Source organism: Massilia sp. BGA-UO-ETr-WB1, from assembly GCF_059567845.1.
This window is the reverse complement of sequence record NZ_JCAQOT010000023.1, coordinates 1-57,671: the sequence shown is the minus strand read 5'-3', so window position 1 is coordinate 57,671 and position 57,671 is coordinate 1. Positions and strand designations below refer to the sequence as shown.

Annotated in this window: 47 protein-coding genes and 1 rRNA gene (1 of these 48 running past the window's edge); 33 read left to right on the top strand and 15 right to left on the bottom strand. The window is 66.4% G+C overall.

The window, feature by feature from the left end:
- The 9 genes from AC56DV_RS08705 to AC56DV_RS08665 form a co-directional block, all read left to right on the top strand.
- Positions 1-175, top strand: partial view of a cupin-like domain-containing protein gene (locus tag AC56DV_RS08705; RefSeq protein WP_496313909.1) — the end only. The gene continues 866 nt to the left of window position 1, outside the view; only the last 175 of its 1,041 coding nucleotides appear in the window; the start codon falls outside the window, past its left edge; the stop codon is at positions 173-175.
- A 12-nt stretch (positions 176-187) separates the two neighbouring features.
- Positions 188-2,512 (top strand): chitinase C-terminal domain-containing protein, encoded by a 2,325-nt coding sequence (locus AC56DV_RS08700; RefSeq protein ID WP_496313908.1) that lies wholly within the window; start codon positions 188-190, stop codon positions 2,510-2,512.
- Between the two features lie 51 nt (positions 2,513-2,563).
- Positions 2,564-3,985, top strand: coding sequence for a glycoside hydrolase family 19 protein (locus AC56DV_RS08695; RefSeq protein ID WP_496313907.1), 1,422 nt, complete (start codon positions 2,564-2,566; stop codon positions 3,983-3,985).
- An 80-nt stretch (positions 3,986-4,065) separates the two neighbouring features.
- A complete protein-coding gene (locus tag AC56DV_RS08690) occupies positions 4,066-5,532 on the top strand; it encodes a DUF4214 domain-containing protein (protein WP_496313906.1) in 1,467 nt (488 codons plus the stop codon).
- Positions 5,533-5,668: 136 nt separating this feature from the next.
- The gene (locus AC56DV_RS08685) at positions 5,669-6,478 is read left to right on the top strand and encodes a hypothetical protein (RefSeq protein ID WP_496313905.1); all 810 of its coding nucleotides are present in this window, start codon (positions 5,669-5,671) and stop codon (positions 6,476-6,478) included.
- Positions 6,479-6,549: 71 nt separating this feature from the next.
- Positions 6,550-7,998, top strand: coding sequence for an L-cystine transporter (locus AC56DV_RS08680; RefSeq protein ID WP_496313904.1), 1,449 nt, complete (start codon positions 6,550-6,552; stop codon positions 7,996-7,998).
- A 71-nt stretch (positions 7,999-8,069) separates the two neighbouring features.
- Positions 8,070-8,831 carry a histidine phosphatase family protein gene (locus tag AC56DV_RS08675; protein ID WP_496313903.1) on the top strand — a complete coding sequence of 254 codons (762 nt, stop codon included), beginning with the start codon at positions 8,070-8,072 and terminating at the stop codon, positions 8,829-8,831.
- A 5-nt stretch (positions 8,832-8,836) separates the two neighbouring features.
- Positions 8,837-9,769 (top strand): NAD(P)H-hydrate dehydratase, encoded by a 933-nt coding sequence (locus tag AC56DV_RS08670; RefSeq protein ID WP_496313902.1) that lies wholly within the window; start codon positions 8,837-8,839, stop codon positions 9,767-9,769.
- Positions 9,770-9,892: 123 nt separating this feature from the next.
- Positions 9,893-10,210 (top strand): hypothetical protein, encoded by a 318-nt coding sequence (locus AC56DV_RS08665; RefSeq protein ID WP_496313901.1) that lies wholly within the window; start codon positions 9,893-9,895, stop codon positions 10,208-10,210.
- Positions 10,211-10,278: 68 nt separating this feature from the next.
- Here AC56DV_RS08665 and AC56DV_RS08660 read toward each other — a convergent pair whose 3' ends face one another.
- The 4 genes from AC56DV_RS08660 to AC56DV_RS08645 form a co-directional block, all read right to left on the bottom strand.
- On the bottom strand, positions 10,279-11,691 hold the full coding sequence (locus AC56DV_RS08660) for an OmpP1/FadL family transporter (protein ID WP_496313900.1): 1,413 nt from the start codon (positions 11,689-11,691) through the stop codon (positions 10,279-10,281).
- 169 nt (positions 11,692-11,860) lie between these two features.
- On the bottom strand, positions 11,861-15,073 hold the full coding sequence (locus AC56DV_RS08655) for an efflux RND transporter permease subunit (RefSeq protein ID WP_496313899.1): 3,213 nt from the start codon (positions 15,071-15,073) through the stop codon (positions 11,861-11,863).
- Positions 15,074-15,076: 3 nt separating this feature from the next.
- Positions 15,077-16,249, bottom strand: a complete 1,173-nt coding sequence (locus AC56DV_RS08650) for an efflux RND transporter periplasmic adaptor subunit (RefSeq protein WP_496313898.1) — start codon at positions 16,247-16,249, stop codon at positions 15,077-15,079.
- Positions 16,250-16,417: 168 nt separating this feature from the next.
- A complete protein-coding gene (locus AC56DV_RS08645) occupies positions 16,418-16,864 on the bottom strand; it encodes a divergent PAP2 family protein (RefSeq protein ID WP_496313897.1) in 447 nt (148 codons plus the stop codon).
- Between the two features lie 123 nt (positions 16,865-16,987).
- Between AC56DV_RS08645 and AC56DV_RS08640 the strand changes: the two genes are divergently transcribed.
- Both AC56DV_RS08640 and AC56DV_RS08635 read left to right on the top strand, forming a co-directional pair.
- A complete protein-coding gene (locus AC56DV_RS08640) occupies positions 16,988-18,019 on the top strand; it encodes a DUF475 domain-containing protein (protein WP_496313896.1) in 1,032 nt (343 codons plus the stop codon).
- A 37-nt stretch (positions 18,020-18,056) separates the two neighbouring features.
- A complete protein-coding gene (locus tag AC56DV_RS08635; protein ID WP_496313895.1) occupies positions 18,057-18,434 on the top strand; it encodes a DUF8785 domain-containing protein in 378 nt (125 codons plus the stop codon).
- 91 nt (positions 18,435-18,525) lie between these two features.
- Here the strand turns inward: AC56DV_RS08635 and AC56DV_RS08630 are convergent, their stop codons facing one another.
- Complete coding sequence (locus tag AC56DV_RS08630; RefSeq protein WP_496313894.1) at positions 18,526-20,868, bottom strand: coiled-coil domain-containing protein; 2,343 nt, start codon at positions 20,866-20,868, stop codon at positions 18,526-18,528.
- Positions 20,869-20,982: 114 nt separating this feature from the next.
- Entirely contained in the window at positions 20,983-21,981 is a 999-nt protein-coding gene (locus AC56DV_RS08625) for a serine/threonine protein kinase (protein WP_496313893.1), read from the bottom strand.
- Positions 21,982-22,068: 87 nt separating this feature from the next.
- Between AC56DV_RS08625 and AC56DV_RS08620 the strand changes: the two genes are divergently transcribed.
- From AC56DV_RS08620 to AC56DV_RS08605, 4 genes are all read left to right on the top strand, one after another.
- Positions 22,069-22,767: a UPF0149 family protein gene (locus AC56DV_RS08620; RefSeq protein ID WP_057155241.1), complete on the top strand. Its 699-nt coding sequence runs from the start codon at positions 22,069-22,071 to the stop codon at positions 22,765-22,767.
- A 179-nt stretch (positions 22,768-22,946) separates the two neighbouring features.
- Positions 22,947-24,443 (top strand): DUF1800 domain-containing protein, encoded by a 1,497-nt coding sequence (locus tag AC56DV_RS08615; RefSeq protein WP_496313892.1) that lies wholly within the window; start codon positions 22,947-22,949, stop codon positions 24,441-24,443.
- A 23-nt stretch (positions 24,444-24,466) separates the two neighbouring features.
- A complete protein-coding gene (locus AC56DV_RS08610; RefSeq protein WP_496313891.1) occupies positions 24,467-25,843 on the top strand; it encodes a DUF1501 domain-containing protein in 1,377 nt (458 codons plus the stop codon).
- Positions 25,844-25,926: 83 nt separating this feature from the next.
- A complete protein-coding gene (locus AC56DV_RS08605) occupies positions 25,927-26,331 on the top strand; it encodes a hypothetical protein (RefSeq protein ID WP_496313890.1) in 405 nt (134 codons plus the stop codon).
- A 35-nt stretch (positions 26,332-26,366) separates the two neighbouring features.
- Here AC56DV_RS08605 and AC56DV_RS08600 read toward each other — a convergent pair whose 3' ends face one another.
- Together AC56DV_RS08600 and orn are read right to left on the bottom strand one after the other, a co-directional pair.
- The gene (locus AC56DV_RS08600) at positions 26,367-26,825 is read right to left on the bottom strand and encodes a heme-degrading domain-containing protein (RefSeq protein WP_496313889.1); all 459 of its coding nucleotides are present in this window, start codon (positions 26,823-26,825) and stop codon (positions 26,367-26,369) included.
- A gap of 7 nt (positions 26,826-26,832) precedes the next feature.
- On the bottom strand, positions 26,833-27,417 hold the full coding sequence (gene orn / locus AC56DV_RS08595; RefSeq protein ID WP_496313888.1) for an oligoribonuclease: 585 nt from the start codon (positions 27,415-27,417) through the stop codon (positions 26,833-26,835).
- A gap of 47 nt (positions 27,418-27,464) precedes the next feature.
- On the opposite strand from orn, the gene AC56DV_RS08590 reads away from it, so the two are divergent.
- The 15 genes from AC56DV_RS08590 to AC56DV_RS08520 all read left to right on the top strand — a co-directional run bounded on the left by AC56DV_RS08590 (position 27,465) and on the right by AC56DV_RS08520 (position 46,395).
- Complete coding sequence (locus AC56DV_RS08590) at positions 27,465-28,733, top strand: M48 family metallopeptidase (RefSeq protein WP_496313887.1); 1,269 nt, start codon at positions 27,465-27,467, stop codon at positions 28,731-28,733.
- An 11-nt stretch (positions 28,734-28,744) separates the two neighbouring features.
- Positions 28,745-29,095, top strand: coding sequence for a 4a-hydroxytetrahydrobiopterin dehydratase (locus AC56DV_RS08585; protein ID WP_496313886.1), 351 nt, complete (start codon positions 28,745-28,747; stop codon positions 29,093-29,095).
- On the top strand, positions 29,092-30,012 hold the full coding sequence (rsgA, locus tag AC56DV_RS08580) for a ribosome small subunit-dependent GTPase A (protein WP_496313885.1): 921 nt from the start codon (positions 29,092-29,094) through the stop codon (positions 30,010-30,012). Before AC56DV_RS08585 ends, rsgA begins: the two co-directional genes overlap by 4 nt.
- A 107-nt stretch (positions 30,013-30,119) precedes the next feature.
- The gene (locus tag AC56DV_RS08575) at positions 30,120-32,972 is read left to right on the top strand and encodes an ATP-binding protein (RefSeq protein ID WP_496313884.1); all 2,853 of its coding nucleotides are present in this window, start codon (positions 30,120-30,122) and stop codon (positions 32,970-32,972) included.
- Positions 32,973-33,059: 87 nt separating this feature from the next.
- Positions 33,060-33,305, top strand: a complete 246-nt coding sequence (locus AC56DV_RS08570; RefSeq protein WP_496313883.1) for a hypothetical protein — start codon at positions 33,060-33,062, stop codon at positions 33,303-33,305.
- 135 nt (positions 33,306-33,440) lie between these two features.
- Positions 33,441-34,367, top strand: coding sequence for an ornithine carbamoyltransferase (gene argF / locus AC56DV_RS08565; RefSeq protein ID WP_496313882.1), 927 nt, complete (start codon positions 33,441-33,443; stop codon positions 34,365-34,367).
- Positions 34,368-34,461: 94 nt separating this feature from the next.
- Positions 34,462-35,694: an argininosuccinate synthase gene (locus AC56DV_RS08560; RefSeq protein WP_496313881.1), complete on the top strand. Its 1,233-nt coding sequence runs from the start codon at positions 34,462-34,464 to the stop codon at positions 35,692-35,694.
- 118 nt (positions 35,695-35,812) lie between these two features.
- The gene (locus AC56DV_RS08555; protein WP_496313880.1) at positions 35,813-37,624 is read left to right on the top strand and encodes a methyl-accepting chemotaxis protein; all 1,812 of its coding nucleotides are present in this window, start codon (positions 35,813-35,815) and stop codon (positions 37,622-37,624) included.
- Between the two features lie 73 nt (positions 37,625-37,697).
- Positions 37,698-39,518 carry a methyl-accepting chemotaxis protein gene (locus AC56DV_RS08550; RefSeq protein WP_496313879.1) on the top strand — a complete coding sequence of 607 codons (1,821 nt, stop codon included), beginning with the start codon at positions 37,698-37,700 and terminating at the stop codon, positions 39,516-39,518.
- 10 nt (positions 39,519-39,528) lie between these two features.
- Positions 39,529-40,011 carry a chemotaxis protein CheW gene (locus AC56DV_RS08545; protein WP_496313878.1) on the top strand — a complete coding sequence of 161 codons (483 nt, stop codon included), beginning with the start codon at positions 39,529-39,531 and terminating at the stop codon, positions 40,009-40,011.
- Positions 40,008-41,312 (top strand): CheR family methyltransferase, encoded by a 1,305-nt coding sequence (locus AC56DV_RS08540; protein ID WP_496313877.1) that lies wholly within the window; start codon positions 40,008-40,010, stop codon positions 41,310-41,312. Before AC56DV_RS08545 ends, AC56DV_RS08540 begins: the two co-directional genes overlap by 4 nt.
- A 10-nt stretch (positions 41,313-41,322) precedes the next feature.
- Complete coding sequence (locus tag AC56DV_RS08535) at positions 41,323-42,006, top strand: chemotaxis protein CheW (RefSeq protein WP_496313876.1); 684 nt, start codon at positions 41,323-41,325, stop codon at positions 42,004-42,006.
- Positions 42,003-44,339 carry a hybrid sensor histidine kinase/response regulator gene (locus AC56DV_RS08530; protein WP_496313875.1) on the top strand — a complete coding sequence of 779 codons (2,337 nt, stop codon included), beginning with the start codon at positions 42,003-42,005 and terminating at the stop codon, positions 44,337-44,339. Before AC56DV_RS08535 ends, AC56DV_RS08530 begins: the two co-directional genes overlap by 4 nt.
- Positions 44,336-45,358, top strand: a complete 1,023-nt coding sequence (gene cheB, locus AC56DV_RS08525) for a chemotaxis-specific protein-glutamate methyltransferase CheB (RefSeq protein ID WP_496313874.1) — start codon at positions 44,336-44,338, stop codon at positions 45,356-45,358. Before AC56DV_RS08530 ends, cheB begins: the two co-directional genes overlap by 4 nt.
- A 17-nt stretch (positions 45,359-45,375) precedes the next feature.
- Positions 45,376-46,395 carry a diguanylate cyclase gene (locus AC56DV_RS08520; protein WP_496313873.1) on the top strand — a complete coding sequence of 340 codons (1,020 nt, stop codon included), beginning with the start codon at positions 45,376-45,378 and terminating at the stop codon, positions 46,393-46,395.
- On the opposite strand, the gene murB is transcribed toward AC56DV_RS08520, so the two are convergent.
- A complete protein-coding gene (gene murB / locus AC56DV_RS08515; RefSeq protein WP_496313872.1) occupies positions 46,392-47,420 on the bottom strand; it encodes a UDP-N-acetylmuramate dehydrogenase in 1,029 nt (342 codons plus the stop codon). The genes AC56DV_RS08520 and murB overlap by 4 nt on opposite strands.
- Before the next feature lie 152 nt (positions 47,421-47,572).
- Here murB and AC56DV_RS08510 point away from each other — a divergent pair, with 152 nt between their 5' ends.
- Both AC56DV_RS08510 and AC56DV_RS08505 read left to right on the top strand, forming a co-directional pair.
- Positions 47,573-48,058 (top strand): YajQ family cyclic di-GMP-binding protein, encoded by a 486-nt coding sequence (locus AC56DV_RS08510; protein ID WP_025595779.1) that lies wholly within the window; start codon positions 47,573-47,575, stop codon positions 48,056-48,058.
- Between the two features lie 90 nt (positions 48,059-48,148).
- Complete coding sequence (locus AC56DV_RS08505) at positions 48,149-49,408, top strand: nitronate monooxygenase (protein ID WP_496313871.1); 1,260 nt, start codon at positions 48,149-48,151, stop codon at positions 49,406-49,408.
- Between the two features lie 61 nt (positions 49,409-49,469).
- On the opposite strand, the gene AC56DV_RS08500 is transcribed toward AC56DV_RS08505, so the two are convergent.
- The 5 genes from AC56DV_RS08500 to AC56DV_RS08480 all read right to left on the bottom strand — a co-directional run bounded on the left by AC56DV_RS08500 (position 49,470) and on the right by AC56DV_RS08480 (position 54,918).
- Positions 49,470-50,408 (bottom strand): exopolyphosphatase, encoded by a 939-nt coding sequence (locus AC56DV_RS08500; protein ID WP_496313870.1) that lies wholly within the window; start codon positions 50,406-50,408, stop codon positions 49,470-49,472.
- A 76-nt stretch (positions 50,409-50,484) separates the two neighbouring features.
- A complete protein-coding gene (locus tag AC56DV_RS08495) occupies positions 50,485-51,243 on the bottom strand; it encodes a phosphatase PAP2 family protein (protein ID WP_496313869.1) in 759 nt (252 codons plus the stop codon).
- Positions 51,236-52,873, bottom strand: coding sequence for a phosphoethanolamine transferase (locus AC56DV_RS08490; RefSeq protein ID WP_496313868.1), 1,638 nt, complete (start codon positions 52,871-52,873; stop codon positions 51,236-51,238). Before AC56DV_RS08490 ends, AC56DV_RS08495 begins: the two co-directional genes overlap by 8 nt.
- 96 nt (positions 52,874-52,969) lie before the next feature.
- Positions 52,970-54,229, bottom strand: coding sequence for a sensor histidine kinase (locus AC56DV_RS08485; protein ID WP_496313867.1), 1,260 nt, complete (start codon positions 54,227-54,229; stop codon positions 52,970-52,972).
- A complete protein-coding gene (locus AC56DV_RS08480) occupies positions 54,226-54,918 on the bottom strand; it encodes a response regulator transcription factor (protein ID WP_496313866.1) in 693 nt (230 codons plus the stop codon). Before AC56DV_RS08480 ends, AC56DV_RS08485 begins: the two co-directional genes overlap by 4 nt.
- Before the next feature lie 138 nt (positions 54,919-55,056).
- Here AC56DV_RS08480 and AC56DV_RS08475 point away from each other — a divergent pair, with 138 nt between their 5' ends.
- Positions 55,057-57,396: a glycogen debranching protein gene (locus AC56DV_RS08475; protein WP_496313865.1), complete on the top strand. Its 2,340-nt coding sequence runs from the start codon at positions 55,057-55,059 to the stop codon at positions 57,394-57,396.
- Between the two features lie 173 nt (positions 57,397-57,569).
- On the opposite strand, the gene rrf is transcribed toward AC56DV_RS08475, so the two are convergent.
- Positions 57,570-57,671, bottom strand: a 5S ribosomal RNA gene (gene rrf, locus AC56DV_RS08470); the annotation flags it as partial.

Below are 57,671 nucleotides of genomic sequence, written 5' to 3'. Positions count from 1 at the left end.
CATGGCCGGCGTGCCGGTGCTGGACTGCGTGCTGGCGCCGGGCGAGATCCTGTTCCTGCCGGTGGGCTGGTGGCACTTCGTGGAGGCGCTGGACGTCTCCATCACGGTGTCCGCCACCAACTTCCGCTGGGATAACGACTTCTACAGCAACTACCCACAACATCACGATTTCTAAATCGGAGACACGATGAAAACCAATATGCTGATGCTCATGCTGCTGAGCGGCGCCCTTGCGGCCTGCGGCGGCGCGGGCGACACCGCCACCACCGCGCCCAAGGCGAAACTGCTGGCCGGCGGCGCCGTCGCCGCCGCGACGTGCGACGAATGGTCCGCCAGCGCCGTCTACACGGCCGGGGGCTGCGTCACCTACCAGGGCAAGACCTACACCGCCAAGTGGTGGACCCAGAACAACGTACCCGGCACCGAGCAGTGGGGACCGTGGGAGCTGCAGGCGACAACGCCCACGCCGACTCCGACGCCCACTCCGACTCCGACTCCGACTCCGACGCCGACACCCACGCCGACTCCGACGCCCGCGCCGGTCGCCTGCCGCCCCGACGGCCTGGCCTCGCCCGTCACCAACGTGCCCTATTGCAGCGTCTACGACGCCAACGGCCGCGAGAAGCTGGCAAATGGCCTGAACCGCCGCATCGTCGGCTACTTCACCAGCTGGCGCACGGGCGCGGGCGGCACGCCGTCCTACCTGGTCAACAACATCCCGTGGGACAAAATCACCCACGTCAACTACGCCTTCGCGGCGGTGGACAGCGCCAACAAGGTGCAGATCGGCAGCGGCCCCACCAACCCGGACACCGGCCTGACCTGGCCCGGCAACCCGGCAGCGGCCATGGACCCGTCCCTGCCCTACAAAGGCCACTTCAACCTGCTCGCGCAGTACAAGAAAAAGCACCCCGGCGTGAAGATCATGCTGTCCGTGGGCGGCTGGGCCGGCAGCGGCGGCTTCTACAGCGCCACCACCAACGCCGACGGCTCACTGAACAGCGCAGGCATCAACACCCTGGCCGACTCCATGGTCGCCTTCCTGCGCCAGTACACCTTCTTCGACGGCATCGACATCGACTACGAGCACCCCACCACCAACAACGAAGCCGGCAACCCGCTCGACTTCGGCGTGTCGAAACCGCGCCTGGCGGGCCTGATGAAGAGCTACAACGTGCTGCTCAAAACCGCGCGCGAAAAGCTCGACGCCGCCGCCGTGGCGGACCAGAAGTACTACATGCTCACCATCGCCGGTTCCGCCTCCGCCTGGATACTGCGCGGCGAGGAAAACCTGTCCGGCCTGAAGTACCTGGACTACGCCAGCCTCATGTCGTATGACCTGCACGGCGGCTGGAACCAGTACGTCGGCCCCAACGCCGCGCTGTTCGACGACGGCAACGACGCCGAACTCAAAGCCGGCAACGCCTACCAGTACGGCGGCATCGGCTACCTGAACGTCGACTGGGCCTACCGCTACTACCGCGGCGCGCTGCAGGCCGGCCGCATCAACATCGGCGTGCCCTACTACACGCGCGGCTGGAAGGACGTCGCCGGCGGCACCAACGGCCTGTGGGGCACCAGCCCGCTGGTCAGCAATACTGTCACCTGCGCGGGCGTGAAAACCTGCGGCACCGGCGCGGTCGGCATCGACAATGTGTGGCATGACCTGGACGCCAACGGCCAGCCCGTGCCCGGCGGCGGCAACCCGCTGTGGCACGCGCTCAACCTGCAGAACGCCATCGTGCCAGACTACCTGGACGCCTACGGCATCACCGAGAAAACGCTGACCGGCACCTACGTGCCGAACTACAGCGCCACCATGGCTGCGCCGTGGCTGTGGAACGCCACCCGCAAGGTCTTCCTCTCCACCGAGACCGCGCAATCGATGGCCGCCAAGACCCAGTACGTCATCGACAACAACATCGGCGGCATCATGATCTGGGAGCTGGCCGGCGACTACGCTTGGGACGCCGCCAAGCGCGGCGGCCAGGGCGAGTACTTCATGGGCTACACGCTCACCACCAATATCTACAACGCCTTCAAGGCCGCCGGGCCATACGGCGCGGTGCGCGCGGAATCGGCGATCCCCGCCGGCAGCGCCAAGGTTAGCATCGAACTGGGCGGCTGGAAGCTGGGCGACAGCAACTACCCGATCAACCCGGTGATGACGGTGACCAACAACACCGCCGCCACCATCCCGGGCGGCTCGGTGGTGGAGTTCGACTATCCGGTGTCGGCGCCGGCCAGCATGAGCGACCAGTCGGGCTATGGGCTGAGCGTGATCAAGGCGGGCTACACGGGGCCGAACAACATCGGCGGCTTCAAGGCCAACTTCAACCGCGCCAAGTTCACCATCCCGGCGTGGCAGTCGCTGGCGCCGGGCGCGTCCGTGTCGCTCACCTTGAACTACACACTGCCGATTTCCGGACCGTCCGCCTACACCATCACCGTCAACGGCGTGCGCTATGCGCTGGCTGACGAATACCCGGACCTGCCGGTCGTGCTCAAGTAAAGTCCCCGGGCGGTCCCCTCCAGGGCCGCCCTGCAAAAACCAGGAGACACCATGTCCCAGCTTCGCCTGCTTGCGCCCCTGCTCGCCGCCTTGCTCACAGCCTGCGGCGGCAGCGGCACCCCGTCACAAGCCAGCGCCGCCCCGCGCCTGCTGGCCGGCCCCGCCGCCACCTCCGCCACGGCAGCATCCTGCCCCGCCTGGTCCACCACCCAGGTCTACACCGCCGGCATGTGCGCCATCCACCTCGGCAAACAATACGAAGCCAAGTGGTGGACCCAAGGGAATACCCCCAGCGCCAGCGACGCCTACGGCCCCTGGAAGTACATCGCCGACGCCACCGACCCGCCGGCCAACCCGGACCCCGGCACGCCGCCCGGCGGCATCCCCACCAGGGCCCAGGCCGAAGCGCGCGAAGCCGAACTGACCAACAACGACTTCTTCCGCAAGGTGAATGCCAGCATCCGCACGCTGGACAACCCCGCCGTGGAAGCCGTAGCGCCCGGCGCCGCCGCCAATCCCGTGAACGTCAAGCGCGTCGAACGCCTGCTGTCGTCCGCCAAATGGGACTTCTACTTCGGCATGCGCGAGCCAAGCTACACCTACCGCCGCTTCCTGCAGGCCGTCGCCAAGTTCCCCGCCGTCTGCGACGACTACACAGACGGCCGCAACGCCGACAACCTCTGCCGCCGCACGCTGGCCACCATGTTCGCCCACTTCGCCCAGGAAACCGGCGACCACAACGCCAGCATCCCGCTGCCGCAATGGCGCCAGGGCCTGAAGTACCTGCGCGAGATGGGCTGCGAGGAAACCGGCGCCGGCTGCGGCTACAACACCGAATGCGCAGACCCGGTGTTCAACTCGGTCTGGACCTGCGGCAAAAACGCCGACGGCAGCTACAAGAAATACTTCGGACGCGGCGCCAAGCAGCTCTCCTACAACTACAACTACGGCCCCTTCTCGCAAGTGATGCACAACGGCGACCAGTCGGTGCTGCTGAAGGACCCGGACCTGGTGGCCTCCACCTGGCTCAACCTGGCCTCCGCCACCTTCTTCTTCGTCTACCCGCAGCCGCCCAAGCCGTCCATGCTGCACGTGATCGACGGCACCTGGGTGCCGAATGCGGCCGACGCGGCGGCCGGCGCCGGCAACAACTTCGCCACCACCATCATGATCATCAACGCCGAATGCGGCACCGGCACCGAAAAGCCGGCGGCGCAGAACCGCATCGACTACTACAAGCAGTTCGCGGCGGACCTGGGCTGGAACGTGGCGGGCGAACAGCTCTCCTGCGCCGCCATGCAGCGCTTCGGCCCATCCAGTTCGGCGGCCTACAACATCTACTGGGAGAAGAACTGGAACAGCGGCGGCGACTACCAGTGCCAGCTGGTCAGCTACCAGACCCCGTACAGCGCCCTCATCCCCGGCAACTACGCCAAGTGCGTGGAAAAGAACTGGAGCGTGGTGCTGAAATAGCAGGATAGTGACACTTGGTGAGCATCCAGCTTGGGGGAAGACGCTACTATCAGTCTTCCTCCACCTGGGATAGGCACATCATGGCCGACGACTGCGACAGCCCCCCTTCAACTGCTGGCAGCCTCGCCCCCGGCAGCGAAGCCAGCGGCGTATTCGGCAGCTACGACAGTGACGGGTTCGGGATATGGGCCAGCAGCTATACCATCCTGCTGGCTGAGACGCAGGACGACGCTGGCTCGTCGATGGCGACCGCCGCGAGCTTGGAAGTCGGAGAGATCCGTGGCGGCACGCTGGAAGTCGGGCGCGACCGGGACTGGTATGGCGTGCAGTTGCAAGCCGGCGTTACCTACTTCATCAAGGCACAGGGTAGCGAAGGCGAGCAAGGCGAAACCGCCTACAGCTCATACCATGGGCGGCTGCGCCTGTTCGATAGCGCTGGTGGGCAGTTGGAGTCGGCCATTGCCAATATCATGCCGAACAATAGTTATACGATGCCATTCACGCCCGCCACATCCGGCACCTATTACATTGAAATGGCGGACGAGGAAGGCAAGCAAGCCGGCCACTACAGTATCAGTGCCAGTGTCGGCGTTAAAGATGATCGCATCATCGCCCGCTACCTGCCTATAGGCACGGTGCAGGGCCAGCTCGAACACCCGGACGACAGCGACGGCTTCTTGTTGCGCCTGCAGAAAGGCGACACCTACTCGCTCGTGTTGGCGCCCGGCCCAAACGAGGACAACTCGTTGCTGAAGATGCTCTACACCGGCAACTCCTTTGCTGACGGCCATAGCATGTACAGCCGGCCTGACGGCACCATCCGCGTTATTGCGTCATCCCAAACAACGAAAGACCTGAGCATCAGTGTCTACACCAGCCCCCCGGAGGGTACGCCGGATTACACCATCAAGGTCGCCTACACACAGGCGGCAACGCAGATTTCCGGAACCAGTGGCAACGACATACTTGGCGCATCCGCCAACAACGCCCGCATCGAAGGCGGCGCGGGGCTCGACACGGCAAGCTATGCTGGCAGCCGCGCCTCATACTTCGTCACGTTCCAAAGCCTGAAAGGCATTGTCGAAAAAACAGGCAGCACCGATATGCCGGACATCCTGAGCAATGTGGAACGGCTGCTGTTCCAGGATGGCGCCGTGGCGCTCGATATCGACGGCCATGCCGGGCAAGCCTACCGGCTCTATCAGGCCGCGCTGAACCGCGCTCCCGACCTGGTGGGCCTGGGGTTCTGGATTTCGCACCTGGACAACGGCAGCGCCCTGGTCAGCATTGCGCAGGGCTTCCTCGACAGCCCCGAGGCGCAGCAGCTGTATGGCGCCGCGCAGAGCGATGCGGATTTCGTCACCAGCCTGTACAACAATGTGCTGCAGCGCGCACCGGAAGCCGCCGGCATGACGTTCTGGCTCAACCACCTTCAAAACGGCATGTCGCACGCCCAGATGCTCACCAGCTTCAGCGAAAGCGCTGAGAACCAGGCCAATGCACTGAAGCTGATCGGCAGCGGCATTGAATACACGCCGTACGGCTAGACGCGCCCATCGCGGCCCGCATCGCCATGGGCGCCCCCTCGTGCGAAACTTTTTTTGCGAAAGTGACAATGCGTGAATTTTGCGCGTCTATATTTATCCTATCCTAATAGCAATTCTGTTAAATCGTTTATCTTGCATGCCAAACTCCGTCGACCAGGCCGCAGCTGGCCTGCCTTCACGCTACCGCGTCATTGCGCGCGGCCCCAAGCCGGGACAAGACGCCACGCAAGTGGCCGCGCGGCTGGCCGCGCTGTTCCAGCGCAGCGTGCAGCAGATGCACTCCTTGCTGGCGGCGCCGTCCGCCGTCGTTAAAAAAGGCATCGACCTGGCCAGCGCCCAGCAATTCACCGAGGCGCTGGAGCAATGCGGCTGCGCCTGCCATATTGAAGCGGAGGCGCCGGACTTCAGCGCACTGCCGCTGAAGCGCTTCGCCAGCCCCGGCATCGGCATCGTGCTGAACGCGCCGCAGGCCTGGCGCGACAATGTGGACGGCCATGTCCACCAGCTGTTCGACCTGGCCAGCGGTAGCCAGCTGGCGGCCATCGGCGTGGCCAACACCAGCTTGACGGTGCATGACTGGAACGAGCTGCGCCTGCGCAAGGTGGCCGAGGAAATGCCTTGGCTGAAACAGGTGAAGCGGCCATACCGGCTGGAGGGCGAAAACTGGGGCATGCGGGTGCAAGGCGTGGCCACCGAATACCAGGGCGCCTTCCCGGGCCTGGACAAGGCCTGCAACGCCATCAGCCACTACATGGTGATCAGCCTGTGGACGCGGCACGCGCTGGTCTGCCTGACCATACACTCGCCGGCCGCCGCCTTCAAGGAAAACGAGACGCTGTACCGCTGGCTGCTGCAAACCCAGCTCAGCGTGCAGGAGCATCCGCCCGGCCCGGTACGCGATGAAGCCATGGCGCGCTGGCTCAAGTACAACAAGGTGGCGCTCTGACACCGGGGTGGGATTTGCCTTAAAATGGCCCGGCAACTGTTTATCCACCACAACAAGTTCAGGGCCGGCGAATGGCAAGCAACGCAACTATCAATCTCGCGATCAATCTGGCGATAGCACTGGCGCTGCTCGCCTTCATGTACCGCCAGCAAAGCAAGCATGCCAGTTTCACCGTGCGCGTGTTCACCGGCCTCGGCCTGGGCGTGCTGCTGGGCGCCGGCCTGCAAGCCGTCTACGGCGCCGCCAACCCCGAGCTGAAGACCACCACCGAGTACCTGGACATCGTCGGCACCGGCTACGTGAAGCTGCTGCAGATGATCATCATGCCGCTGATTATGGTCTCCATCGTCGCGGCCATCCTCAAGCTCAGGAACGCCTCCTCGCTGGGCAAGATCAGCGCGCTCACCATCGGCACCCTGATCGCCACCACCATCGTGGCGGCCGGCATCGGCATCCTGATGGCCAAGCTGTTCAACCTGAGCGCCGTGGGCCTGACCGCCAACGCGGCCGAAGCGGCGCGCGGCGCCTATCTGCAAGGCAAGCTGGGCGACGCCCAGGCGATTTCGCTGCCCAGCATGCTCATCAGTTTCATCCCCGCCAATCCCTTCCTCGACCTGACGGGCGCGCGCAAGACCTCCACCATCGCGGTGGTGATCTTCTCCATCTTCGTCGGCATCTCGGCCATCGGCATCCACGACAAGAAACCCGAGCTGTTCGCCTCCTTCGACCGCTTCATCCAGGTGGCGCACGCCATCGTGATGCGCATGGTCACGCTGGTGCTGCGCCTCACCCCGTACGGCGTGTTCGCGCTGATGGCCGGCCTGGTGGCCAGCTCCAGCTATGCCGACATCCTCAAGCTGATCGGCTTCGTGCTGGCCTCGTACAGCGCGCTGATACTGATGTTCTGCGTGCACCTGGCCATGGTGTCGGCGGCCGGCCTGAACCCGCTGCGCTACGTGCAGAAGATTTTCCCGGTGCTGGCCTTCGCCTTCACCTCGCGCACCAGCGCCGGTTCCATCCCGATGAGCGTGCAGACCCAGACGCGCCGCCTCGGCACGCCGGAAGGCGTTGCCAACTTCGCCGCCTCGTTCGGCGCCACCATCGGCCAGAACGGCTGCGCCGGCATCTACCCGGCCATGCTGGCAGTGATGATCGCGCCCACCGTGGGCATCGACCCGTTCACGGCGGGCTTCATCGTGCCGCTGCTGGCCATCATCGCGGTCGGCTCGGTGGGCGTGGCCGGCGTGGGCGGCGGCGCCACTTTCGCCGCGCTGATCGTGCTGTCGTCGATGAACCTGCCGGTGGCGCTGGCCGGCCTGCTGATCTCGATCGAGCCGCTGATCGACATGGGCCGCACCGCGCTCAACGTGAGCGGTTCCATCGCGGCCGGCACCGTCACCAGCCGGGTGCTGGGCGAGACCGATATGGCTGTGTTCAACGGCGACGCGGAACTGGGCGACGAACCGGGCGATGAAAGCGGAGCCGGACGCGAGGGCAAAGCGGAGAGCAAAGCGGCCTAAACACCCTCGCGCCACACTTTTGTAAATTCGACTAGCATGGGCCGGACTTCTTCTCGAACGGAGCAGCCGGCATGGAACAAAAGTGGCCCCAGCAACTGTGGCTCGTGCGGCATGGCCAGAGCGCGGGCAACGTGGCGCGCGACGCGGCCGAAGCCGCGTCGCAGTTTTTGATCGACATCGCCCACCGCGACGTCGACGTGCCCCTGTCTGAACTGGGTGAGCGCCAGGCGCGCGCGTTGGCGGCCTGGTTCGGCGCCCTGCCCGCCGCGCAGCAGCCCGACGTGGTGCTGCACTCCCCCTACGTGCGCGCGGCCGGCACCGCCGCCGCCGTCATCGAACAGCTGGGCCGCGAACGGCTGACGGTGATCGCCGACGAGCGCCTGCGCGAGAAGGAGTTCGGCATCCTGGACCGGCTCACGCCGCTGGGCATTGCCGATAAATTCCCCGAACTGGCCGAGCAGCGCAAGCATGTGGGCAAGTTTTATTTCCGCCCGCCAGGCGGCGAAAGCTGGTGCGACGTCATCCTGCGCCTGCGCAGCGTGCTCGACACCATCACCCGCGAATACCGGGGCGACCGCGTGCTCATCGTCGGCCACCAGGTGACGGTCAACTGCTTCCGCTACCTGCTCGAGCGCATGGACGAGTCCGAGATCCTGGCGGTCGACCGCAAGGCGGACGTGCCCAACTGCGGCGTCACCTCCTACCAGTTCGATCCGGCGGCGGGCAAGCGCGGCAAGCTGGTGCTGCAAGGCGCCAACTTCGTGGCGCCGCTGGAAGACACCGGCACGCCGGTCACCGTCAAGCCGGACGTGCCGGCCGCACCCAAATCCTGACCGCCATGCCCAGCAACAAAACCTACGCCATCGACATCAGCCTGCGCACCTTGCGCGAATGGCCGCTGCCGCTGCCCAATTTCGACAGCGACAAGGAATTGCGCGGCCACGTGCTGGTGGTGGCCGGCTCGCGCGAAATGCCGGGCGCGGCCCTGCTGGCGGCCACGGCGGCGCTGCGCGCGGGCGCCGGCAAGCTGACCCTGGCCACCGCCGCCAGCACCGCGCCGCACGTGGCGGCCGCGCTGCCGGAGGCGCGCGTGATCGGGCTGGCGGAAACGGCCGGCGGCGGCTTTTCCATCGAGGCCGCGCGCAAGCTGGGCGAACTGGCGTCCAAGGTGGACGCGCTGCTGGTCGGTCCCGGCATGCAGGACGAGGCCGCCAGCGCGGAGCTGGTGCGCGCCCTGCTGCCGCGTTTCGCGGGCTGCAAAATCATCCTGGACGCGGCCGCCATGGAACTGCTGCGCCCGCCCGCCGAGCCGCACCTGCTGGCCGAGCCGGTGGATAGCGAACACTTCCGCTTCGAGGAAGCGGTGCTGCTGACGCCGCACGCGGGCGAACTGGCCCACTTGTGCGGGCAATCCCGGCAGGCGGTGCAGGCCGAGCCGCACGGCATGGCGCTGCGCTACGCGGCGCGCTGGAACGCGGTGGTGGCGCTGAAAGGGCCGCTGACCGTGATCGCCGCGCCCGGCGGCGAGCTGTGGGAACACGAGGGCGGCAATATCGGCCTGGCCATTTCCGGCTCGGGCGACGCGCTGGCCGGCATCATCGCCGGGCTGGCGGCGCGCGGCTGCGTGCTGGAGCAGGCGGCCGCCTGGGGCGTGGCGCTGCACGCGGCGGCCGGCGACCAGCTGGCGCTGCGCTACGGCACGCTGGGCTACCTGGCGCGAGAAATCGCGGCCGAAGTGCTGGCGCTGCTGCGCACCCTGGCGCCGGCGTGAAAGGACAAGCTGGCGGTGGAACCTTCGGACCGCAACGCACTCTAATAATACAGAACTTATCGGGACTTATTCTGGCGAGCAATTCCTTAAGAAGTAGCTTTACTCACCATGAAAGGAAATATCATGAAAGCACTAAGCACCACGCTGCTGTTGAGCGCCATCCTGGCCACCGCCACCCTGGCGGGCTGCAAAGACCGCCCGGCCGACACCGGCACCAGCACCGGCGCCACCGACAGCACGGCGCCAGCGCCCCCGGCCACCACCACGCCGCCGGCCGTCACGCCGGCTCCGGCGCCTATGCCTGAAACCACGCCGGCCCCTGCCACGCCAACCGATCCGGCTGCGCCGCCTTCGGCCACGCCGCCTTCCAGCGGCACGTCCGGCACCACGGGCACCACCGGCAGCGGCACCAACAAGGACAATCCGCCGCCGAAATACTAAGCGAATAATAAAAAGAGGCAGGCTGCCCTTGCGGGACAGCCTGCCTCATCGCGCCGGGAGCGGTTGAATCAGAACTGGTGGTTGTACGCCACGCCCAGCAGTTGCAGATGGGTTTGGTATGTGCCGCGCGTGGTTTCACCGTTGCCGGTGCAGCCGGCCGTCAGCGGCGAGCAGTTGTTGCGGTAGTTCGCGCTGGCATCCTTGAAGTCCAGGTAGCTGTACGCCACGTCGATCGACGCGCGCGGCGACAGCTGGTAGTTGGCGCCGAAGGAGAACTGGTTGCGGCTGCTGTCCGGCAGCGCGGGATGGCGCAGCTGGTCGCCGTTCACCGGCGTCTGCTCGTGCGCGATACCGCCGCGCAGGGTCAGCTTGTCGTCGGCCTTGTAGTTCGCGCCCAGCGACACGCGCACGCTGTTCTTCCATTGCTGGCGGATCACTTCGTCGCCCTCGTCCGTGCCGGGGAACTCGATGTGCAGGTCGCCCAGGCGCGAATGGCGGGTCCACGTCACGTCGCCCATGGCGGCCCAGCGCGCGTTAATCTGGTGGAAGCCGTTCAGCGACAGCGTTTCCGGGGTGCGCAGCGCCACCAGCGCGGCCGAGTTCACCTTGCGCGAGCTGGCCGCCAGCACCTTGTTTACCACCGGGTCCGCCGTCACATTGGAGAAGTCCCACACGGTGGAACCCTTCAGCTTGTGCGAGATGGACGAACGGTAGGAAATGCTGAAGCGGGTGTCCTGGTTCAGCTGGAACATATAGCCCAGGTTGAAGCCGAAGCCCCAGTCCTTGCCGTCGTTCTCGCCGCGGCCGTCCTTCACGCCGGCCAGCGCGGCCGGGTTGCCGCCCAGCGCCACGATCTGGCGGATCAGGGCGGCGCTGTTCGGGGTGCCCGCCAGCGCGGCCACGGTACCCGGCACGTCCACCGCCTGGCCCAGCTCGGCCTTCATGAACTCGGCGGTCAAGCCGAAGCCGAAGGAATGCTGCTCATTCAGCTTGAACGCGGCGGACGGGTTCAGCGCGATCGATTCCAGCTTGATGTTGGTCAGCGCGTAGCGCCCGTTCCAGTTGTCGCCGTAGTTCAGCTTGGTGCCGTATGGCACGAACAAGCCCACGCCGGCGGTCCACTGGCTGTCGATCTGCCTGGTGTAGTACAGCGACGGGGCCACCACGAAGTCCGGCGCGTAGTCTTCGGTGGCGGTGCCGCCGGCCGGGGTGCCGGTGAAGCGTTTGGAGCCGGTGTCGGTGTAGGTCGAGTGCGGCACCACGGCGGTGGCGCCGGCGCTGAAGCGCTGCCCCTGCAGGCGGCTCATGCCGGCCGGGTTGTAGAACAGCACGCTGGCGTCGCCGGCTTCGGCCGCGTTGGCGTCGGCCGTGCCTTGCGCTGCCACGCTCTGGGAGCCGAAACGGTAGCCGGAAGCGGCGGCGGAAGTGGACATGGCGGCCAGCGCGGCGGCCACGATCAGGGGCAGGTGTTTAGATTTCAATGTCGGTCTCAAGGGAATGTTTGCTATTTGCTTATCCCGGCAGCGGGTAGCCGGCGCCAGGCGGGGGCGTAGCATACTACATTTATGAAGTAGTTGCCCATTGCCTTGAGTCACTATCCTGGCAAAAAAAAAGGACCCCGAGGGGTCCTTTCAGCCAGGCGCGGCGCGCTTAGGCGGCAGGCTTCAGGCTCGTGTTGCCGCGGCCGGTCACCTTCAGCACCACCCACTTGAGCAGGCGGTACACCAGGCGCACGAACACCAGGGTCAGCAGCGCCTCGACGAAAGTCAGCAGGAAGGCCAGCGCCGCACCCCAGCGCGCGTCGCGGCGGTGGAACTTGGCCACCATGCGGTCGCGGGCGATCTCGATGCTGTCGTAGAAGGTCGGCACCACCAGCAGGGTCAGGAAGGTGGAGGTGATGGTGCCGCCGATGATGGCGATCGCCATTGGACGGTAGAACTCGCCGCCCTCGCCCATGCCGATGGCCACCGGCATCATGCCCGCGATCAGCGCAAAGGTCGTCATCAGGATCGGACGCAAACGCATGCGGCCGGCATGCATCAGCGCATCCTCGCGGCCGTAGCCTTCCTCTTCGCGCTTGCGCGCCGCGTCCAGCAGCAGGATGGCGTTCTTGGCCACCAGGCCCATCAGCATGATGACGCCGATAAAGCTCATCAGGTTCAAGGTGCCGCCGGTCAGCAGCAGGCCCACCACCACGCCGATCAGCGACAGCGGCAAGGACAGCATCACCGCGCCGGGCGCCGTGAAGGACCCGAACTGCATCACCAGCACCAAATACATCAGGCCGATGCCCGCCACCAGCGAAATGCCCATCTGGGTGAACACTTCCTGCTGGTCCTTGCCGGAACCGCCCACGGCCAGGCCGAAGCCGGGCGGGTAGTCCAGCGACTTGGCCAGCTTCATCGCATCCGAAATCACTTCGCCGTGCGCGCGGCCTTCCACGTTGGCCGACACCGAAATGGTGCGCTTGCCGTTCTTGTGGCGGATGGTGGACGGGCCCTTGCCCATGGTGACGCGGGCGATCTGGTCCAGCGGCACCATCATATTGGTGTTGGACACGCCGATCGGCAGGCGCTCGATGTTGTCCAGGCTGACACGGTCCTCGGGGTGCAGGCGCACCGCCACGTCGCGCGTTTCGCCGGTCGGGTCGACCCAGTCGCCCACTTCGATGCCGGCGAAGGCCACTCGCAGCGCCTGCGCCGCGTCGCCGGCCGAGATGCCCATCGAGTTGGCCAGCGAACGGTTCAGTTCGATCTGCAGCTCGTCCTTCGGATCCTGCTCGGACAGGCCCACGTCCACCGCGCCCGGCACCTGGCGCAGCTTGTCCATGAAGGTGTTGGTGATTTCCATCAGCTTGCGCGAATCCGGGCCGACGAAGTCGATCTGCACCGGCTTGCGGGCGTTGTTGGACAGGTCGTCCAGCACCACGAACTCGCCGCCCACCAGGCCGGCCAGCTTCTGGCGCAGCTCCACGCCGATCTCGGTGGCGTCGCGGTCACGCTTGGAGCGCTTGCCGATGTCGACCCAGATGCGGCCGCCCGACAGGTTCACATAGGTGCTGGTCGCTTCCACTTCCGGGATGGTGTGGGCGATTTGCGCCGCCTTGGACATCTTCATCTTGGTGTATTCCAGGCTCGACGAGGACGGCGTGCGCACCTCGATGGCCAGCGAACCGAAGTCCGACTTCGGCAGGAAGCTGGTGCCGCCCCATTTCACCTGCAGGGCGATCGCGCCGGCGAAGCTGGCGAAGGCGATCACGGCCATCCAGCGGCGGTGGTGCAGCGCCCAGGCGATCACTTTGCCGTAGCGGTCGGCCTGGTGGTCGAACCAGTGGTTGAACTTGTCGAGCACCTTGCCGATGCCTTTTTTCTGCGCCGTGTGGTGGTCGGCCGGGTCGCCCCAGTAGGCCGACAGCATCGGGTCCAGCGTGAAGGAGATGAACAGCGACACCGCCACCGAGCAGGTCACGGTCAGCGCGAACGGACGGAACCACTCGCCCGGCATGCCCGGCATGAAGGCCACCGGAATGAACACCGCCATGATGGAGAAGGTGGTGGCCGCCACGGCCAGGCCGATTTCGGCGGTGCCGTCCAGCGCGGCCTTGCGGCGGTCCGAGCCCATCTGCATGTGGCGCACGATGTTTTCCCGCACCACGATGGCGTCGTCGATCAGCACGCCGATCGCCAGCGACAGGCCGAGCAGGGTCATGAAGTTCAGGGTAAAGCCGCACAGCCAGACCGCGATGAAGGCCGCCACCACCGAGGTCGGCAGCGACAGCGCGGTGATCAGGGTCGAGCGCCACGAGTTCAGGAAGGCGTACACCACGAAAATGGTCAGCACGGCGCCGAACACCAGCGCCTCGATCACGTTGTTCAGGGAATCCTGCGCGTCTTCGCCGCCGTCCTGGGTGATTTCCAGCGACGCCGTCTCGCCCAGTTCCTTGTTGATTTCGGCCACCAGCGCGCGGGTTTCCTTGGCAACGCTGACGGTGGACGCTTCACGCGAACGGATGATGGACAGGCCGACGTTGGACTTGCCGGAGCGCAGGCTGATGTTGTTGATTTCGGCAAAGCCGTCCTCGATGGTGGCCAGCTGGCCCAGGCGGATCAGTTCGTCGCCGCGGCGCTTGACCACCACGTCCTGGAACTCTTCCGGGCGCTCGATGCGGCCGACCAGGCGGATCGCCTTCTCGTCCAGGGCGCCGCGCACCTTGCCCACCGGGGCGTTGGTGTTCTGCATGCGCAGCGCGCTGGCCACCTCGGCCACCGACACGTTGTATTCACGCAGCTTCTCGGCGCGCAGCAGCACCGACAGCTCGCGCCGCAGCGCGCCGTTGACGTTGACCACGGCCACGCCGTCCAGCGCGCGGAAGCGGTCGGCCAGCTTGTCTTCCGCCAGGCGCGAAATGGCCGCGTGCGACATGTTCTTGGACGACAGCGAGATCTGCATGACCGGCTGGGCCGAGTCGTCGACCCGCTGTATCATCGGCTCGCGCATCTCGGTCGGCAGCTTGTAGCGCACCGAGGCGATCGAGTTGCGCACCTCGTCCGAGGCTTCGATCAGGTTCTTGTCGAAGGCGAAGCGCAGTTCGATGGTGGCGCTGCCTTCGCGCGAGGTGCTGTACGAGTCGGTCACGCCGGAAATGCTTTGCAGCGATTTTTCCAGGCGGTTGACGATCTCGCGCTCCACCGTCTCCGGCGAGGCGCCCGGATACGGGATGTTGACGATCAGGACGGGAATGTCGACGTCCGGGTTCTGGTTGACGCGCAGCTTGGACAGCGCCAGCAGCCCCATGGCCATCATCGCCACGATCAGCACGATCATGGCGACGGGGCGCTTGATACTGAAATCGGAGAGGAACATGGCTTAGTTTCCTTTGTTGGCTGCCGCAGGCGCAGCCGCGCCGGCCGAAGCGACCGCCTTGGGCTGCTGCATTTCGACCTTCTGGCCGTCGCGGAAGGCCGACGACGGCGCGCGCAGCACCATGTCGCCCGAGGCCAGGCCTTTTTCCACCTGCCAGGCACCGCTGCGCGCGTCGCGCGCGCCGATATCCAGGCGCGCTTTGACCAGCGCCTTGTCCTTGATCTTCCAGGCGTAGGTGTCGTCGCCCTGCTTGACCAGCGCCGATTCGGGGATCATCAGGGCGGCGGTGGTGGCGGCCTCGATGCGGCCCTCGGCGAACAGGCCGGCCACGCCAGGGCGGGCCTTGTCGGCGAATTCCACCAGCACTTCCACCTGGCGGGTGACCGAGTTGGCGGCCGGATCGACGCGCTTGACCTTGCCGTTGAAGCTCTGGCCCGGGTAGCCGTTGATGGCGAACACCACGCTCTGGCCGGTTTTCACCACGCCCACCTTGTCGGCCGAGACCCGGCCTTCAAAGCGCATGGACGAAGGATCGACCACTTTCACCAGTTCCTTGCCGACCTGGGCGGTATCGCCGGCCGACACCTTGCGCTCGGAGACGATGCCGTCGAACGGCGCGCGCACCAGGGTGCGCGAGAGCTGCTGGTTGGCGGCCACCAGGCGCGCCTTGGCGGCCGACAGGTCGCTCTGGGCATTGTTGCGACGCACTTCGGCGTCTTCCAGCACCTGCGAGGAGACCATGCCGGACGATTTCAGCGTCTTCTGGCGGGCCAGCACGCGCTCGGCCTGTTCCAGCGACTGGGTGGAGGCGCGTACCGCCTCGCTGGCCGAGCTCATGGAATCGCGCAGCGAGGTGTCGTCCAGGCGCACCAGCAGGTCGCCCTTCTTCACCGGCTCGCCGTTTTCCTTCAGCACCTGCATCACCACCGCGCCCACTTCGGCGCGCATGTCGGCTTTGCGTTCCGGCTCGATGGAACCGGTGATCACCGGGCCGGAGGCCAGAGCATTGGTTTCCAGGGTGACCAGGTCCTCTGGAGCGACTTGCAGCGTAGCCAACTTCTTGTCGTCGGCCTTGGCCGACGCACTGGCCTTGCCGGCCTCCGGCGCTTTGTCAGACTTGCCGCAAGCGACGAGCGCTGAAGCGACGGCGAAAGCTATGAGGGTTTTACGCAACATATAAATCTCCAGAGGATAGGACTGCTTTGCTGTTATTAGATGCATGTTTCTGCAAGCCGCAGAGTATCCGGGGCGCGGATGGCAGTGTCAATTCGCAGGTGGCCAGACTGCGGGTTTTTGTGGATGGAATGCTGAAATGGCGGATAAACCGCAAATCAGCGGCAAAAATCAGCGGCTAAATACAGCGTGGACCAAATGACCGATGGCGATGCCGGTGCACAAGCCGCCGATGATTTCGACCACCGTGTGGCCCATGCGCTCGCGCAGCCAGGTGTGCGCTCCCTGCTGCCCGCCGCCCTGCTGCGCCTCGCCGTCCTTGGCCAGGCGGTTGATCGCCGCCGCCTGCCGCCCGACGTGCTGGCGCAGGCTGTTGGCGTCGATGACGACGATGAAGCACAGCGCCACCGCCACGCCGAAGGCCGGGTGCCCCATGCCTTCGCGCAGCGCGATCAATGTGGCCATGCTGGACACCACGGCGCTGTGGTTGCTGGGGAAGCCGCCGTTGCCGACCAGGTTGAACGCCCAGCGGCGCGCTTTGACGCTATTAATCAAAAATTTGATCGGACCGACGGCGGTCCAGGTAATGACAGGGGTAAGCAAGTAGGCGAGATCCATCGGAATTCCTTTGTGGCAATCCATCCATTATCGCAGAATGAATGTGGACGGCGATAGCAAGTCATATAAAATCGACATGCTGATTTTGCCGGGGAACCACACGGAAACCACACAAGGAGCCACATGAAACATTTCAGAATATCCATCCTGGTCACCATCGTCCTCATGCTCCTGGCCTGCTGGTGGGGCTACAGCCGCGGCGGCGTCAGCGGCATGCTGACCGCGCTGTGGATCACGGCCGTGCTGGGGGTGATGGAAGTCTCGCTCTCGTTCGACAACGCGGTGGTCAACGCCGCCGTGCTGCGCGACTGGAACGCATTCTGGCAAAAACTGTTTCTCACGGTGGGTATCCTGGTGGCGGTGTTCGGCATGCGCCTGCTGTTCCCGCTGCTGATCGTCTCCTTCGCCACCGGCCTGGGCCTGGTGGAAGTGTGGAACATGGCGCTGGCCACGCCGGATGAATACTCGCGCTACCTGACCGACGTGCACGCCGAAGTGGCGGCCTTCGGCGGCGCCTTCCTGCTGCTGGTGTTCCTCAACTTCCTGTTCGACGAGGAAAAGGAGCTGCACTGGCTGGGCTGGATCGAGGAAAGGCTGGGCGCGCTGGGCACCGCCGGCCTGGCCATCCTGCTCACCCTGCTGGGCATCCTGGCCTGCGTGGGCCTGGTGCCGGAGGCGAAAAAGTTCAGCGTGCTGTCGTCCGGCGTGATCGGGGTGGCGGTGTACGTGGCGGTGGACTGGATCAGCAGCCTGCTCGAGAGCAAGGAGCACGACCCGGTGACCGGCGTGGCGCTGGCCAAGGGCGGCATCGGCGGCTTCATGTACCTGGAAGTGCTGGACGCCTCGTTCAGCTTCGACGGCGTGATCGGCGCCTTCGCGATCACCTCGGACGTGGTCATCATCATGCTGGGACTGGCCATCGGCGCCATGTACGTGCGTTCGCTGACGGTGTACCTGGTGCACAAGGGCACGCTGGACGAATTCGTGTTCCTGGAACACGGCGCGCACTACGCCATCGGCATCCTGGCGCTGATCATGCTGGCCAGCGTGAAATACCACATTCCTGAATGGTTCACGGGGCTGTCCGGGGTGGCGTTCATCCTGGTGTCGCTATGGTCGTCGGTACGATACCGCCGCCGGATGGCCGGGGAATGATAAGATCACAAGGTTGCCACCCAAACCAGCGAATCACATGATCAAACCATCCTCCCGCATCAAATACATCCTGCTGGCGCTCGTGCTGGGCGCCGGCTTGCTGTTCGCCGCCTACACCTGGATCACGCTCAGCGTGTCCTATTCGGAAGGCGAGCGCGCCGGCTACCTGCAAAAATTCTCCAAACGGGGCTGGATCTGCAAGACCTGGGAAGGCGAATTGCTGCTGACGTCGATGCCCGGCGCCATCCCGGAGAAGTTCCAGTTCAGCGTGCGCGACCCCGAGCTGGCCAAGCAGATGTCGGCCGCCACCGGCAAGCGCATCCTGCTCACCTACGCCCAGCACAAAGGCGTGCCAACCGACTGCTTCGGCGAAACCGAGTACTACGCCGAACGGGTGCAAGTTCCCGCGCAATAAAAAAAGGCGGGTTACCAACCCGCCCTCCCCACAGCACATCTTGTCCCCGTAGGGGGTAGCGGAACGCATAACCCGCCACCCCGCCAGCGCTTTACCGGCCGCGCCACACGGCGCCGGCGGTCTCCTTCAAGCGGCCGATCACGTCGCGCGCCATGGTTTCAGACTGCTCGTGCTCGGCACGGGCGCGTGCTGCGGCCAGGGTTGCGGCAAAGGCGTTCTCCTCCACCAGCGCGGTCTGCGCCACGTCGGCAGCCAGTTTCTCCTCGATCGCATTCAGCGCGTTCTGCGCCGCGTGCTGGCGGCGGGTTTCCAGCTCCAGCAGCTTTTGCTTGGCCTGCGTCATGGCCTGCGTGGTGTCGGCCACCTTGCGCTGCATTGCCGCGTGCGCCTGGGCCGCTTCCACCAGCGCCTTCTGCTCATCGGCCTTGTCCCGCGCAGCCTGGGCGGCGGCCTGCACCGCCAGCTCATGTTCGCGGGCCAGATCGGCCTGCGCCTGCTCCGCATCGGCCTGCGCGCGCAGCGCGGCGGTGGCGGCCTTCTCCGACTCCAGGCGGCTTTCGATCGACTTGGCGGCGCGCGCCTCGGCGGCGTTGGCCAGGCGCTGCTGGGTCAGTTTCTGGTCGATCACGGCCAGCGAATGGCGCTCGGTTTCCACGAACTCCTGCTCCGCCTTCAGCAGCTCGGCGGCCTTGGCGGCCTTCTCTTCTTCCACCTGCGCGCGCTGCACGTGCACCTCGCTCAGCTCCACCGCCAGGCGGGCCTGCGCGGCCACGGCTTGCGCGGCCACCGCCTTCTGTTCGGCTTCCACGGCGCTCTGCTCGGCCATCAGCTGCATGGCGGCGGCTTCCTTTTCAGCCGCTGCGGCCAGGCTTTCGTCGGCGGCCTGCTGCCGGCGCAGCGCCTCGGCCTGCTTCTGCTCGGCGGCGCTGCGCGCCTGGGCCGCTGCTGCGGCGCCCTCTTCGGCTTCCAGGCGCTGCTTCAGCGCGGCGATGGCCTGCTGCTCGGCGGCGGCGCGGGCTTGCTCCGCGGCCAGCAGGTCGGCGGCGCGGGCGGCTTTCTCTTCGGCCAGCGCAGTGGCGGTGTTGTGCGCGTCCACCTGCGCGGCCAGCGTGGCCACTTCAGCCTGCTCGGCGGCGTTCTGGGCGGCGGCCAGTTCCACGGCGGCGCGCGACAGCGAGGCGCGCTCGTCGGCCAGCTGGGCGGCGCGCTGCTGCTCCAGGCTGTCGGCGCGGGCCGCCTCGGCGGCGGCCTGTTCGGCGGCCTGGCGCAGGCGGGCCTGCTCCAGTGCCTGCGCTTCGGCTTCCACCTTGGCCAGGGTTTCGATTTCGGCTTGCTGCTCGGCCTCGAAGCGCGCCAGCGCCACGGCGCGCAGCTGGCGGTCCACTTCGATGCGCGCTTCGGTGGCGCTGATGATGCGGGCGTCCGCATCGCGGCGGGCCTGGGCGCTGGCGGCGGCCACCGCTTCCAGGCGCTCGCGCTGCACGGCCGCGTCGCGGATTTCCTTTTCGGTCTGCAGGCGCAGGTGCAGCGACTGCGCGGCGCTGCGCTCGGATTCGGCCTTGGCCAGGGCGATGGCTTCACGCTCCTGCTCCAGGTGGGCCAGCGCGCGGGCTTCCTCCAGCGCGCGCGCTTCGGCGGCGGCGCGGTTGAAGGCCGCTTCCAGCGCGATCTGGTCGGCGCGCTCGCGCTGCACGGTCAGTTCCAGCGCTTCGGCTTCGGCGGTGGCCAGCGCGTCGGCGGTCTGGCGCGCGCCGTAGGCATGGCGCTCGCGTTCGCGGGCCAGCGTGGCCAGGCGGGCGTCGGCCGAGGCGATGCCCACCATTTCCTCGCGCGCGGCCTGCACGGCGGCCAGGCGCTCGGCGGCCTGCTTGCGGGCTTGCTCGGTTTGCGCGGTCAGGTCGGCGGCGGCGCGCGCGGCCTGCTCGGCCAGTTCGGATTCGGTGGCGATCTGCTCGGTGGCGCGCTTGCGGCTTTCCTCCTCGGCGCGGGCGCGCTGCTCGGCGGCCAGGCGGATCTGGGTGTCGGCTTCGGCGCGGGCGCGCAGTTCGGCGGTTTCCATTTTGACCGCTTCCAGGCGGGCCATGCTGGCTTGGGCGGCGGCGCGCAGGCTTTCCAGGCGTTCGCGGTTGGCGGCAATGGCTTCCTCGGCCGCTTGCGCGCTTTGCTGGGCTGCCGCTGCGGCGGCGGCGTCGATGGCGGCGCGGTCGTCGGCCAGGGCGCGGGCGCGGGCTTCGGCATGGGCCCGGCTCTCGGCGGCGCAGGCAGCCTTGGCTTCGGCTTCCACGCGGGCGATGGCTTCCTTGATGGCGCTCATGTCCATGGCGCCGCGCGGCGCGGGTTCAGCGGACTCTTGCAGAGGCAGGACGGGGGCATCGTTGGCCTGAGCGGCTACTTCAATTGCTGCTTCGAGGGGCTGTGCCAGTTGTGCTTGCATGGTGGTTCTCGCTAGGTCGACGGTTGGTTCGGGATTTCCGAACTGTCATTATCGGCTAGCGGGGGCCGCCGGCAGGCGGCGAGCAAGGGGGCGTTTACCCCCTAAATTGCCGGATTAGACGGGCAGCGGCGCCTCGTCCATCAATGCGATCTGCTCGCGCAGTTCCAGGATGCGGTCCTGCCAGTAGCGCTGGGTGTTAAACCAGGGGAAGGCCACCGGGAAGGCCGGGTCGTCCCAGCGGCGCGCGATCCAGGCCGAATAATGGATCAGGCGCAAGGTGCGCAGCGCCTCCACCAGGTGCATTTCGCGGCTGTCGAAGTCGCAGAAGTCCTCGTAGCCGGCCAGGATGTCGCCCATCTGGCGCACCTGCTCATGGCGCTCGCCGGACAGCATCATCCACAAATCCTGGATGGCCGGGCCCATGCGGCTGTCGTCGAAGTCGACGAAGTGCGGGCCGGCGTCGGTCCACAGCACGTTGCCGCCGTGGCAGTCGCCGTGCAGGCGCAGGATGGACACGTCGCCCGCCCTGTCGTAGCAGCGCTGCACGCCGTCCAGCGCCTGGTCGATCACGCTGCTGTAGGCCGCCAGCAGTTCGGCCGGGATGAAGTTATTGGCCAGCAGGTAGTCGCGCGGCTCGGTGCCGAAGGTGGCCGGGTCGAGCGCCGGGCGCTCTTTATACACGCCCAGCTTGCCTGCCTCGTGGATGCGGGCGATGAAGCGCCCGGTCCACTCCAGCACGGCCGGATCGCCCAGCTCGGGCGCGCGGCCGCCGTGGCGCGGGAACACGGAGAAGCGGAAACCTTGGTATTCATGCAAGGTCTTGCCGTTCACGGTCAGCGCCGGCACCACGGGGATTTCGCGTTCCGCCAGCTCGGCCACGAAAGCGTGTTCTTCCAGGATGGCGGCGTCGCTCCAGCGGCCGGGGCGGTAAAACTTGGCTACCAGCGGCTTGCCGTCGTCGATGCCGACCTGGTAGACCCGGTTTTCATAGCTGTTCAGCGCCAGCAGGCGGCCGTCGCCGTACAGGCCGATGCTGTCGAGCGCGTCGAGCACGCAGTCCGGGCCGAGGGCCGCGTAGGCGTGGAGGGAGGTGTCGGGAATGTCGGTTGTCATGGCGCCATTGTAAGCGCCGCCGCATTCTTCCGCCCGGAACGCTGCGCCGCAGCGTATACTGGCGGCTTCAAATAAGAAGGAAAGCATATGCAACTCGATCAGCCTCTGAGCGAAAAAGAATTCGACGAACTGGACAACTTCCTGCTGTCCGAGCGCAGCCCGGAAGACTCCATGACCATGGACCACCTGCACGGCTACCTGACCGCCATCGCCATCGGCCCGGAGCCGATCATGCCGGCCGAGTGGCTGCCGCGCGTATGGGGCCCGGACGGCAACGACGCGCCCAAGTTCAAGAATGCCAAGGAAGAAGAACGCATCGTCAACCTGATCATGCGCTTCATGAATGAAGTGCTGGTGACGTTCGAAGTGGCGCCGAAAGAGTTCGAGCCGCTGTTCGTGGAGCACGAAGTGGAAGGCCAGACCCTGATCGACGCCGAAGCCTGGTGCTGGGGCTTCTGGGAAGGCATGGAGCTGCGCCCGGGTTCGTGGGACGCGATCTGGGACTCGGAAGTGGGCGACCTGATGCGTCCGATCTACCTGCTGGGCGCGGACGAGATCGAGGAAGACGAGCTGCCGCTGGTGGAAGATCCGGTCAAGGCGCACAAGCTGGGCCAGGAACTGGAAGCCAACCTGCCAGCCATCCACAAGTTCTGGGTGCCGCGCCGCAAAGCGCCGGTCAGCACCGTGGTGCGCGACGAGCCGAAAGTGGGCCGCAACGACGACTGCCCTTGCGGCAGCGGCAAGAAGTACAAGAAGTGCCATGGCGCCGAAGGCGGCGCCGAGTAAGCCCCTCCCCGGGCGCTGACGTTTTTCGGCGCCCCGCCTGCCCCCCCCGTATGACCTGAGTGACAATTTTTGTCGCCTTGCACCCCGCAAGCGAGCAAAAATTGTCACTTTTTGTTTGTCTTTGCCTGGCACGGGAATTGCTGTTTGGAAACAAGCATCCAGACAACAAGGAGAATGTCATGCAAGGAACTCTGTGCCGGGCCTGGGCTGCGGCCTGCCTGATGAGCCTGGCCGCAAGCAGCTGGGCCGCCGCCGACCCGGCCACCGTGGCCGCCGCGCGCCTGCTCGAGCAAGCCACCTTCGGCCCAACCACGGCCGACATCGCCAAAGTCAACACCATGGGCCAGACCGCCTGGCTGGCGCAGCAGTTCGAGCTGCCGGCCAGCGCCCTGCCCGCCACGACGGACATGAACGTGTTGCGCGCCAACTGGTTCAACAACATGGCAGGCGGCCAGGACCAGCTGCGCCAGCGCATGATCTTCGCACTGTCGCAGCTGTTCGTCGTTTCCGCCGACAAGAACCCGTACGCCAACGAGATGCAGCCCTGGCTCGCCACGCTGTCCGCCAACGCCTTCGGCAACTTCAACACCCTGCTGCGCGAGATGACGCTGAACCCGTCCATGGGCAAATACCTGGACTTGGCCAACAGCAAGGCGCCCGCGCCGAATGAAAACTACGCGCGCGAAGTGATGCAGCTGTTTACCATCGGCCCCGTCATGCTGAACCAGGACGGCAGCGTGCAGACCGACCGCAACGGCGACCCCATCCCCAGCTACGACCAGGCCCGCATCGCCGACATCTCGCGCGCCCTGAGCGGCTGGACCTACGCCGGCGCCAGCACCACCGGCGCCAACTGGGAAAAGTTCACCGGCCCGCTGCAGCCGCGCGAGCGCCTGCACGACAAAGGCAGCAAGACGCTGCTGCAAGGCGCGGTGCTGCCGGCCGACCAGACCGCCGTGCAGGACTTCGACGCGGTGATGGAGAACCTGTTCAACCACCCCAACCTGCCGCCCTTCATCGCCACCCGCCTGATCCGCGCCTTCACCACCAGCAACCCGAGCCCTGCCTACATCGAGCGCGTGGCGGACGTGTTCGCCAGCGGCCCGGCCGGGCGCGGCGACCTGAAAGCCACCCTGACCGCCGTGCTGATGGACGCCGAAGCGCGCCTGGATTCGCCAGGCGCCGGCCAGGGCAAGCTGAAAGACCCCATGCTGCATTCGCTGAGCCTGTTCCGCGCGCTGGACGCCACCGTCATCAATCCCACCAACGCCTTCTGGGAATATTCGCAGCTGGGCCAGAAGCTGCTGAACGCGCCCAGCGTGTTCAATTTCTATTCGCCGATGACCGGCCTGCCCGGAGCGCCTGGGAAATTCGGCCCCGAGTTCCAGGTCTACGCGCCGGCACTGGCCGTGGCGCGCGCCAACTTCCTGTACCGCTTCCTGTCCGGCGAATACAAGGGCATGGTGGCCGTCAACATCGCGCCCTACGTCAACGCGGCGGGCGACGTCAACGCGCTGATGGACCTGGTGGACGCCAGGCTGCTGCAAGGCCGCATGTCGCCCGCCGCGCGCAGCGCCATCGCCGGCTCCGTGAGCGCCACCACCGACAAGAAGCAGCGCGCCTTGACCGCGCTCTACCTGACCGCCATCAGCGCCGAATTCGCAGTGCAGCAATGAAAACGACGACACCGGAGACCACCATGAGCAACAACAACCTGTCCCGCCGCCGCTTCCTAGGACGCGGCGCGCAAGCCGGCATGCTGGGCGCACTGTCCTCGCTCGGCCTGCTGGGCGTGCGTCCCGCGCAAGCGGCCGTCGGCGACTACAAGGCGCTGGTGTGCCTGTACATGTTCGGCGGTAACGACGGCAACAATATGATCGTGCCGCTGGACAGCGTCCGCTACGGCAAGTACAACGCCATCCGCGGCAGCCAGGGCTTGGCGCTGTCGGTGGCCAGCAAGACGCTGGTGGGCGAGCGCAGCGCGCGCCTGCAGGCCGTGGCCGAGCCGGTCGACCAGCCGTTCGCCTTCCACTACGGCATGCCCGAGCTGGACGCGCTGTACGGCCAGGGCCAGGTGGCGGCCGTGCTGAACGTGGGCAGCCTGCGCCAGCCGCTCAGCAAGGCGCAGTACCAGTCCGGCGTGGCGGTGCCGCCGCAGCTGTTCTCGCACCCGGACCAGCAACTGCAGAACCAGGCCGGCACGCCGTCGCTGGCCGGCACCGGCTGGGGCGGCCGCCTGGTCGACCTGCTGGGCACCGGCGGCGACCTGGACGCGGTGGCGCTGGGCGGCGGCGGCCTGTTCATCGAAGGCAGCAAGACGCACGGCAACCTGATCCCCGCGAACGGCCAGCTCAACCTGGCCGGCATGAACTTCTGGCCGCAAGCCGAAGCGGACCAGCGCCGCGCAGCGCTGGTGCAGCTGCTCTCGGCCAGCCATCCCAACATGATGGCCGGCGCCGCCAACCGCGCGCTGCTGAACGGCATGGAACTGGTGTCAGACCTGAAGGCGGCCACCAGCGGCGCCGCGCTGGCCACGCCCTTCCCCGGCTACAACCTGGCGCGGCAGCTCAAGACCGTGGCCCAGCTGATCCGCCTGCGCGCCGCGCAGGGGCCGGGGCGGCAGGTGTATTTCGTCTCGCAAGGCGGCTTCGACACGCACGGCGGCCAGGCCTACCAGCAGTTCGACATGCTGCGCCAGGTATCGCAGTCGCTGGCCGCCTTCCAGCTGGCGCTGGCCGAAATCGGCGCCCAGCAGCAGGTGACGACGTTCACGCTGTCCGACTTCGGCCGCAGCCTGCAGCCGAACAGCGGCGGCACCGACCACGGCTGGGGCAACCACCATATGATCGTCGGCGGCGCCGTCAAGGGCGGCCTGTACGGCCAGTTCCCCGACTTCACGCTGGGCGGCAAGGACGACGCCACCGGGCGCGGCGTGTGGATCCCGCAGATCTCCAACCAGCAATACGGCGCCACCCTGGGCCGCTGGTTCGGCGCCGACGACGCCATGCTGGAAACCCAGGTCTTCAAGAACGAGCTGGCCAACTTCGCGCTCAAGGACCTCGGCTTCATGGGCTGAGTGCGGCGCTGCGCGAAGCTCGCGCCGCATCGGCCGCTGGACCGCCTACAATCAATGTAGGAATGACTTTCAGCGAGTACGTAATGGGGCACGATGATTACCAGCAGCGCAAGCTGCATTGGCTGGCGCGCATCGATGGCTTTTATGGCCAGGTGCAGCAGTGGCTGGCACGCTACGCGGAGAAGGGCCAGGTGAAGTACGATTTCCACGCGCTGGTGCTGACCGAGGAATTGCTGGGCACGTACAGCACCCGCACGCTGGGCATCAGCCTGGGACGCCAGCACGTGCTGCTGCGCCCGGTGGGCGTGATGCTGGATGAAGGCGGCGGCCGCATGGACCTGGAAGGCCATCGCGGCAAGGTGCGCTTTGTGCTGCCCGACCTGGCGTCGGACTGGAAGATCGCCACCAAGGACGGCGAGTACCCCGCCTTCGAGGATTTCAACGAAGATAACTTCCTGGCAGCGCTGCTGGAAGTGTCCAGCGATTAAGTCCGGCGATTAAGTCCGGCCACTAAGCCCGGCGACTAAACCATCGCGCGGATGGCTTCCACCACCAGCGCATGGTCCTCCGCCTGCGGCAGGCCGGACACCGTGATGGTGCCCACCACGCCCACGCCCTTGATAATGAGGGGGAACGCGCCGCCATGCGCCGCGTAGTCCTTGCTGTCGAGGTAGGGAATCGCGTCGAAGTCCACGCCGCGCAGCTTGTGCTCGCTGCCCACGTGGAACGAACTGCGGCCAAAGCGGTTCACCACGTTGTTCTTGCGCCGTATCCAGTCGGCCTGGTCGGCGCTGGCGCCGTCCATGGCGTGGTGGAACAGCACCTGGCCGTTGCGCGTGATGTTCACGGTGACCGCCTTGCCCTTGGCCTTGGCGGCCCCGGCCAGGCTCAATCCCAGCGCCAGCGCCGTGTCGTTGCTGAAAGCGGAGAATTGCAGTTCCTGTTCCTGGCGGGCCAGGGTTGCGAGCAGGTCGGCGTCCATGGCGTCCTTACAGCTTGATGAAGTGTTCGCGGTAGTATTTCAGCTCTTCGATGGACTCGACGATGTCGGCCAGCGCGGTGTGCTTCTGGTGCTTCTTGAAGCCGCTCACAATCTCCGGCTTCCAGCGCTTGCACAGCTCTTTCAGCGTGGACACGTCGATATTGCGGTAGTGGAAGAACGCTTCCAGCTTCGGCATGTACTTCACCATGAAGCGGCGGTCCTGGCCGATGGTGTTGCCGCACATCGGCGCCTTGCCGGCCGGTACCCATTTTTTCAGGAAGGCGATCAGCTCGGCTTCGGCGAACTCTTCGGTGATGGTGGACGCCTTGACGCGCTCGGTCAGGCCGGAGCGGCCGTGGGTGCCCTTGTTCCAGTTGTCCATCTTGTCCAGCGTTTCATCGGATTGATGAATTGCAAACACCGGGCCTTCGGCCAGGAAGTTCAGGTGCATGTCGGTGACGATGATGGCCACTTCGATGATGCGGTCGGTTTCGGGTTCCAGACCCGTCATTTCCATGTCCACCCACACCAGGTTGGTCTCGTTGGGACGCTCTTGCGGGGTAGTCGTTGGGATTTCGGTCGCTTGTGACATAATTCTCTCTTGGCCTAAACAATCCGCCATTTTCTCACAGGCATAGAATGTATTCACACGCGTTTTCGATTTTGTTCGTTACTTTCCTGGTTGTGACGCTGGCCGTGCGCTTCTGGCTGGCGTCGCGCCACATCCGCCACGTGCTCGCCCACCGCAGCGCCGTGCCGCCCGAATTCGCCGAAAAAATCCCGCTGGCGGCGCACCAGAAGGCCGCCGACTACACCATCGCCCGCACCAAGTTCGGCATGCTGGGCATGGTGGTCAACGCCGCCGTGCTGGTCGCCTTCACCCTGCTAGGCGGCCTGCAATGGCTGTCCGTCGAAGTGTACAAGCTGGCCGGCCCCGGCATGGGCTACCAGATCGGCCTGCTGGTCGCCTACGCCGCCATTTCCGGCCTGGTCGAGCTGCCGTTCGACTACTACAAGCAATTCGGCCTGGAGCAGCGCTTCGGCTTCAACAAGATGAGCCGCAGCCTGTTCTTCGCCGACATGCTCAAGGGCGTGGCGCTGGGCGCCGCGATCGGCCTGCCGCTGGTGTGGGTGGTGCTGACCCTGATGGACAAGAGCGGCGGCCTGTGGTGGCTGTACGCCTGGTTCGTGTGGAGCGGCTTCCAACTGCTGATGATGGTGCTGTTCCCCACCGTGATCGCGCCGCTGTTCAACAAGTTCACCCCGCTGGCCGACGAAGCGCTGAAGGCGCGCATCGAAGGGCTGATGCAGCGCGTCGGCTTCGCCTCCAAGGGCCTGTTCGTGATGGACGGCTCCAAGCGCAGCGCGCACGGCAACGCCTATTTCTCCGGCTTCGGCGCCAACAAGCGCATCGTGTTCTTCGACACCCTGCTGTCGCGCCTGGCGCCGCAGGAGATCGAGGCGGTGCTGGCGCACGAGCTGGGGCACTTCAAGCTCAAGCACATCATCAAGCGCATCGGCATGATGTTCGCCATGTCGCTGGCCTTCCTGGCGCTGCTGGGCTGGCTGAAGAACCAGCTGTGGTTCTACACCGGCCTGGGCGTGGACCCGCTGCTGCTGCCCGGCGCCAGCAACGACGCCATGGCGCTGCTGCTGTTCGCGCTGGCGCTGCCGGTGTTCACCTTCCTGCTCGGCCCGCTGACCTCGCTCAGCTCGCGCAAGCACGAGTTCGAGGCGGACGCCTTCGCCGCCCGGCACACCGACGCGCGCGACCTGGTGTCGGCGCTGGTGAAAATGTACGAGGACAACGCCTCCACCCTGACGCCGGACCCGCTGCACTCGGCGTTCTACGACTCCCATCCGCCGGCCAGCGTGCGCATCCGGCAATTGAACCTGGCGGCCCAGTGAGGACACCCATCATGACTATCGCTAACGTCGAAGATTTGCGGGCGCTGCGCTGCGACCCCGCCAAGGACGCGCTGGACCCGGCCGAGGCCCAGCGCCTGGCCGCCCTGCTGCCGCAATGGCGCCTGGAAAACGGCAAGCTGGTGCGCGAGTTCCGCTTTGCCGACTATTATCAAACCCTGGCCTTCGTCAACGCGCTGGCCTATGTCACGCACGCCGAAGACCACCACCCGGAACTGACTGTGACCTATAACCGCTGCGTCGCCCGCTACGACACCCACTCCGTGAACCAGGGCCAGGGCGGCCTGTCGCTCAACGACTTCATCTGCGCCGCCAAGGCGGACGCACTGGCGGAGCGGGCATGAAGGCACCATCGAACAAGCCCGCGCAGCAGAGCGGCACCATCATCGCCGCCCACGGCCGCCACTACCTGGCGGAGGTGAACGGCGAGCGCGTGCAGTGCGTTACGCGCGGCAAGAAGACCAACGTGGCCGTGGGCGACATCGTCAAGCTCACCGCCACTTCGGCCGACCAGGCCGTGATCGACGAGATCACCGAGCGCAAGACGCTGCTGTACCGCTCCGACCAGTACAAGTCCAAGCTGCTGGCGGCCAACGTGAGCCAGCTGTTCATCGTCGTGGCCACCGAGCCCGGCTATACGGACGACCTGGTCTCGCGCGCCACCGTGGCGGCCGAGGCGGCCGGCATCGAGGTGCACCTGATTTTGAACAAGGTGGACGTGACCGGGTCGCTCGAGCGCACCCGCGAACGCCTGCAGATGTATTCCAGGCTGGGCTACCCGGTGCACGAAGTGTCCGCCAAGGGCAACCCCGGGCACGCGGTGGCCACCTTGCAGCCGTTGCTGAAGGGCAATTCGTCGATCCTGATCGGCCAGTCCGGCATGGGCAAGTCCTCGCTGATCAACCTGCTGGTGCCGGGCGCCGACATCGCCGTGCGCGAAATTTCCGCCGCGCTCGACACCGGCAAGCACACCACCACCTTCACCCGCCTGTACACCATGCCCGACCTGGGGCCGGACACGTCCATCATCGACTCGCCCGGCTTCCAGGAATTCGGCCTGTACCACCTCAGCGAAGGCATGCTGGAGCGCGCCTTCCGCGACTTCAAGCCCTATCTCGGCGGTTGCAAGTTCTACAACTGCCGCCACCTGATCGAACCGCAGTGCCCGGTGCTGGACGCGGTCAAGGCCGGCCAGATCGCCAAGCTGCGCCACGAGCTGTACGGCCAACTGCTGCACGAGTCGGCGCAAACGCTGTATTGACGCCTGTACTAAAAAACAATTAACTTGGCATCTATTCAAAAAGTCGATTGCGCCTTTCAATGCTCTGGAGCATTATTAGGAAGATAGCGTCAAACAAGGGCTAGGCCATGGACATGTTCGCGGTCGAGGATGATGTTGCACAATGGGAAGTGTCGCTGCTTCCCTTGCGCGGCGTTGCGCGCCTGCCCGTCCTGGTGCCGCTGGCCTGGCACCTGCGCCAGCGCGACAGCGAACGGGCCGAGGCCCTCGCCGCCGAAACGCTGGCCCTGCTGCCCCAAACCAATCTCGATCCCACCGCGCAAGCCGCCATCGCCTCCCGCATGCAGCTGGTGCAGGGCGAAGTGCTGTGGCTGCGCGGCGCGCTGGAGCAGGCCGAAGCGTGCGCGCAGCTCGCCTTCGAACAACTGTGCGCGCTGGGCGACCAGGAAGGCTGCGCCGACGCCCACTGGCTGCAAGCCTGCATCGCCATCGACCGGGGCGAGCACGCGCGGCGCGACAGCGAACTGGCGCTGGCAGCGGCCGCCGCCCGCCAGGGGCAGGACCGGGAACGCCAGCACGTCATCGAAGCGGCCACCGCGCGCTGGGCCATCCTGCGCGATCCGACCGGCGCCGCCGGCTGGCGCCAGCGCCTGGCGCCGGCCCCGGACCTGCACGCGGACATCGGTGTGGAAACGCCCGGCAGTGCCGCCTGGCGCCACGACTACCTCGGCGTGGCGGCCAGCCAGTCGAGCGACTTCGGCACCGCCGCCAGCCACTACATCCGCTGCTATGAAAACGCGCTGGCCACCGGGCAACTGCGGGTGGCCATCACCGCCGCCACCAATATCGGCGAAGACTTCACCAACCTGAACGACCACCATGCCGCGCTGGAATGGATGCAATGCGCGCTGGACCTGGCGCGCCCCACCGGCTGGCCGCGCAGCGTGGGCGCCTGCCTGATGCACACCGCCGACACCATGCGCCGCCTGGGCCGGCTGGACGCGGCCGAGGAACTGCTGCACGAGGCGCTCGAGATCCTGGCGCCGCTGTCGGGCGCGCGCAGCTACGCCATCGCGCTGCAATACCTGGGCGACCTGTCGCTGGACCGGGGCGACTACGCCGCCGCGCTGGACGCCTTCCAGCGCCTGGAAGGCCGCGCCGACGCCCTGCAGCAGGCCGACTTCCAGACCGTGGCGCGGCGCGGCCAGGCGCACGCCCTGTCCGGCCTGGACCGGCCGCAGGAAGCGCTGCGCGCCGCGCACGAAGCGGTGAGGCTAGCCAGCGAACAGCGCAATATGCACCACCACGTGACCGCGCTGCGCGTGCTGTCGCTGGTCCACAGCCGCCACGCTTTGACCAGTCCGGACGGCATGACCGAGCTGAACGCCACGCTGCACTATCTGCACAAGGCGCTGGCGGTGGCTTCCGCCATCGACGGCTACACCGTCCCCGGCGACCTGCTGGACGCGCTGGCGCGCGAATACGCGCGCGCCGGCAGCTACCAGCAGGCCTACCAGATGGCGGTGGCCGCCAGCGCCGCGCGCGAAAAGACGCACAGCCAGGAAGCCACCAACCGCGCCGTCGCCATGCAGGTGCACCACCAGACCGAGCACGCGCGCGCCGAAGGCCAGCACCATCGCGAGCTGGCCGCGTCCGAAGCGCGGCGCGCCGAGCTGCTGCAGCAAACCAGCGCCATGCTGGAGCGCCTGTCCGCCATCGGCCAGGAAATCACCACACACCTGGACGCGGCCGCCGTGTTCCAGGCGCTGGACCGGCACGTGGAAGCGCTGCTGCACACGCACACCTTCGCCATCTACCTGGTCGACCACGGCGGCCAATCGCTCACGCGCGCCTTCGGCGTGGAAGGCGGCCGCGCGCTGCCCACCAATGTGATCCCGCTGTCGCATCCGCATTCCTACTCGGTGCGCAGCCTGCAAGAACGGCGCGAAGTGTACGTGGCGGACCTCAACAGCACCGATCACAGCTTCGTCATCCCCGGCACCTGCCCCAACCGCAGCGCGCTGTACGTGCCGCTGCTGGTGGGCGAGCGCGCGCTGGGCGTGATGACGGCGCAGTCGCTGGAACTGAACGCCTACGGCGAGCGCGAACGGCTGATCTTCCGCACCCTGTGCGCCTATGGCGCCATCGCGCTCGACAACGCCGAAGCTTACCGCCAGCTGCAGGACGCGCAGACCCAGCTGGTGTCGCAGGAAAAACTGGCCGCGCTGGGATCGCTGATGGCGGGCGTGGCGCACGAGCTGAACACGCCGATCGGCAACAGCCTGCTGATCGCCAGCACCCTGCAGCAGAAGACCGCCGAAATCGAACAGCAGATGAACGGCGCCGGCCTGCGCCGCTCCGAGCTGGCCGCCTACGTGGCCGACGCGCAGAAGGCGTCCGAACTGGTGATGCGCGGGCTGACCAGCGCGGCCGACCTGGTGAACAGCTTCAAGCAGGTGGCGGTGGACCGCACCACCGAGCAGCGCCGCATGTTCAACCTGCAGCAGGTGACGCACGAGGTGGTGGCCACCATGATGAACCGCATCCGCAACGCCAACCACAGCATCGAATACGACGTGCCGGACACGCTGGCCATGGACAGCTACCCGGGTCCCTTCGGCCAGGTGCTGGCCAACTTCATCAACAACGCGCTGCTGCACGCCTTCGAGTGCCGCCAGCACGGCCGCATGCACCTCGTCGCCAGCACGCCGGCCGAAGGGCGGGCGCTGGTGGTGTTCAGCGACGACGGCGGCGGCATCCCGGCCGAGCACCTGGGCCGTATCTTCGATCCCTTCTTCACCACCAAGCTGGGCCAGGGCGGCAGCGGGCTGGGGTTGTCGATCAGCTACAACATCGTCACCTCGCTGCTGGGCGGCCAGATCAGCGTGTCCAGCGGCCCGGACGGCACCACCTTCACCCTCGACCTGCCGCTCACCGCGCCGGTGCACGACGATACCGGCCCGGTGGCGATCTACCATTAAATTTTCGTCTATACATGCCGATTTGCTATTAAACTAGGCGGCACGGAGCCGCGCCAACCCGGTATCGGCCCTTCAACAAGGACGCCCATGAAATCACTGATCCTGGCCGCAGCTGTGGCAGGCCCGCTACTGGCAGGCTGCGCCACCTCCCCCGACGAAGCGCGCACGCCCATCGTCTCCAACTACGAGAGCGACGCCTACGTCCCCACCGGCACCAACCTGAAGCGCAAATACAAGGACAGCGCCGACCGCATGCAATCGATGTCCGCCGAAGACGCCCAGCGCCAGCTGCAATTCGTCCCCGTGGCGCCGTCGGGCGCCAGCACCCGCTAAGTGATACGCTAAGCGGTATTGCAGCGGCGGCACGGCCATCGTTGCTGCCGCAGCCACAATTTAGCCGTATAATGTTTTGCTAAGCTGGCGTTTCCGGCACCCCCGCCCCTGCCAGCCCAACAAATCGTTGTCACTATGTCTACCCAAAAACCGATTCGGCACTACCTGCAGTTTTCCGACTTGTCGTTGGATGAATACGAATACGTGATCGAGCGCGCCCACGTCATCAAGCGCAAATTCAAGAACTACGAGATCTACCACCCGCTGGTCGACCGCACGCTGGTGATGGTGTTCGACAAGAACTCGACCCGCACCCGCCTCTCCTTCGAGGCCGGCATGCACCAGCTGGGCGGCGCCGCCATCTATCTGAACACGCGCGACTCCCAGCTGGGCCGCGGCGAGCCGGTGGAAGACGCCGGCCAGGTCATGTCGCGCATGTGCGACGTGATCATGGTGCGCACCTTCGGCCAGGACATCATCGAGCGTTTCGCCGCCTACTCGCGCGTGCCGGTGATTAACGGCCTGACCAACGAGCACCACCCTTGCCAGGTGTTCGCCGACATCTTCACCTACTACGAGCACCGCGGCTCCATCGCCGGCAAGACCGTGGCCTGGGTGGGCGACGCCAACAACATGCTGTACTCCTGGCTGCAGGCGGCCGAGGTGTTCGGCTTCCACGTCAACGTGTCCACGCCCAAGGGCTACGACATGGACATGTCGCTGGTCTCCACCGACCGCTACACTTTCTTCGCCAACCCGTCCGACGCCTGCGAGGGCGCGGACCTGGTCAACACCGACGTGTGGACCAGCATGGGCTACGAGGACGAGAACGCGGCCCGCCTGAAGGCCTTCGATGGCTGGATCGTCGATGCGGCCAAGATGGCGCGCGCCAAACCGGACGCGCTGTTCATGCACTGCCTGCCGGCGCACCGCGGCGAGGAAGTGTCGGCCGAGGTGATCGACGGCCCGCAGTCGGTGGTCTGGGACGAAGCCGAGAACCGCCTGCATATCCAGAAGGCGCTGATCGAGTACCTGCTGCTGGGGCGCCTGGACGGCAAATGATGCAATGGCGGGTTACGCGGCTCCGCCGCCAACCCGCCCTGCGCGCCGTCCGGCAAGATAAAATACCGAACTACCTATCAAGAATGGAACGACCATGAGCGACATCAAAAAAGTAGTCCTCGCCTACTCCGGCGGCCTGGACACCTCCGTGATCCTGAAGTGGCTGCAGGATAACTACCAGTGCGAAATCGTCACCTTCACGGCCGACCTGGGCCAGGGCGAGGAACTGGAGCCGGCACGCGCCAAGGCGATCAAGTTCGGCATCAAGCCTGAGAACATCTACATCGACGACGTGCGCGAAGAATTCGTGCGCGACTTCGTGTTCCCGATGTTCCGCGCCAACACCGTGTACGAAGGCGAATACCTGCTGGGCACCTCGATCGCGCGTCCGCTGATCGCCAAGCGCCTGATCGAGATCGCCAACGAGACCGGCGCCGACGCCATCTCGCACGGCGCCACCGGCAAGGGCAACGACCAGGTGCGCTTCGAGCTGGGCGCCTACGCGCTGAAGCCGGGCGTGAAGATCATCGCCCCGTGGCGCGAGTGGGACCTGCTGTCGCGCGAAAAACTGCTGAAGTACGCGGAAGACGCCGGCATCGAGATCGACATGAAGCACAAGAACGGCGGCGCGCCGTACTCGATGGACGCCAACCTGCTGCACATCTCCTTCGAAGGCCGCCACCTGGAAAACCCGAGCGCCGAAGCCGAGGAATCGATGTGGCGCTGGAGCGTGAGCCCGGAAGCGGCTCCCGACCAGCCGGAATACCTGGACATCGAATACGAAAAGGGCGACATCGTGGCCCTGAACGGCGTGCGCATGTCGCCGGCCACCGTGCTGACGGAACTGAACCGCCTGGGCGGCAAGCACGGCATCGGCCGCCTGGACCTGGTGGAAAACCGCTACGTCGGCATGAAGTCGCGCGGCTGCTACGAAACCCCGGGCGGCACCATCATGCTGAAGGCGCACCGCGCCATCGAATCGATCACGCTGGACCGCGAAGTGGCCCACCTGAAGGACGACCTGATGCCGCGCTACGCGTCGATGATCTACAACGGCTACTGGTGGGCGCCTGAGCGCGTGGCGATCCAGACCCTGATCGACCACACCCAGGCCACCGTGAACGGCTGGGTGCGCGTCAAGCTGTACAAGGGCAATGTGATCGTCGTGTCGCGCGATTCGAAGACCGATTCGCTGTTCGACATGACCATCGCCACCTTCGACGAGGACGGCGGCGCCTACAACCAGGCCGACGCCGGCGGCTTCATCAAGCTGAACGCGCTGCGCATGCGCATCGCCGCCAACGCACGCCTGAAGCGCGGCCAGTAAGACCGCCGCGCCGCGGTCGTGCCATAGTCACGCCGCATCCGAACGGGCCGCCCAGTGCGGCCCGTTTTGTTTTTCCGGGCGACGGTGCTACATTGCCATATCACCGCCGGGAGAATCCATGAAAGACATGCGCATCAAAACCAAGCTCACCGCCGGCTTCGGCGCCATCGTGGCCACCCTCCTGCTCCTCCTCGGTCTCTCCTACAACCAGTTCAGCCGCCTGGCGGACGCCAACGCGTGGGACCGCCACTCGCTGGAGGTGCTGCTGGAGGCCGACCAGATTGCCAACGCGGTGCTGCAGATCCAGAACTCCACGCGCGGCTTCATGCTGACCGGGAACGAGAGCCTGGTGCAGATCATCCCGCGCGAGGAGGAGGCCATGCGCCGCCACGTGGCGCGCGCCCTGGCCCTGACCCAGGACAATCCGCAGCAGCAGGCGCGCCTGAAGCAGCTCGGCCCCATGGCCGAGGACTGGGTGCAGAACATCATCCATCCGTTGCTCGACAAGCGGCGCGAGTTGAACAAGCAGGTGGGCGTGTCGCAGCAGGTGGCCACGGCGGCCGACGTGCTGAATGGCGCCAAGGTGATTGCCGAGGTGCGCAAGCTGCTGGCGGACCTTAGCGCCGAAGAAACCCGGCTGCTGGGCCTGCGCTCGGCCGAAGCGCGCGAGCTGCAGCAGGCGCAGGCCTGGCTGCTGGGCGGCGGCGGGACCGTGGCCGTGGTGCTGGCGATCGGGATCGGCTGGCTGCTGCTGCGCGCCCTGCTCACGCCATTGGGCCTGCTGATGCAGGCGGTGGGCCGCATCGCCGCCGGAGAACAGTCGGCGCGGGTGGCGGTGGTGTCGAACGACGAGCTGGGCGAGGTGGGCACGGAGTTCAACCGCATGGCGCAAACCATCCAGGACAACCAGGCCAGGGAACTGGCCGACACCAACCTGCTGCGTTCCAAGGTGGACTCGCTGCTGGAGGTGGTGTCCAAGGCCGCTTCCGGCGACCTGACCGGCAAGGTCACGGTAGGCGGCGGCGACGCCATCGGCCAGCTCGGCCACGGCCTGGCCACCATGTTCGACAACCTGCGCGCGCTGCTCAACAATGTGCAGAAGGCCGGCATCCAGGTCACCACCTCGGCCACCGAGATCGCCGCCTCGGCCAAGGAGCAGGAAGCGACCGGCATGGAGCAGGCGCAAACCAGCGTGGAGGTGCTCAGCACCACCAAGGAAATCTCGGCCAACACCACGCAGCTGCTGCAGACCATGGAAGGCGCCACCGCCGTGGCCGACTACACCACCAGCGCCACCGCCGAGGCGCAGGACAACCTGAAACGCATGGACGAGACCATGCAGCACATGGTGTCGGCCACCGATTCGATCAGCGCCAAGCTGGCCGCCCTGTCCGAGAAGGCCAGCAACATCAACAGCGTGCTCACCACCATCACCAAGGTGGCCGACCAGACCAACATCCTGTCGCTGAACGCGGCCATCGAGGCCGAGAAGGCCGGCGAGGCGGGACGCGGCTTCTCGGTGGTGGCCACCGAGATCCGCCGCCTGGCCGACCAGACCTCGGTGTCGACCTGGGACATCGAGCAGATGCTCAAGGAGATGCAGTCGGCCGTCTCGGCCAGCGTGATGGGGATGGACAAATTCTCCGAGGAGGTGCGCCGCAGCGTGGGCGAAGTGCGCCGGGTGACGGACCAGCTGTCGGGCGTGATGGTGCAGGTGCAGAAACTGGCGCCGCAGTTCGACGCCGTGCTGCAGGGCATGCAGTCGCAGGCGGTGGGCGCGCAGCAGATCACCGCGACCATGACCCAGCTGAACGACGCCACCCAGCAGACCGTGGAATCGCTGCGATCGACCAGCGAAGCGGTGCAGCAACTGCAGTACGCGGCCGGCGCGCTGCAAAGCAGCGTGGCGACGTTTTCGGTGAACGCGTAGCAGTGCAGTTTCCCTTCATGGCGGACGCGGCCCATGGCAGAATGGCGTATTGCCATTGGAATACGGAGAACATATGCTCAAAGACCTGAGTATCAAGAAGAAACTCTACTTCGGCTTTGGCGCCATTCTCGCCATCATCACGCTGCTGCTGCTGGTGGCCTACAACAATTTCAACCGCCTGTCCGAAGCGAACGGCTGGGACAGGCACACGATGGACGTGCTGCTGGCGATCGACCGCGTCAGCAACGACATACTGGAAGTGCAGGCCGAATCGCGCGGCTACTACCTGACCGGCGACCCGGCGCGCGCGGCGCGCATCAAGGGCGAGCTGGAAGAGGTGTCGGCCTCGCTGCTGAAGGCGCGCGAACTGACCCGCGACAATCCGGCCCAGCTGGCCCGCCTGGACAAAGTGCGCGTGCAGGTCGACCAATGGGTTAAGGGCGTGATCGAGCCGCAAGTGGCGCGCCGCGCGCAACTGGGCGACGCGCCCGGCGCGGCGGACGCCATCGGCCGCGCACCGGAGTCCCAGCTCAGGCAAGGCAGCCCGCTGATCCGAGCCGTCCACGAAGAGCTGGAGGCGGCATCGGCGGAGGAATCCCGGCTGCTGGCGGTGCGCACCCGGGAGTCCGCCGAGCTGCAGCGCTCCATGCTGGTGGTGCTGCTGGCCGGCGGCGCCGCGTGCATCGTGCTGGGCGTGATGATCGCCTATGTGCTGTCGCAGGCGCTGATGGCGCCGCTGACCAACCTGACCCAGGCGGTCGGCCGCATCGCCGCCGGCGAGCAGTCGGCACGCGCCGCCGTCATCTCAGGCGACGAACTGGGCCAGGTCACCACGGAATTCAACCGCATGGCGCAAGCCATGCAGGACAGCCAGGCCAGGGAACTGGCCGACACCAACCTGCTGCGTTCCAAGGTCGATTCGCTGCTGGCGGTGGTGTCCAAGGCCGCTTCCGGCGACCTGACCGGCAAGGTCACGGTGGGCGGCGGCGACGCCATCGGCCAGCTGGGCCACGGCCTGGCCACCATGTTCGACAACCTGCGCGCGCTGCTCAACAATATCCAGAAGGCCGGCATCCAGGTCACCACCTCGGCCACCGAGATCGCCGCCTCGGCCAAGCAGCAGGAAGCGACCGGCGTGGAGCAGGCGCAAACCAGCGTGGAGGTGCTCAGCACCACCAAGGAAATCTCGGCCAACACCGCGCAGTTGCTGCAGACCATGGAAGGCGCCACCGCCGTGGCCGACTACACCACCAGCGCCACCGCCGAGGCGCAGGACAACCTGAAACGCATGGACGAGACCATGCAGCACATGGTGTCGGCCACCGATTCGATCAGCGCCAAGCTGGCCGCCCTGTCCGAGAAGGCCAGCAACATCAACAGCGTGCTCACCACCATCACCAAGGTGGCCGACCAGACCAACATCCTGTCGCTGAACGCGGCCATCGAGGCCGAGAAGGCCGGCGAGGCGGGACGCGGCTTCTCGGTGGTGGCCACCGAGATCCGCCGCCTGGCCGACCAGACCTCGGTGTCGACCTGGGACATCGAGCAGATGCTCAAGGAGATGCAGTCGGCCGTCTCGGCCAGCGTGATGGGGATGGACAAATTCTCCGAGGAGGTGCGCCGCAGCGTGGGCGAAGTGCGCCAGGTGACGGACCAGCTGTCGGGCGTGATGGTGCAGGTGCAGAAACTGGCGCCGCAGTTCGACGCCGTGCTGCAGGGCATGCAGTCGCAGGCGGTGGGCGCGCAGCAGATCACCGAGACCATGATGCAGCTGAACGACGCCACCCAGCAGACCGTGGAATCGCTGAGGGCGACCAGCGAAGCGGTGCACCAGCTGCAGTACGCGGCCGGCGACCTGCAGGCCAGCGTGGCCAACTTCGCCGTGACGGTGTAAGGCGCACTCCATGAAACTGCTGGTATTCCACATCGGCCAGGACCGCTACGGGCTGCGCCTGAACGTGGTGCAGCGGGTGCTGCCGCTGATGGAACTCAAGCGCCTGCCGCTGGCGCCGCCCGCCGTGGCGGGGCTGATGAACCTGCACGGCCGCACGGTGCCGGTGATCGACCTGGCCCGCCTGGCCGGCGGCGCCGCCAGCGCGGAGCACGTGGACACCCGCATCGTGGTGGTGGACTACCCCACGCCGCAAGGAAGCCGCGCGCTTGGCCTGCTGGCCGAACGCGTGCTGGGGGTGCAGGAGGTGGCGGGCCATGCGCTGGCAGACAGCGGTGTGCAGGCCGCGCCCTTCCTGGGCGACGTGGCGGACGACGGCGCCGGCATCGTGCAGCTGGTGGAGCCGGAGCGGCTGCTGCCGCCGGACCTGCGCGCGGCGCTGTTCCAGGCCGCCGAAACCGGAGCCGGAGCCGGGACCGGAGCGGCCGCGCCATGAGCGCCCAGGCCATGCTGCGCCGGGTGACCGGGCTGACCGTATCGAAGTCGGCGGCCGACCGCGCCATCCGCGAACGCATGGAGCTCACCGGCGAGGTCAATCGCGAGCACTACCTGGCCACGCTGACGCCGGAAGAATTGACCGAGCTGGTGGAACTGGTGGTGGTGCCGGAATCGTGGCTGTTCCGCGATCCGCAGGCGTTCCAGGTGGCGGTGGAATTCGTGCAGGAGCGGCTGGCCCGCCGTCCCGCCGGCGCGGCCGCGCGCCCGGTGCGCATCCTGTCGGTGCCGTGCGCCGGCGGCGAAGAACCGTATTCGCTGGCCATGGCGCTGTGCGACGCGGACGTGCCGCGCAGCGCCTTCAGCATCGACGCCTGCGACCTGAGCCCGGGCTGCGTGGCCCGCGCGCGCAAGGGCGTGTACGGCCGCAACGCCTTCCGCGCACAGGACCTGGCCTTCCGCGAGCGCCACTTCACCAGCGTTGGCAACGACGAGTATCTGATCAGCGATGCCATACGCGCGCAGGTGCGCTTCAGCCAGGGCAACCTGCTGGAGCTCGACGCGTGCGGCCGCCGCTACGACATCATCTTCTGCCGCAACCTGCTGATCTACTTCGACAAGCCGACCACCAAGGCCGCCATCGAACGCCTGTCCGCGCTGCTGGCCGACGACGGCATCCTGTTCGCGGGCTACGCCGAAGTGCCCTCGTTCACGCACCACGGCTTCGCGCCGCTGCCGCACCGGCAGGCCTTCGGCTTGAGGAAAGACACGCCGGCCCCTGCGCCGGCCGCGCCTGCAAAAACGGCGCCGTCCGCCATCCCGCCGTCCTTCGCCGCCGAGCGCCGCAAGGTCGCGCGGCCAGCGCGCGCCGCCGCGCGCACGCCCGCCCCGGCGGCGGCCACGCCCCCGGACCGTCCGCAGCCCGCCGCCAGCCGGGGCAAGGCGGCAGCGGCACAACCCTCCCCCGCCGAACTGCTGGCGCAGGCGCGCGAGCTGGCCGACCGTGGCGAAAGCAAGGAAGCGGCGGCAGCCTGCCAGGCGGTGCTCGCGGCGGCGCCGGAAACCGCCGGCGCCTACTTCATACTCGGCATGCTGAGCGAGCACGCCGGCCAGACCGCGCAGGCCGAGGAGCACTGGCGCCGCTGCATCTATCTGCAGCCCGACCACTACGAAGCCCTGTGCCACCTGGCGCTGCTGGCCGAGCAGTCCGGCAACAGCAGCGGCGCGGCCACGCTCAAGGCGCGCGCCGCGCGCATCTACCAGCGCCAGCAAACGAACCGCGCCGTAAGAGCAGAACCATGAGAGCTGCCCCATGATGACCATCGCCGAACAATCCATCCAGGACATCAACGACTGCTGGAACCGCATCGGCGTGTCCGGCGACCATAGCTGCGCCAAGCTGCAGCAGTTCGTCCACTGCCGCAACTGCGACGTCTACGCCAGCGCCGCCCAGCGCAACCTGCAGCGCCCGGTGGACGCGGCCTACAAACAGGACTGGGCCGAGCACTTCCGGCAGCCCGAAGACAACCGCGCCCAGCTCGACAGCTCCTGCCTGGTGTTCCGCATCGGCCGCGAGTGGCTGTCGCTGCCCACGTCCGTGTTCCTGTCGGTGGCGCCGCAAGCCGCGCCGCACCGCCTGCCGCACCGCAACGCGCGCGGCCTGGCCGGCGTGGTCAACGTCGGCGGCAAGCTCTATCCCTGCATCTCGCTGGCCGCCCTGCTGGAAGTGGACGAAACGGAAAGCGTGGCCCGCACCGGCCGCCACACCTTCGCCCGGCTGCTGCTGGTGCAATGGGAGGGCCAGCCCTACGCGCTGCCGGTGGCCGACCTGCACGGCATCCTGCGCTACGCGTCCGGCGACGTGCTGGCGCCCGCCGCTACCATCAACAAAGGCTTGTCGCGCTACCTGACCGGCGTGATCACGCACGACGGCATGCAAATCGGCTGCCTCGACGCCGGCCTGCTCGGCTACCAACTTGCAAGGACGCTGCGATGAGCCAGGACAATAACGGCGACCTGAGCCAATTCTCGATGCAGGAGCTGTTCCGCATGGAGGCGGACGCGCAGACGGTGATCCTGACCGACGGCCTGCTGGCCATGGAGCGCCACGGCGGCGACGCCAGCGCGGTCGAACCGATGATGCGCGCGGCGCATTCGATCAAGGGCGCGGCCGCCATCGTCGGCCTGGACGTGGTGGTGCAGCTGGCGCACGGCATGGAGGACGCCTTCATCGCCGCCCAGCATGGCAAGCTGAAACTGACGCCCAACCGCGTCGACGTGCTGCTGGCGGGCGTGGACCTGATACTGCAGGTGTCGCGCCTGGATGACAACGGCGTGGCGCCCTGGCTGGCCGCCAACGGCGCGCAGATCAAAAAGACCATGGACAGCATCGCCGGCATCGCCTTCCTGCCGGAGCCGGTGGACAGCTACGCCAGCCCGCCGCCGCCCGCCGCCGTGGCCATTCCGATGACAGAGCCCACACCCCCGTCCGCCCCCGCCGCCGCGCCGACGCCGCCCGACATCGCCGCGCTGCTGGCCGACATGGCCGCCGTGGAAACCGAGGAACCCGCCGTTGTCCCCGGCGCCCGCGTCATGGCGCCGATGAAGGCCGCGCAGAACTTCGACCGCCTGCTGTCGCTGGCCAGCGAATCGCGCATCAACGCGCACCAGATGCACCCCATGCTGCAAGCCATGCAGCGCTTCAAGCGCAACCAGGCCAGCCTGTTCACGGTGATCGAGCAGCTGCACGAAGCCGTCTCCGGCAGCGCCGACGCCGGCCTGAAGGAAAAGTCGCTGCTGGCCCTGCAAAAAACCCAGCCCCTCAAGCAGTTCGTGCTGGAGCAGATTGCCGATTTCGAAAACTGGGAACGCCGCCTGCTCACCGTGTCGCAGAACATGGTGGACGAAGTGCTGGCGCTGCGCATGCGCCCCTTCCGCGACGGCGTGCAGCACTTCCCGCGCATGGTGCGCGACCTGGCGCGCAGCCTGGGCAAGGACGTCCAGCTGCGCATCGACGGCGAGGATACGCTGGTCGACCGCGACATCCTGGCCAAGATCGAAAGCCCGCTCAACCACATGCTGCGCAACGCCATCGACCACGGCATGGAGCCGGCCGCAGAAAGGGTGGCGCTCGGCAAGCCGGCCACCGGCGCCATCTTGCTCGAGGCGCGCCACCGCGCCGGCATGCTCAGCATCGAGATCAGCGACGACGGGCGCGGCGTGGACCCGGAAAGAATCCGCAGCACCGTGGTCGAACGCAAAATGGCCAGCGCCACCATGGCCGCCGCCATGTCGCAGGCCGAGCTGCTGGAGTTCCTGTTCCTGCCGGCCTTCAGCCTGAAGGAAAACACCACCGAGATCTCCGGGCGCGGCGTGGGCCTGGACATCGTGCACGACACCATCCGCCAGCAGAACGGCACCGTGCGGCTCGAGTCCGAGCAAGGGCTCGGCTTCCGCAGCTACATCACGCTGCCGCTGACGCAGTCGATCGTGCGCGCGCTGGTGGTGGACATCAAGGGCGAGGCCTACGCCATCCCCATCGTGAAGGTGGAACGGGTGATCAAGGTGCCGCAGGCCGACATCCACACGCTGGAGAACAAGCAGTTCTTCGACCACGCCGGCGAGCACCTGGGACTGGTGTCGGCGGCCCAGGTGCTGGAACTGGGCGACAGCGGCGCCACCGAGGCCGAACTGCCGGTGGTGCTGATCGGCACCGGCATGCGCCGCTACGCCATGGTGGTGGACGCGATACGCGGCGAGCAAAGCCTGGCGGTGCAGGCAATCGACCCGATCTTCGGCAAGATGCGCGACATCTCCGCCGCCGCCCTGCTGGACGACGGCGAGCCGGTGCTGATCCTGGACGTGCCGGACCTGCTGCTGTCGATCGACAAGCTGCTGCACGAAGGCGGCCTGCACCAGCTGGCGCGCGGCAACCGCGGCGAGAAGCGCCGCATGAAGCGTATCCTGGTGGTGGACGACTCGCTCACGGTGCGCGAAATGGAGCGCAAGCTGCTGGTCGGACGCGGCTTCGAGGTGGACATCGCCATCGACGGCATCGACGGCTGGAACGTGGTGCGCAGCGGCGACTACGACCTGGTGATCACCGACGTGGACATGCCGCGCATGGACGGCATCGAACTGGTCAACCTGATCAAGAAAGACCTGCACTTGCACAAACTGCCCGTGATGATCGTGTCGTACAAGGACCGCCCGGAAGACCGGGCGCGCGGCATGTCGGCCGGGGCCGACTACTACCTGACCAAAGGCAGCTTCCACGACGAGACCCTGCTCGACGCCGTGGCCGACCTGATAGGGGACGCACGCAAATGAAAATCGCCATCGCCAACGACGTCGCCATGGCAGCCGAAGCGCTGCGCAGGGTGGTGGCCAGCACCCTGGAACACCAGGTGCTGTGGATCGCCCGCACCGGCGTGGAAGCGGTGCGCATGTGCGCCGAAAACCGCCCGGACCTGGTGCTGATGGACTTGAACATGCCGGAACTGGACGGGGTGGAGGCCACGCGCCAGATCATGGAGCAGAGCCCGTGCGCCATCCTGGTGGTGACCGGGCGGCCGCAGGACAACGTCAACCAGGTGTTCCGCGCGCTGGGCGCCGGCGCGCTCGACGTGACCGCCACCCCCATGCTGCAAGGACGGGCCGACGGCGCGGCCGAACTGCTGGCCAAGATCAAGACCATGGACAAGCTGATACGCCACAGCGGCGGCAGCCAGGCCATGCAGCCGCGCAGCGCCGCCGCGCCCGAGCGCAGGGAAGCCCCGGTGACCAAGCTGGTGGCGATCGGCGCGTCCACCGGCGGTCCGCTGGCGGTGTCCAAGATCCTGGCCGGCTGGCTGCCGCCGCCCGGCTGCGCCATCGTGGTGGTGCAGCATATCGACGAAAACTTCGCCGAGCACTTCGCCAAGTGGCTGGGCGAGCAGCTGCAGATGCCGGTGCGCGCCATCGAGCACGGCGACGAGCTGGCGCCCGGCACGGTGCTCATCGCCAAGAGCAACGACCATCTGGTACTGGATAAAGACTACCGGCTGGGTTACGATGCGACACCGAAGGACTATGCCTACCGGCCTTCGGTCGACGTGTTTTTCCGCTGCGTGGCGCAGCACTGGCGCGGCGACGCGGTGGGCGTGCTGCTGACCGGCATGGGCCGCGACGGCGCCGAAGGCCTGCTGGCCATGCGGCGCGCGGGCCATACCACCATCGCGCAGGACCAGGCCAGCAGCGCGGTGTACGGCATGCCGCGCGCGGCGGCCGAGCTGGATGCAGCACAGTTGGTGCTGCCGTTAGATAAGATCGGCCCCATGCTGCGCAGCACCACCGGCAGCCGGGGCTAGCAACCAAGAGAGCGTCAATGTCTGAAAGCTTTTCCGTTCCAGCCGAGCTGGAACCGGCCCTCACCGCCTTCAAGGTGCGCGTCCTGCTGGTGGACGACCAGCTGATCATCGTCGAGGCGGTGCGCCGCATGTTCAGCGACCAGCCCGACATCGAATTCCACTACGTGACCGACGCCACGCTGGCGCAGCAGACCGCCGGCCAGCTGCAGCCCACCGTCATCCTGCAGGACCTGGTGATGCCATCGGTGGACGGCTTTGCGCTGATCCAGGCCTACCGCGCCGACGAACTGACGCGCCAAGTGCCGGTGATCGTGCTGTCGGCCAAGGAAGACCCCAAGCTCAAGGCGCACAGCTTCGCCGTGGGCGCCAACGACTACATCGTCAAGCTGCCGGACAAGCTGGAACTGCTGGCGCGCGTGCGCTACCACTCGGCCGCCCACATCAGCCGGCTGCAGCGCGACCAGGCCTTCCGTTTCCTGCGAGAGAGCCAGAAGAACCTGGCCGACGCCAATATCGAACTGCAAAAGCTGGCCGCGCTGGACGGCTTGACGGGCATCGCCAACCGGCGCCGCTTCGACGAGACCATGAAAGTGGAATGGCAGCGCGGCCAGCGCGAGCGCCAGCCGCTGTCGCTGCTGCTGTGCGATGTGGACTTCTTCAAGATCTACAACGACACCTTCGGCCACCTGACCGGCGACCTGTGCCTGAAGAAGACGGCGGCGGTGCTGACCGCGCACTTGAAGCGCCCGGCCGACCTGGCGGCGCGCTACGGCGGCGAGGAATTCGCCATCGTGCTGCCGGACACCCGGCTGGAAGGCGCGCTGGCGCTGGCGCAATCGTGCGTGCAGCACCTGGAAAAGCTGGCGATCGACAATCCGCAGGCCACACCCTACGGCGTGGTGACGATGTCGATCGGCGCGGCCAGCGTGGTGCCCTCGCCGCACTCCACCATCGAGGAACTGATCGAAAGCGCGGACCGCGCGCTGTACACGGCCAAGAAGACCGGCCGCAACCGCGTGGTCTCGGCCGCCGGTTAAACGAACACCGGCTCGGGCTCCAGGCGCACGCCGTAACGCGCCTGGACGTCGTCCTGGATCGCCTGCGCCAGGCGCTGCACGTCGGCGCCGGTGGCGCCGCCCCGGTTCACCAGCACCAGCGCCTGTTTCTCGTACACGCCCGCCGCACCCAGGCTGCGGCCCTTCCAGCCGCACTGGTCGATCAGCCAGCCGGCCGCCAGCTTCTCGCTGCCGTCGGCCTGCTTGTGGTGCACCAGCGCCGGGAACCGCGCCAGCAGCTGCGCGCACTGTTCGCCGCTGACCACCGGATTCTTGAAGAAGCTGCCCGCGTTGCCGATGTCCGCCGGGTCCGGCAGCTTGCGGCGGCGCACGGCGATCACCGTGTCCGCCACCTGCTGCGCGCTGGGGCTGTCGAAGCCCTGCTCCGCCACCGCCTGCGCCAGTTCGGCATAGCGCAGGTTGGGCTGCCAGGCGCGCGGCAAGGCGAAGGTGACGCCCACGATAATCAGGCCGCGCCCCGCTTCCTGCTTGAACACGCTGTCGCGGTAGCCGAAGCGGCAGTCGGCCGCGTTCATCTCCACCAGCCGGCCGCCGGCCGGATCGTAGGCGGTCAGGCTGTGGAAGTAATCCTTGGTCTCCGCGCCGTAGGCGCCGATGTTCTGGATCGGCGCCGCGCCCACCGTGCCGGGGATCAGCGACAGGTTTTCCAGCCCGTCCAGGCCGTGCGACAGGGTCCACTGCACGAACTGGTGCCAGTTCTCGCCGGCCGCCGCGCGCACGTGGTGGTGCGTGGCCGTGCCTTCCAGCACCTCGCGGCCGTGGATGGCGATGTGCAGCACCAGGCCGGGGAAGTCGCCGGTCAGCAGCAGGTTGCTGCCGCCTCCCAGCACCAGGCGCGGCAGCGCGGCCAGCGCGGGATCGGCCAGCGCCGCCTGCAGCTGTTCCGCCGAGGCCACCCGCAAATAGGTGGCGGCCTGGGCGTCGATGCCGAAAGTGTTAAGCGAACGCAGGGAGTAGTTGTGACAAAGGGGGAGGTTCAAGTGCATGGCCGGGTCAGGTTTTTGGTCGATTATAGTGGGAAAGTCGAAAAATCACGTCAAAAACGACCGAGCGTTCGGTCCGTTGTCCGTTAAAATGGCACATCTTTTTACGCGGCGCTGCACCATGGGCGCCACCGCACTAATTAAAGGAAAGCAACATGCCGTCGTTTGATGTAGTCTCCGAAGCCGATATGATCGAAGTGCGCAATGCCGTCGATCAGGCAAAGAAGGAAATCACCACCCGTTTTGACTTCAAGGGCAGCAGCGCCAATGTCGAACAAAAGGAAGCCGAACTGACCGCCTACGCGGATTCGGATTTCCAGCTGACCCAGGTGAAGGACGTGCTGATCAACAAGCTGGGCAAGCGCAACGTGGACGTGCGCTTCCTGGACGAGGGCAAGATCGAAAAGATCGGCGGCGACAAGGTCAAGCAGGTCATCAAGATCAAGAACGGCCTGGAAACCGAGGCGGCCAAGAAGATCACCCGCATCATCAAGGACAGCAAGATGAAGGTGCAGGCCAGCATCCAGGGCGAATCGGTGCGCGTGACCGGCGCCAAGCGCGACGACCTGCAGGCGGCCATGGCCATGCTGCGCAAGGAAGTCAAGGACACCCCGCTGGAATTCAACAACTTCCGCGACTGATCTTCCCCCAGGATACCGACCCGGTGCGCCCGCCGCACCCTGCCGCGGGCCGCTCCGGCCCGGCGGCGCCACGTAGTTAAGGACTGTGCAATGAAACGAGTAGACGACTTCCGCCTGCGCTTTGGCGACAAGGAATACGTACCCATCATGATAGGCGGCATGGGCGTGGACATTTCCACCTCCGAACTGGCGCTGGAGGCGGCCCGGCTGGGCGGCATCGGCCACATCTCGGACGCCATGGTGGAAGACGTGTCGGACCGCAAGTTCGACACCACCTTCGTCAAGGACAAGACCAAGCTCTACAAGTACAACATCTTTAACATGGACAAGGCCGTGGTGCAGTTCGACCTCGAGCGCCTGGCCGACGCGCAGCGCCGCCACATCGGCAGCACCATGGCGGCGAAGAAAGGCCCCGGCCTGATCTTCGTCAACTGCATGGAAAAGCTGACCATGAACGGCCCCAAGGAAACCCTGCGCACCCGCCTGAACGCGGCGCTGGACGCCGGCATCGACGGCATCACGCTGTCGGCCGGCCTGCACTTCGGCTCCTTCGCGCTGATGGCCGACCATCCGCGCTTCCGCGAAGCCAAGCTGGGCATCATCGTGTCGTCGGTGCGCGCGCTGCAGATCTTCCTGCGCAAGAACGCCAAGCTGAACCGCGCGCCGGACTACGTCATCGTCGAAGGCCCGCTGGCCGGCGGCCACCTCGGCTTCGGCATGGAAGACTGGAAGGACTACGACCTGCACACCATCGTGGCCGAAGTGCTGGCCTACCTGAAGAACGAAAACCTGGATATCCCCGTGATCGCGGCCGGCGGCGTGTTCACCGGCAGCGACGCGGTGTCCTTCCTGGAAGCGGGCGCGGCCGGCGTACAGGTGGCCACCCGCTTCACGGTGACCAAGGAATGCGGCCTGCCGGAGAAGGTCAAGCAGGAATACTTCAAGGCCAGCGAAGAGGACATCATCGTCAACGGCGTGTCGCCCACCGGCTACCCGATGCGCATGCTGAAGAACACGCCGGCCATCGGCGCCGGCATCCGCCCCGGCTGCGAATCCTACGGCTACCTGCTGGACGCCACCGGCAACTGCTCCTACATCAACGCCTACAACCGCGAAGTGGTCGCCAACGGCGGCAGCGACAAGGGCATTTCGGTGATGGACAAGACCTGCCTGTGCACCCACATGCGCAACTTCAACTGCTGGACCTGCGGCCACTACACCTATCGCCTGAAGGACACCTCGCACAAGAAGGAAGACGGCACCTACCAGCTGCTCACCGCCGAGCACGTGTTCAAGGACTACCAGTTCAGCACCGACAACCAGGTCGCGCTGCCGGAAAAAGAAGCATAAAAAAAGGCACCTCAGGCGCCTTTTTCACGTCCGGGGCGTGCAGCCCGCGTCCGGGCCCTTCTCAGCCCTCGTGGGTAATGCGCGTGATCAGCGCGCCCAGCACGTCGTCGGCGCGTTCATTGTCCACCTGGCAGGTGCCGGCGTTCTCGTGCCCGCCGCCGCCGTATTCCAGCATCAGCGCGCCGATATTGGTCTTGGAGGTGCGGTTCAGGATCGACTTGCCGGTGGCGAACACGGTGTTCTGGTTCTTCAGCCCCCACAGCACGTGGATGGAGATATTGGTCTCCGGGTACATGGCGTAGATGATGAAGCGGTTGCCGGCGAAGATGGTCTCTTCCTTGCGCAAATCCAGCACCACCAGGTTCTGGTGGATGGTGGAGCAGCGCCGGATCTGGTCCTTGCACTTCTCGCTGTGCTCGAAATACAGCTCCTTGCGTTCCTTCACGTCCGGCAGTTCCATGATCTGTTCGATCGTGTGGTTCTTGCAGTAGTCGATCAGGTCCATCATCAGGTTGTAGTTCGAGATGCGGAACTCGCGGAAGCGGCCCAGGCCGGTGCGCGCGTCCATCAGGAAGTTCAGCAGGTCCCAGCCCTGCGGATTGAGCACTTCCTCGCGGTTGAACTGGGCCGAATCGCCCTTGTCCACCGCCGCCATCATGCCGTCCCACGACGCCGGGAAGGCCTTCAGCCCGCCGTAGTAGTCGTATACCACGCGCGCGGCCGACGGCGCTTCGGGGTGGATGATGTGGTTGCCGCGTTCGCCGGTGTTGCGGATGGTTTCCGACAGGTGGTGGTCGAATGCCAGGTGCGCGCCCGCCACGTAGGGCAGATTGGTCGTGATGTCCTTGTCACTGATCGCTATCTTGCCGTCTTGCATGTCCTTGGGGTGGACAAACAGGATGTCGTCGATCATGTCCAGGTGTTTCAGGAGCACAGCGCATACCAGGCCGTCAAAGTCGCTGCGGGTTACCAGGCGAAATTTTTTTGCTTCAGCTGACATGGGATACCTTTTCGTTGAGTGACATGATGAATAATACAACTCAACTCCCCGGCTTGCCCAGCACTTTGCCCGCTACTTATGCGGTGGATCCGGCCGCGTCGGCGACCTGCCTGCCGGCCCGCAGCACCCGGTGCGCGGCCAGCAGCGCGGCCAGCACGGCGCAGGCGATCCACATCGACCACAGCGTGTGGGTAAGGAAGTGCGCTCCCCGCATCTGTTGCATCCAGCCCACGGCGGCGCCGAAGCCCAGCGCCGCCAACGCCACGCCGGCCGCCTTGCGCGCATCGTGCGGCAGCCAGAACACGGCCAGCCCCACCAGCCACAGCGCGCTGGACGCGTGCCCGCCCGGCAGGCAGTGGCCGGACTCCACCCAGCGCGGCATGTGCTCCAGCAGGCGGTAGTACGGCTGGTAGCCGCCGTAGCGCTCCAGCTCCCACGGGCAGTGCGAGCGGCTGGCGCGTTTCAGCATGGAAGTGAGCAGCGGCACCAGGATCACGCAGCACGACAGCAAGCCCAGCCGCAGGCGCCACCAGGCCGGCAGCGCCCCGCCGCGTCCCAGCCGCCCCTGCAACCGCCGTTGGAGCATATCCCAGGCGCAGGCCGCCAGCGGCACGGCGCCCAGCAGGGTCAGCAGCGTTTTCAGCATGCCGTGGCCGAAGCGCTCGGTGAGCCAGGCGTGCTGCCAGGGGAATTCGTGGACGCGGAAGTCGAACATCCTGTCGGCCAGCAGCAGGTCGGCATCGCCCATGCCCAGCAGCAGGATCACCAGCGCGGCCCCCGCCAGCAGCCACGCAATCCGCCGCAGCGCGGGCCAGCCCAGCAGCTCCTTATCCATGGGTGCAGGCGTTGAACATGTCCAGCGCGGGATTGTAGACGGCCGTGCTCACGTCCAGCATGCCCAGCACGGAATGGAACACGTTATCGTGCGAGAAAGGCTGGCTGGCGCGCGCGGCCAGGCAGCGGCGGTCGATCTTGAAGCGTTCCGCGTAGCGGTCCGAGAACCACAGCATGAAGGGCACGCGGCGCTGCTCGGGCGGCGAAATGATGTAGGGCGCGCCGTGCAGGTACATATTCTTCTCGCCCAGCGATTCGCCGTGGTCCGAGAAATACATCATGCCGGTGTCCACGCCGTCGTCGGCGCTGCTTTGCTGCAGCAGCTTGATCACCTTGTCGAGGAAATAGTCGGTGTACAGGATGGTGTTGTCGTAGGCCGCCGTGATCTGCTCCCGCGTGCACTTCTCGAGTTCGTTGGTCTCGCACACCGGGCCGAACTTGCCGAAACCGGCCGGATAGCGCTTGGCGTAGGCCGGACCGTGGCTGCCCTTCTGGTGCAGCACGATGACCAGGTCGTTCTTCGCCGCGCGGATCAGCTCGGGCAGGCGTTCCAGCAGCTTCTCGTCGTAGCACTCCTCGCTGGTGCACAGCGGATCGCCGGCCACCGGCTGCGACCAGTCCTCGTAGGCCACGCGCGCGCAGGTGCCCTTGCAGCCGGAATTGTTGTCGCGCCACAGCACGTCGAAGCCGGCGTGCTTGAGCACGTCCAGCAAGCCTTCCTGGCCCTGCGCCCTGGTGTCCGTATAGTTTTCGCGGCCCAGGGCGGAGAACACGCAGGGCACCGACACGGCGGTGGCCGTGCCGCACGAGGACACATTGCTGAAGTTGATCAGCCCCGGCTGCTGCGCCAGCAGCGGGTTGGTGTTGCGCCCGTATTTGTTGAGCGAGAAGTTCATCGCGCGCGCGGTTTCGCCGACCACCAGCACGGTGACGGTGCGGCGCGTCTGGCCGGCCCAGGTGACGCTCCTGGCGGCGTCCCGGCCCAGCGGCGCCACCACCTGCGGCTTGGCCCATTTCTGCTTCAGGAAACTGTTGGCGGCCTGGATGTAGTTGGTGGGGGTCAGCAGGAAGCGCAGTTCGCGGTGCTCGCGCACGGCCGGCGCGTAGCTTTTGAAGAACAGCAGCAGGATGGCGGCCGCCAGCAACAGCGAACCGGTGAGCACGCCGGCGTTGGTCAGCAAGTGGCGGCCGGGCGGCGCAAACGTCAGCCTGGTGCGCGCCACCAGCAGGGCCGGCAGCACGCCCAGCAAGCCTATGGTCAGCAGCATGTTCAGGCTGAACAGTTCGCCCGCTTCGCGCACGTCGGTTTCCACCACGTTCTGGATCATGGCCCGGTCGATCTGGGTGCCGTACTCGTTCATGAAATAGGTGGCCGCCGAAGTGGCCAGCAGCAGCGCGATGACGACGGGCTTGATGAGGAAGCGGAAATTGACCAGGCTCAGGCAGGCGTTGAAGGCCAGCACCAGCAGCAGGAAGGTGGCCACCAGCAGCGGCAGGTTGGCCACGCTGAAACCGCCGGTGGCCAGCAGGAAGCGTTGCCAGAAGCTGTGGTTGTAGGCCGCCACCAGGAAGGCGGACGCGGCCAGCGTGAACATGGGCGCGCTCAGGCGCGGGGCGAATTTGACAGTCACAAGGTTTCCAGAGGGCATGGCGAAGACAGGGCCACTATAGCCAGCAGGCGGTCAAACCAGCGTCAACGCGGCGTTAAGGCCGCGTTAAACCTTGCGTTATTTTTCTGCAAATCGGATCACAAAGATGCTGCCGCCGCCGGGCCGGTCTTCCAGCGCCAGGCTGGCGCCAAGGTAGCCGCAGATGCGCCGCACCAGGGCCAGGCCAAGGCCGGTGCCGGCCGAACCGGCGCCCCCGGCAGCCGGCACGCCCCCCTGCTCCGCCCCCGCCAGCGCCGCGCGCACGGCGGCCGGCAAGCCCGGACCGGTGTCTTCCACGCTCACGCTGCGCGGCCCCATGCGCACGGTGACCGTGCCGCTGTCGGTGTACTGGCAAGCGTTGCGCACCAGGTTGCCGATCGCGCTCATGCACAGCTCGCGCGGCGCGCGCACGGCGAAGGTGCCGGCACTGCCGGGGCCGCCCTCACCCTCAAACACCAGCCGCACCTGGCGCGCCGCCACCAGGTGCTGATAGCGTTCCGTTTCCCCCCGCGCCACCTGGCCGATATCGACCTCGGCCTGCTGCTCCAGCTGCGGTGCGCGCGCCAGCAGCAGCAATACCGTCACGCACTCGGCAGCCTCCTGCGCGGCGCGGTAAATGCGCGCCGCCTGCGCGTAGCCGGCGCCGCCCTCGCCCTGCGCCATGATCACTTCGGCCGCGCCCATGATGACGGTCAGCGGGCTGCGCAGTTCATGGCTGACGTCGCCGGTGAAGAAACGCTCGCGCTCCAGCACGTCGCGCAGCTGCGCGGTATGGGCGGCGAAGGCGCGCGCCAGCACGCCCAGCTCGTCCTGGCGGTCCTGCAGCGGCAGGCTGGGACTGTCGGCCCGCACCGCCTCGGCCAGGTCCGTGATCGGCGTCACCAGCCGGCGCGCCACATAGCCGCCCAGAAAATAGGAGAACAGCAGGAAACCGACAAAGCCGACGGCGAACACCGAATACACCACCAGCTCCACTTTTTCGTAATCGCTTTCGTGGTCCACCGCCACGTAGTCGCCCATCTCGTCGTGCCCGGCCAGCACGTGCAGGCCGACGCCGTCCACCGTTTTTTCCTGCACGCCGGGCGGCAGGCCGCGCAGCGACTGCGGAATCTCGGCGCCGCGGTGGAAACTGAGCCCGGCCGGCATTTCCACCGGCAGGTTGCCGGCCTGGCGCGGCGCGGCCCACTCGGCCACTTCGCGCAGGCGGTTGTCGACCAGGTGCTCCTCGATGCCCTCCACCGCGAAGGCGGCGATCAGCGCGAAAAACAGCACGAAGCCGAAGGAATACAGCGTGTAGGCGACAACGATATGGCGCCGCAGGGAATTGGCCGCCGTCATTGCGGCTCTCCTTCGTGGCTCACCAGTTTGTAGCCGATGCCGGGCACGGTGCGCAGCATCGGGAAGGGAAAGGGCTTGTCCAGCGCCTGGCGCAGCGCGTGCAGATGGGTGCGCAGCGCATCCGAGTCGGGGCGGTCCTCGCCCCACACTTCCTGCTCCAGCATTTCGCGCGGCACCAGGCGCGGCGCCTCCCGCATCAGGCAGCGCAGCAGCACGTAGCCGGTCCTGGTCAGCGCCAGCGGGCGGCCGGCGCGGGTGGCGGTGTAGGTGCTGGTGTCGAAACTCAGCTCGCCCACGCGCAGCACGGACGCCGCCGCGTGACTGCCCCTGGCGCGCCGCACCAGCGCCTTCAGGCGCACCTCCAGCTCCACCAGCGAGAAGGGCTTGACCAGGTAATCGTCGGCGCCGGCGTCGAAGCCGGCCACCTTGTCGGCCACGGTGTCGCGCGCGGTCAGCATCAGTACCGGGGTGGCGTCGTTCAGCTCGTTGCGCAGCTTCTGGCACAGCTCCACGCCGTTCAGGCCGGGCAGCATCACGTCCAGCACCACGGCGTCGTAGCGGTGCTGGCTGGCCAGGCCCAGGCCGGTGTAGCCGTTCACCGCCGAGTCGAGCACATAGCCTTTGGGTTCAAAGAATTCGTACAGGTTGGCGACAATGCCGGGATTGTCTTCGATGATGAGCAGGCGCATCCTGGTATTCTAACTTCCACCCTGCATGTAATGAAACTACAACAACCATGTGCGTGCTCGTTGACGCTTTACGTATACGAGCGTACATTTTTATCGCCGCACAGTAGTAAAAGTACATACTAAAACAACGGAGACTTTATGAAACTACGCCGCACCGCAAGCGCCGCCCTGGGCGCGCTTGCGCTTTCCACCTTGTCCGCCGCGCTGTCCGCCACCTTATTGCTGGCCACGCCCTCCCCGGCCCTCGCCGCCATCAACGCCAGCCAGCTCGGCGCCGCCTATGACGCGGGCAAAACCAGCGTCAACTTCCGCATCTATTCCAGCCGCGCCACCCGCATCGAGCTTTACCTGTACAGCAGCGCCACCGGCACGGCGGAAAAAGCGCGCCTGGTGCTGACCAAGGGCAGCGGCAATATCTGGAGCGCCAATGTGACGGCCGCCGCACTGGCCGGCTACGGCATCACCGGCACGGTCTACTACGGCTACCGCGCCTGGGGTCCGAACTGGCCCTACAACGCAGCCTGGACCAAGGGCTCGGCCACCGGATTCATCAGCGACGTGGACGCGGCGGGCAACCGCTTCAACCCGAACAAGCTGCTGAGCGACCCGTACGCCCGCGAGCTGAGCCATGACCCGACCACGCCAACCATGACCAACGGCACCATTTACGCCAGCGGCGCGCTGTACCGCAATATCGACAGCGGTTCGTCGGCGCCGAAAGGCATGGTGCTGGCCGGCGACACGCAGTCCATCGGCACCAAGCCGACCCGCGCGCTGAAGGACGACATCGTCTACGAAGCCCATGTGCGCGGCCTGACCATGAACGACACCGGCATTCCCGCCGCCTACCGCGGCACCTACAAGGGCGCAGGCCTGAAAGCGGCCTACCTGGCCAGCCTGGGCGTGACGGCCATCGAGTTCCTGCCGGTGCAGGAAACCCAGAACGACACCAACGACGCCGATCCCACCAGCACCACCGGCGACAATTACTGGGGCTACATGACGCTGAACTACTTCGCGCCCGACCGCCGCTACGCCGCCGACAAGACGCCGGGCGGCCCCACCCGCGAGTTCAAGGAAATGGTGAAGGCCTTCCACGACCAGGGCATCAAGGTGCTGATCGACGTGGTCTACAACCATACCGGCGAAGGCGGCGCCTGGTCCGGCAGCGACACCACCACCTACAACGTGCAAAGCATGCGCGGCCTGGACAACCCCACCTACTACTCGCTCACCAGCGACATGCAGTCGTCGTGGGACAACACCGGCGTGGGCGGCAACTACAACACCCGCAACCCCATCGCCCAGAACCTGATCGTCGATTCGCTGGCCTACTGGCGCGACACGCTGGGCGTGGACGGCTACCGCTTCGACCTGGCTTCGGTGCTGGGCAACACCTGCGAACACGGCTGCTTCAACTTCCTGAAGACCGACAGCGCCAATGCGCTCAACCGCATCGTGGCCGAACTGCCGCCGCGCCCCGCGGCGGGCGGCAGCGGCGTCGACCTGATCGCCGAACCGTGGGCCATCGGCGGCAACTCCTACCAGGTGGGCGGCTTCCCGGCCGGCTGGTCCGAGTGGAACGGCCTGTACCGCGACATGGTGCGCTCAAGCCAGAACCAGCTCGGCTCGGTCACCGTCACCACCGGCTCCATGGCCACCCGCTTCGCCGGCTCGAGCGACCTGTACGGCGACGACGGCCGCAAGCCATGGAACTCGGTCAACTTCATCACCGCGCACGACGGCTTCACGCTGAAGGACCTGTACAGCTGCAACAGCAAGAACAACACTCAGCCATGGCCATACGGGGTGAGCGACGGTGGCGAGGACAACAACCACAGCTGGGACCAGGGCAACATCGCAGCCGATCAGCGCAAAGCCGCGCGCAACGGCATGGCCCTGATGATGCTGTCGGCCGGCGTGCCGATGGTGGTGGGCGGCGACGAGGCGCTGCGTAGCCTCAACTGCAACAACAATCCCTACAACCTCGATTCCAGCGCGAACTGGCAGGGCTGGAGCTGGACCACGGACCAGAGCAACTTCCAGAACTTCAGCAAGGGCATGATCGCCTTCCGCAAAGCCCATCCGGCGCTGCGCCCGGCCAACTTCTACTCGGCCGTGGACAACAACGGCAACGTGATGGAACAGCTGCGCTGGTTCAAGCCGAACGGCCAGGTGGCGGACGCGGCCTACTTCAACGACGCGGCCAACCATGCCATCGGCTGGCGCATCGACGGCAGCGAGTTCGGCGACAGCGCTTCCGCGATTTACGTAGCCTACAACGCGTGGAGCGCACAGGTGAACTTCGTGCTGCCGTGGCCGGGCGCCGGCAAGACCTGGTACCGCGTGACGGACAGCTGCGGCTGGGCCGAAGGCGCCACGCAAGTGCGCGCCCCCGGCAGCGAGGACCTGATCGGCGGCGAAAACACGTCCTACGGCTTGTGCGGACGCGGCACCCTGCTGCTCATCGCCAAGTAAGGCAACTCCCTACTTGGGTTATCCCAGGTAGGTGGCCAGGTCGAGTTGGCAGCCTGACAGCCTTCACAGCGGCAGCCAGCTCTTCGGTGATTGCCTTAATTTCCATGCGCAAAGCATAGCAGAAAAGCAAAAAACCCCGCCAGGATCACCTGGCGGGGTTTTTCATATAACTAGCCTGACGATAACCTACTTTCACACTGGTTGCAGCACTATCATCGGCGCAAAATCGTTTCACGGTCCTGTTCGGGATGGGAAGGGGTGGGACCGATTTGCTA

Coding starts and splice junctions, on each gene's coding strand:
- AC56DV_RS08640 (WP_496313896.1), top strand. CDS start 16,988: ATGAAACATTTCAGAATATCCATCCTGGTCACCATCGTCCTCATGCTC.
- AC56DV_RS08680 (WP_496313904.1), top strand. CDS start 6,550: ATGGCAAGCAACGCAACTATCAATCTCGCGATCAATCTGGCGATAGCA.
- AC56DV_RS08555 (WP_496313880.1), top strand. CDS start 35,813: ATGAAAGACATGCGCATCAAAACCAAGCTCACCGCCGGCTTCGGCGCC.
- argF (WP_496313882.1), top strand. CDS start 33,441: ATGTCTACCCAAAAACCGATTCGGCACTACCTGCAGTTTTCCGACTTG.
- AC56DV_RS08575 (WP_496313884.1), top strand. CDS start 30,120: ATGGACATGTTCGCGGTCGAGGATGATGTTGCACAATGGGAAGTGTCG.
- AC56DV_RS08550 (WP_496313879.1), top strand. CDS start 37,698: ATGCTCAAAGACCTGAGTATCAAGAAGAAACTCTACTTCGGCTTTGGC.
- AC56DV_RS08630 (WP_496313894.1), bottom strand. CDS start 20,868: ATGCAAGCACAACTGGCACAGCCCCTCGAAGCAGCAATTGAAGTAGCC.
- cheB (WP_496313874.1), top strand. CDS start 44,336: ATGAAAATCGCCATCGCCAACGACGTCGCCATGGCAGCCGAAGCGCTG.
- AC56DV_RS08480 (WP_496313866.1), bottom strand. CDS start 54,918: ATGCGCCTGCTCATCATCGAAGACAATCCCGGCATTGTCGCCAACCTG.
- AC56DV_RS08670 (WP_496313902.1), top strand. CDS start 8,837: ATGCCCAGCAACAAAACCTACGCCATCGACATCAGCCTGCGCACCTTG.
- AC56DV_RS08625 (WP_496313893.1), bottom strand. CDS start 21,981: ATGACAACCGACATTCCCGACACCTCCCTCCACGCCTACGCGGCCCTC.
- AC56DV_RS08675 (WP_496313903.1), top strand. CDS start 8,070: ATGGAACAAAAGTGGCCCCAGCAACTGTGGCTCGTGCGGCATGGCCAG.
- AC56DV_RS08600 (WP_496313889.1), bottom strand. CDS start 26,825: ATGGACGCCGACCTGCTCGCAACCCTGGCCCGCCAGGAACAGGAACTG.
- AC56DV_RS08535 (WP_496313876.1), top strand. CDS start 41,323: ATGATGACCATCGCCGAACAATCCATCCAGGACATCAACGACTGCTGG.
- AC56DV_RS08605 (WP_496313890.1), top strand. CDS start 25,927: ATGGGGCACGATGATTACCAGCAGCGCAAGCTGCATTGGCTGGCGCGC.
- AC56DV_RS08585 (WP_496313886.1), top strand. CDS start 28,745: ATGACTATCGCTAACGTCGAAGATTTGCGGGCGCTGCGCTGCGACCCC.
- AC56DV_RS08620 (WP_057155241.1), top strand. CDS start 22,069: ATGCAACTCGATCAGCCTCTGAGCGAAAAAGAATTCGACGAACTGGAC.
- rsgA (WP_496313885.1), top strand. CDS start 29,092: ATGAAGGCACCATCGAACAAGCCCGCGCAGCAGAGCGGCACCATCATC.
- AC56DV_RS08530 (WP_496313875.1), top strand. CDS start 42,003: ATGAGCCAGGACAATAACGGCGACCTGAGCCAATTCTCGATGCAGGAG.
- AC56DV_RS08520 (WP_496313873.1), top strand. CDS start 45,376: ATGTCTGAAAGCTTTTCCGTTCCAGCCGAGCTGGAACCGGCCCTCACC.
- AC56DV_RS08615 (WP_496313892.1), top strand. CDS start 22,947: ATGCAAGGAACTCTGTGCCGGGCCTGGGCTGCGGCCTGCCTGATGAGC.
- AC56DV_RS08510 (WP_025595779.1), top strand. CDS start 47,573: ATGCCGTCGTTTGATGTAGTCTCCGAAGCCGATATGATCGAAGTGCGC.
- AC56DV_RS08545 (WP_496313878.1), top strand. CDS start 39,529: ATGAAACTGCTGGTATTCCACATCGGCCAGGACCGCTACGGGCTGCGC.
- AC56DV_RS08700 (WP_496313908.1), top strand. CDS start 188: ATGAAAACCAATATGCTGATGCTCATGCTGCTGAGCGGCGCCCTTGCG.
- AC56DV_RS08610 (WP_496313891.1), top strand. CDS start 24,467: ATGAGCAACAACAACCTGTCCCGCCGCCGCTTCCTAGGACGCGGCGCG.
- AC56DV_RS08560 (WP_496313881.1), top strand. CDS start 34,462: ATGAGCGACATCAAAAAAGTAGTCCTCGCCTACTCCGGCGGCCTGGAC.
- murB (WP_496313872.1), bottom strand. CDS start 47,420: ATGCACTTGAACCTCCCCCTTTGTCACAACTACTCCCTGCGTTCGCTT.
- AC56DV_RS08495 (WP_496313869.1), bottom strand. CDS start 51,243: ATGGATAAGGAGCTGCTGGGCTGGCCCGCGCTGCGGCGGATTGCGTGG.
- AC56DV_RS08645 (WP_496313897.1), bottom strand. CDS start 16,864: ATGGATCTCGCCTACTTGCTTACCCCTGTCATTACCTGGACCGCCGTC.
- AC56DV_RS08500 (WP_496313870.1), bottom strand. CDS start 50,408: ATGTCAGCTGAAGCAAAAAAATTTCGCCTGGTAACCCGCAGCGACTTT.
- AC56DV_RS08655 (WP_496313899.1), bottom strand. CDS start 15,073: ATGTTCCTCTCCGATTTCAGTATCAAGCGCCCCGTCGCCATGATCGTG.
- AC56DV_RS08590 (WP_496313887.1), top strand. CDS start 27,465: ATGTATTCACACGCGTTTTCGATTTTGTTCGTTACTTTCCTGGTTGTG.
- AC56DV_RS08475 (WP_496313865.1), top strand. CDS start 55,057: ATGAAACTACGCCGCACCGCAAGCGCCGCCCTGGGCGCGCTTGCGCTT.
- AC56DV_RS08635 (WP_496313895.1), top strand. CDS start 18,057: ATGATCAAACCATCCTCCCGCATCAAATACATCCTGCTGGCGCTCGTG.
- orn (WP_496313888.1), bottom strand. CDS start 27,417: ATGTCACAAGCGACCGAAATCCCAACGACTACCCCGCAAGAGCGTCCC.
- AC56DV_RS08570 (WP_496313883.1), top strand. CDS start 33,060: ATGAAATCACTGATCCTGGCCGCAGCTGTGGCAGGCCCGCTACTGGCA.
- AC56DV_RS08690 (WP_496313906.1), top strand. CDS start 4,066: ATGGCCGACGACTGCGACAGCCCCCCTTCAACTGCTGGCAGCCTCGCC.
- AC56DV_RS08540 (WP_496313877.1), top strand. CDS start 40,008: ATGAGCGCCCAGGCCATGCTGCGCCGGGTGACCGGGCTGACCGTATCG.
- AC56DV_RS08485 (WP_496313867.1), bottom strand. CDS start 54,229: ATGACGGCGGCCAATTCCCTGCGGCGCCATATCGTTGTCGCCTACACG.
- AC56DV_RS08665 (WP_496313901.1), top strand. CDS start 9,893: ATGAAAGCACTAAGCACCACGCTGCTGTTGAGCGCCATCCTGGCCACC.
- AC56DV_RS08650 (WP_496313898.1), bottom strand. CDS start 16,249: ATGTTGCGTAAAACCCTCATAGCTTTCGCCGTCGCTTCAGCGCTCGTC.
- AC56DV_RS08685 (WP_496313905.1), top strand. CDS start 5,669: ATGCCAAACTCCGTCGACCAGGCCGCAGCTGGCCTGCCTTCACGCTAC.
- AC56DV_RS08695 (WP_496313907.1), top strand. CDS start 2,564: ATGTCCCAGCTTCGCCTGCTTGCGCCCCTGCTCGCCGCCTTGCTCACA.
- AC56DV_RS08505 (WP_496313871.1), top strand. CDS start 48,149: ATGAAACGAGTAGACGACTTCCGCCTGCGCTTTGGCGACAAGGAATAC.